This window comes from Kosmotoga olearia TBF 19.5.1 (assembly GCF_000023325.1).
Classification (GTDB): domain Bacteria; phylum Thermotogota; class Thermotogae; order Petrotogales; family Kosmotogaceae; genus Kosmotoga; species Kosmotoga olearia.
In genome coordinates, this window is the sequence record NC_012785.1 from 1903159 (window position 1) to 1960829 (window position 57671).

Annotated in this window: 60 protein-coding genes and 1 tRNA gene (2 of these 61 only partly in view); 45 read left to right on the forward strand and 16 right to left on the reverse strand. The window is 41.3% G+C overall.

Translation table 11 applies throughout. From position 1 onward, the window contains the following. The 9 genes in view from murA to KOLE_RS09000 are tightly spaced (at most 9 nt apart) and all read left to right on the forward strand, a layout consistent with a single transcriptional unit that may run on beyond the window. Positions 1 to 1264: the 3' portion of a UDP-N-acetylglucosamine 1-carboxyvinyltransferase gene (murA, locus tag KOLE_RS08960; RefSeq protein ID WP_015869100.1), read on the forward strand. The gene continues 2 nt to the left of window position 1, outside the view; only the last 1264 of its 1266 coding nucleotides appear in the window; the start codon is cut by the window's left edge — 1 of its three bases falls inside, at position 1; it ends in the stop codon at positions 1262 to 1264. 9 nt (positions 1265 to 1273) lie between these two features. Further along, positions 1274 to 2224, forward strand: a complete 951-nt coding sequence (locus tag KOLE_RS08965; protein ID WP_015869101.1) for a radical SAM protein — start codon at positions 1274 to 1276, stop codon at positions 2222 to 2224. Then, complete coding sequence (locus KOLE_RS08970) at positions 2221 to 2577, forward strand: hypothetical protein (RefSeq protein ID WP_015869102.1); 357 nt, start codon at positions 2221 to 2223, stop codon at positions 2575 to 2577. Before KOLE_RS08965 ends, KOLE_RS08970 begins: the two co-directional genes overlap by 4 nt. After that, entirely contained in the window at positions 2574 to 2828 is a 255-nt protein-coding gene (locus KOLE_RS08975; RefSeq protein WP_015869103.1) for a hypothetical protein, read from the forward strand. The genes KOLE_RS08970 and KOLE_RS08975 overlap by 4 nt, the downstream gene beginning before the upstream one ends. Next, entirely contained in the window at positions 2825 to 3097 is a 273-nt protein-coding gene (locus KOLE_RS08980) for a monovalent cation/H(+) antiporter subunit G (protein ID WP_015869104.1), read from the forward strand. The genes KOLE_RS08975 and KOLE_RS08980 overlap by 4 nt, the downstream gene beginning before the upstream one ends. 1 nt (position 3098) lies before the next feature. Beyond that, positions 3099 to 3794 (forward strand): hydrogenase subunit MbhD domain-containing protein, encoded by a 696-nt coding sequence (locus tag KOLE_RS08985; RefSeq protein WP_015869105.1) that lies wholly within the window; start codon positions 3099 to 3101, stop codon positions 3792 to 3794. Next, a complete protein-coding gene (locus KOLE_RS08990) occupies positions 3791 to 4486 on the forward strand; it encodes an MnhB domain-containing protein (protein ID WP_015869106.1) in 696 nt (231 codons plus the stop codon). Before KOLE_RS08985 ends, KOLE_RS08990 begins: the two co-directional genes overlap by 4 nt. Continuing rightward, a complete protein-coding gene (locus KOLE_RS08995) occupies positions 4483 to 4845 on the forward strand; it encodes a Na+/H+ antiporter subunit C (RefSeq protein WP_015869107.1) in 363 nt (120 codons plus the stop codon). Before KOLE_RS08990 ends, KOLE_RS08995 begins: the two co-directional genes overlap by 4 nt. Further along, positions 4842 to 6275: a proton-conducting transporter transmembrane domain-containing protein gene (locus tag KOLE_RS09000; RefSeq protein WP_015869108.1), complete on the forward strand. Its 1434-nt coding sequence runs from the start codon at positions 4842 to 4844 to the stop codon at positions 6273 to 6275. Before KOLE_RS08995 ends, KOLE_RS09000 begins: the two co-directional genes overlap by 4 nt. Positions 6276 to 6862: 587 nt before the next feature. Here KOLE_RS09000 and KOLE_RS09005 read toward each other — a convergent pair. Next, positions 6863 to 7714: a DegV family protein gene (locus tag KOLE_RS09005; protein WP_015869109.1), complete on the reverse strand. Its 852-nt coding sequence runs from the start codon at positions 7712 to 7714 to the stop codon at positions 6863 to 6865. Between the two features lie 164 nt (positions 7715 to 7878). Here KOLE_RS09005 and KOLE_RS09010 point away from each other — a divergent pair, with 164 nt between their 5' ends. From KOLE_RS09010 to KOLE_RS09075, 13 genes are all read left to right on the forward strand, one after another. Continuing rightward, entirely contained in the window at positions 7879 to 8859 is a 981-nt protein-coding gene (locus KOLE_RS09010) for a PhoH family protein (RefSeq protein WP_015869110.1), read from the forward strand. After that, entirely contained in the window at positions 8849 to 10267 is a 1419-nt protein-coding gene (locus KOLE_RS09015; RefSeq protein WP_015869111.1) for an HDIG domain-containing metalloprotein, read from the forward strand. Before KOLE_RS09010 ends, KOLE_RS09015 begins: the two co-directional genes overlap by 11 nt. Further along, on the forward strand, positions 10248 to 10685 hold the full coding sequence (ybeY, locus tag KOLE_RS09020) for an rRNA maturation RNase YbeY (protein WP_015869112.1): 438 nt from the start codon (positions 10248 to 10250) through the stop codon (positions 10683 to 10685). Before KOLE_RS09015 ends, ybeY begins: the two co-directional genes overlap by 20 nt. A gap of 31 nt (positions 10686 to 10716) precedes the next feature. Continuing rightward, positions 10717 to 11958: a DUF1015 domain-containing protein gene (locus KOLE_RS09025; protein ID WP_015869113.1), complete on the forward strand. Its 1242-nt coding sequence runs from the start codon at positions 10717 to 10719 to the stop codon at positions 11956 to 11958. After that, positions 11955 to 12662, forward strand: a complete 708-nt coding sequence (gene ispD / locus KOLE_RS09030) for a 2-C-methyl-D-erythritol 4-phosphate cytidylyltransferase (protein WP_015869114.1) — start codon at positions 11955 to 11957, stop codon at positions 12660 to 12662. Before KOLE_RS09025 ends, ispD begins: the two co-directional genes overlap by 4 nt. Positions 12663 to 12904: 242 nt before the next feature. Further along, positions 12905 to 14241, forward strand: a protein-coding gene (locus KOLE_RS09040) for an IS3-like element ISKol4 family transposase (protein WP_148208028.1) whose coding sequence is annotated in 2 segments (ribosomal slippage) — positions 12905 to 13304 and positions 13304 to 14241 — 1338 coding nt in all. Because the reading frame shifts where the segments join, the coding sequence is not laid out codon by codon here. A gap of 264 nt (positions 14242 to 14505) precedes the next feature. Further along, positions 14506 to 14832, forward strand: coding sequence for a nucleotidyltransferase family protein (locus tag KOLE_RS09045; RefSeq protein ID WP_015869117.1), 327 nt, complete (start codon positions 14506 to 14508; stop codon positions 14830 to 14832). Then, a complete protein-coding gene (locus tag KOLE_RS09050; protein WP_015869118.1) occupies positions 14804 to 15178 on the forward strand; it encodes a nucleotidyltransferase substrate binding protein in 375 nt (124 codons plus the stop codon). Before KOLE_RS09045 ends, KOLE_RS09050 begins: the two co-directional genes overlap by 29 nt. Positions 15179 to 15669: 491 nt before the next feature. After that, on the forward strand, positions 15670 to 15921 hold the full coding sequence (locus tag KOLE_RS09055; protein WP_015869119.1) for a (2Fe-2S) ferredoxin domain-containing protein: 252 nt from the start codon (positions 15670 to 15672) through the stop codon (positions 15919 to 15921). Between the two features lie 5 nt (positions 15922 to 15926). Beyond that, positions 15927 to 16418 carry a PAS domain-containing protein gene (locus KOLE_RS09060; RefSeq protein WP_015869120.1) on the forward strand — a complete coding sequence of 164 codons (492 nt, stop codon included), beginning with the start codon at positions 15927 to 15929 and terminating at the stop codon, positions 16416 to 16418. A 5-nt stretch (positions 16419 to 16423) separates the two neighbouring features. Beyond that, positions 16424 to 17587 carry a SpoIIE family protein phosphatase gene (locus KOLE_RS09065; protein WP_015869121.1) on the forward strand — a complete coding sequence of 388 codons (1164 nt, stop codon included), beginning with the start codon at positions 16424 to 16426 and terminating at the stop codon, positions 17585 to 17587. Positions 17588 to 17598: 11 nt separating this feature from the next. Then, positions 17599 to 17832: an NAD(P)H-dependent oxidoreductase subunit E gene (locus KOLE_RS09070; RefSeq protein ID WP_015869122.1), complete on the forward strand. Its 234-nt coding sequence runs from the start codon at positions 17599 to 17601 to the stop codon at positions 17830 to 17832. Beyond that, positions 17829 to 19265: a 4Fe-4S dicluster domain-containing protein gene (locus tag KOLE_RS09075; protein WP_015869123.1), complete on the forward strand. Its 1437-nt coding sequence runs from the start codon at positions 17829 to 17831 to the stop codon at positions 19263 to 19265. The genes KOLE_RS09070 and KOLE_RS09075 overlap by 4 nt, the downstream gene beginning before the upstream one ends. Positions 19266 to 19379: 114 nt before the next feature. Here KOLE_RS09075 and KOLE_RS11690 read toward each other — a convergent pair whose 3' ends face one another. The 4 genes from KOLE_RS11690 to istA form a co-directional block, all read right to left on the reverse strand. After that, positions 19380 to 19727 carry an HAD-IA family hydrolase gene (locus KOLE_RS11690; RefSeq protein ID WP_255358905.1) on the reverse strand — a complete coding sequence of 116 codons (348 nt, stop codon included), beginning with the start codon at positions 19725 to 19727 and terminating at the stop codon, positions 19380 to 19382. Positions 19728 to 19748: 21 nt separating this feature from the next. After that, on the reverse strand, positions 19749 to 19964 hold the full coding sequence (locus KOLE_RS11695) for an HAD family hydrolase (protein WP_201030057.1): 216 nt from the start codon (positions 19962 to 19964) through the stop codon (positions 19749 to 19751). Positions 19965 to 20163: 199 nt separating this feature from the next. Next, a complete protein-coding gene (gene istB / locus KOLE_RS09085) occupies positions 20164 to 20886 on the reverse strand; it encodes an IS21-like element ISKol3 family helper ATPase IstB (RefSeq protein WP_015869124.1) in 723 nt (240 codons plus the stop codon). Next, positions 20883 to 22358 (reverse strand): IS21-like element ISKol3 family transposase, encoded by a 1476-nt coding sequence (gene istA / locus KOLE_RS09090; RefSeq protein WP_015869125.1) that lies wholly within the window; start codon positions 22356 to 22358, stop codon positions 20883 to 20885. The genes istB and istA overlap by 4 nt, the downstream gene beginning before the upstream one ends. A 224-nt stretch (positions 22359 to 22582) precedes the next feature. On the opposite strand from istA, the gene KOLE_RS11775 reads away from it, so the two are divergent. The 4 genes from KOLE_RS11775 (at position 22583) to KOLE_RS09110 (ending at position 26494) form a co-directional block, all read left to right on the forward strand. Next, complete coding sequence (locus KOLE_RS11775) at positions 22583 to 23014, forward strand: transposase family protein (protein WP_015869126.1); 432 nt, start codon at positions 22583 to 22585, stop codon at positions 23012 to 23014. A 44-nt stretch (positions 23015 to 23058) separates the two neighbouring features. Next, entirely contained in the window at positions 23059 to 24168 is a 1110-nt protein-coding gene (locus KOLE_RS09100; RefSeq protein WP_235599796.1) for an ISL3 family transposase, read from the forward strand. Positions 24169 to 24534: 366 nt separating this feature from the next. Next, the gene (locus KOLE_RS09105) at positions 24535 to 25650 is read left to right on the forward strand and encodes a GNAT family N-acetyltransferase (protein ID WP_015869128.1); all 1116 of its coding nucleotides are present in this window, start codon (positions 24535 to 24537) and stop codon (positions 25648 to 25650) included. Between the two features lie 457 nt (positions 25651 to 26107). Beyond that, entirely contained in the window at positions 26108 to 26494 is a 387-nt protein-coding gene (locus tag KOLE_RS09110; protein ID WP_015869130.1) for a hypothetical protein, read from the forward strand. Between the two features lie 7 nt (positions 26495 to 26501). On the opposite strand, the gene KOLE_RS09115 is transcribed toward KOLE_RS09110, so the two are convergent. Both KOLE_RS09115 and KOLE_RS09120 read right to left on the reverse strand, forming a co-directional pair. Then, positions 26502 to 27407, reverse strand: coding sequence for an HD-GYP domain-containing protein (locus tag KOLE_RS09115; RefSeq protein ID WP_015869131.1), 906 nt, complete (start codon positions 27405 to 27407; stop codon positions 26502 to 26504). Positions 27408 to 27561: 154 nt separating this feature from the next. Further along, positions 27562 to 27975: a hypothetical protein gene (locus tag KOLE_RS09120; RefSeq protein WP_015869132.1), complete on the reverse strand. Its 414-nt coding sequence runs from the start codon at positions 27973 to 27975 to the stop codon at positions 27562 to 27564. 266 nt (positions 27976 to 28241) lie between these two features. On the opposite strand from KOLE_RS09120, the gene KOLE_RS11835 reads away from it, so the two are divergent. From KOLE_RS11835 to KOLE_RS09155, 9 genes are all read left to right on the forward strand, one after another. Then, entirely contained in the window at positions 28242 to 28373 is a 132-nt protein-coding gene (locus KOLE_RS11835; RefSeq protein ID WP_015869133.1) for a hypothetical protein, read from the forward strand. Next, the gene (locus tag KOLE_RS09125) at positions 28370 to 28621 is read left to right on the forward strand and encodes a hypothetical protein (protein ID WP_015869134.1); all 252 of its coding nucleotides are present in this window, start codon (positions 28370 to 28372) and stop codon (positions 28619 to 28621) included. The genes KOLE_RS11835 and KOLE_RS09125 overlap by 4 nt, the downstream gene beginning before the upstream one ends. After that, positions 28605 to 29207 carry a transposase gene (locus KOLE_RS09130; RefSeq protein WP_015869135.1) on the forward strand — a complete coding sequence of 201 codons (603 nt, stop codon included), beginning with the start codon at positions 28605 to 28607 and terminating at the stop codon, positions 29205 to 29207. The genes KOLE_RS09125 and KOLE_RS09130 overlap by 17 nt, the downstream gene beginning before the upstream one ends. Before the next feature lie 118 nt (positions 29208 to 29325). Further along, positions 29326 to 29961, forward strand: a complete 636-nt coding sequence (locus tag KOLE_RS11250; protein ID WP_015869136.1) for an NUDIX domain-containing protein — start codon at positions 29326 to 29328, stop codon at positions 29959 to 29961. Positions 29962 to 30110: 149 nt separating this feature from the next. After that, entirely contained in the window at positions 30111 to 30935 is an 825-nt protein-coding gene (locus tag KOLE_RS09140; protein WP_015869137.1) for a type II CAAX endopeptidase family protein, read from the forward strand. Between the two features lie 482 nt (positions 30936 to 31417). Further along, the gene (locus KOLE_RS09145; protein WP_015869138.1) at positions 31418 to 32485 is read left to right on the forward strand and encodes a hypothetical protein; all 1068 of its coding nucleotides are present in this window, start codon (positions 31418 to 31420) and stop codon (positions 32483 to 32485) included. A 114-nt stretch (positions 32486 to 32599) separates the two neighbouring features. Next, a complete protein-coding gene (locus KOLE_RS11530; RefSeq protein WP_201030060.1) occupies positions 32600 to 34051 on the forward strand; it encodes a DUF2461 family protein in 1452 nt (483 codons plus the stop codon). Between the two features lie 6 nt (positions 34052 to 34057). After that, a complete protein-coding gene (locus KOLE_RS11535) occupies positions 34058 to 34792 on the forward strand; it encodes an McrB family protein (RefSeq protein WP_255358906.1) in 735 nt (244 codons plus the stop codon). Positions 34793 to 34794: 2 nt separating this feature from the next. Continuing rightward, a complete protein-coding gene (locus tag KOLE_RS09155; RefSeq protein WP_235599798.1) occupies positions 34795 to 35982 on the forward strand; it encodes an McrC family protein in 1188 nt (395 codons plus the stop codon). A 67-nt stretch (positions 35983 to 36049) separates the two neighbouring features. Here the strand turns inward: KOLE_RS09155 and KOLE_RS09160 are convergent, their stop codons facing one another. Both KOLE_RS09160 and KOLE_RS09165 read right to left on the reverse strand, forming a co-directional pair. Beyond that, complete coding sequence (locus KOLE_RS09160) at positions 36050 to 36982, reverse strand: GNAT family N-acetyltransferase (protein ID WP_015869140.1); 933 nt, start codon at positions 36980 to 36982, stop codon at positions 36050 to 36052. 65 nt (positions 36983 to 37047) lie between these two features. Next, positions 37048 to 37842 carry a class I SAM-dependent methyltransferase gene (locus tag KOLE_RS09165; RefSeq protein ID WP_015869141.1) on the reverse strand — a complete coding sequence of 265 codons (795 nt, stop codon included), beginning with the start codon at positions 37840 to 37842 and terminating at the stop codon, positions 37048 to 37050. Positions 37843 to 38113: 271 nt separating this feature from the next. On the opposite strand from KOLE_RS09165, the gene KOLE_RS09170 reads away from it, so the two are divergent. The 4 genes from KOLE_RS09170 to KOLE_RS09185 all read left to right on the forward strand — a co-directional run bounded on the left by KOLE_RS09170 (position 38114) and on the right by KOLE_RS09185 (position 40974). Further along, positions 38114 to 38884, forward strand: a complete 771-nt coding sequence (locus KOLE_RS09170; RefSeq protein ID WP_015869142.1) for an SDR family NAD(P)-dependent oxidoreductase — start codon at positions 38114 to 38116, stop codon at positions 38882 to 38884. A gap of 2 nt (positions 38885 to 38886) precedes the next feature. Then, complete coding sequence (locus tag KOLE_RS09175) at positions 38887 to 39345, forward strand: DUF5680 domain-containing protein (RefSeq protein ID WP_015869143.1); 459 nt, start codon at positions 38887 to 38889, stop codon at positions 39343 to 39345. A gap of 82 nt (positions 39346 to 39427) precedes the next feature. Then, positions 39428 to 40219 carry a GNAT family N-acetyltransferase gene (locus KOLE_RS09180; protein WP_015869144.1) on the forward strand — a complete coding sequence of 264 codons (792 nt, stop codon included), beginning with the start codon at positions 39428 to 39430 and terminating at the stop codon, positions 40217 to 40219. A 74-nt stretch (positions 40220 to 40293) separates the two neighbouring features. Then, complete coding sequence (locus KOLE_RS09185; RefSeq protein WP_015869145.1) at positions 40294 to 40974, forward strand: lipid-binding SYLF domain-containing protein; 681 nt, start codon at positions 40294 to 40296, stop codon at positions 40972 to 40974. Between the two features lie 1071 nt (positions 40975 to 42045). On the opposite strand, the gene KOLE_RS09190 is transcribed toward KOLE_RS09185, so the two are convergent. Further along, positions 42046 to 43251, reverse strand: coding sequence for a M1 family aminopeptidase (locus KOLE_RS09190; RefSeq protein ID WP_015869146.1), 1206 nt, complete (start codon positions 43249 to 43251; stop codon positions 42046 to 42048). Between the two features lie 203 nt (positions 43252 to 43454). Between KOLE_RS09190 and KOLE_RS09195 the strand changes: the two genes are divergently transcribed. After that, on the forward strand, positions 43455 to 45410 hold the full coding sequence (locus KOLE_RS09195) for a S9 family peptidase (RefSeq protein WP_015869147.1): 1956 nt from the start codon (positions 43455 to 43457) through the stop codon (positions 45408 to 45410). Next, positions 45407 to 46432 (forward strand): GNAT family N-acetyltransferase, encoded by a 1026-nt coding sequence (locus tag KOLE_RS09200; RefSeq protein WP_015869148.1) that lies wholly within the window; start codon positions 45407 to 45409, stop codon positions 46430 to 46432. The genes KOLE_RS09195 and KOLE_RS09200 overlap by 4 nt, the downstream gene beginning before the upstream one ends. A gap of 36 nt (positions 46433 to 46468) precedes the next feature. Here the strand turns inward: KOLE_RS09200 and KOLE_RS09205 are convergent. The 4 genes from KOLE_RS09205 to KOLE_RS09220 all read right to left on the reverse strand — a co-directional run bounded on the left by KOLE_RS09205 (position 46469) and on the right by KOLE_RS09220 (position 50798). Then, positions 46469 to 46544: transfer RNA gene (locus tag KOLE_RS09205), tRNA-Trp, on the reverse strand. 91 nt (positions 46545 to 46635) lie between these two features. Beyond that, positions 46636 to 47922, reverse strand: coding sequence for a sigma 54-interacting transcriptional regulator (locus KOLE_RS09210; RefSeq protein WP_015869149.1), 1287 nt, complete (start codon positions 47920 to 47922; stop codon positions 46636 to 46638). A 321-nt stretch (positions 47923 to 48243) separates the two neighbouring features. Beyond that, positions 48244 to 49428, reverse strand: a complete 1185-nt coding sequence (locus KOLE_RS09215) for an ISNCY family transposase (RefSeq protein ID WP_015869150.1) — start codon at positions 49426 to 49428, stop codon at positions 48244 to 48246. A gap of 185 nt (positions 49429 to 49613) precedes the next feature. Continuing rightward, complete coding sequence (locus tag KOLE_RS09220; protein WP_015868496.1) at positions 49614 to 50798, reverse strand: ISNCY-like element ISKol11 family transposase; 1185 nt, start codon at positions 50796 to 50798, stop codon at positions 49614 to 49616. 363 nt (positions 50799 to 51161) lie between these two features. Between KOLE_RS09220 and KOLE_RS09225 the strand changes: the two genes are divergently transcribed. The 4 genes from KOLE_RS09225 to KOLE_RS09240 all read left to right on the forward strand — a co-directional run bounded on the left by KOLE_RS09225 (position 51162) and on the right by KOLE_RS09240 (position 56056). Continuing rightward, on the forward strand, positions 51162 to 52106 hold the full coding sequence (locus KOLE_RS09225; RefSeq protein WP_015869151.1) for an asparagine synthetase A: 945 nt from the start codon (positions 51162 to 51164) through the stop codon (positions 52104 to 52106). A 98-nt stretch (positions 52107 to 52204) separates the two neighbouring features. Continuing rightward, the gene (locus KOLE_RS09230; protein WP_015869152.1) at positions 52205 to 53047 is read left to right on the forward strand and encodes a sulfide/dihydroorotate dehydrogenase-like FAD/NAD-binding protein; all 843 of its coding nucleotides are present in this window, start codon (positions 52205 to 52207) and stop codon (positions 53045 to 53047) included. Further along, complete coding sequence (gltA, locus tag KOLE_RS09235) at positions 53038 to 54444, forward strand: NADPH-dependent glutamate synthase (protein ID WP_041288731.1); 1407 nt, start codon at positions 53038 to 53040, stop codon at positions 54442 to 54444. The genes KOLE_RS09230 and gltA overlap by 10 nt, the downstream gene beginning before the upstream one ends. Before the next feature lie 319 nt (positions 54445 to 54763). Beyond that, a complete protein-coding gene (locus KOLE_RS09240; protein WP_015869154.1) occupies positions 54764 to 56056 on the forward strand; it encodes an IS110-like element ISKol6 family transposase in 1293 nt (430 codons plus the stop codon). Positions 56057 to 56396: 340 nt separating this feature from the next. Here the strand turns inward: KOLE_RS09240 and KOLE_RS09250 are convergent, their stop codons facing one another. Together KOLE_RS09250 and KOLE_RS09255 are read right to left on the reverse strand one after the other, a co-directional pair. Beyond that, on the reverse strand, positions 56397 to 57272 hold the full coding sequence (locus tag KOLE_RS09250; RefSeq protein WP_015869157.1) for a DegV family protein: 876 nt from the start codon (positions 57270 to 57272) through the stop codon (positions 56397 to 56399). 229 nt (positions 57273 to 57501) lie between these two features. Beyond that, positions 57502 to 57671, reverse strand: partial view of a carboxypeptidase M32 gene (locus tag KOLE_RS09255; RefSeq protein WP_015869158.1) — the end only. Its footprint extends 1333 nt past the window's final position; only the last 170 of its 1503 coding nucleotides appear in the window; its start codon lies off the right edge, out of view; the stop codon is at positions 57502 to 57504.

Sequence of the window (57671 nt, forward strand, 5' to 3'; positions counted from 1 at the left end):
GAGTGAAATTGTCGTAGAAGGTGGCAGGAAATTAATCGGCGAAGTACCAATCAGCGGCTCAAAAAATGCGGCACTTCCCATTCTGGCAGCTGCCGTTATGATAGATGAACCGGTTGTATTGGACAATGTACCGGAACTCAAAGATGTTTTCACAATGCTAACCATTCTCCAAAGAATCGGGAAGAAGGTGTCTTTCAGGGATAATAGGGTTGTTGTGGAACCGGGGAATGTTCTTATGGGAGATGTCCCTTACGAATTGGTTAGGATGATGAGGGCTTCTTTCAACGTTCTTGGCCCGCTGACAATGGTATGTGGATGGGCGAAAGTTGGGAAGCCGGGTGGCTGCAATATAGGTCAAAGACCAGTGGACTTTCACATTGAAGGTTTGAAGGCTTTAGGATTTTTGATAAAAGAGGAACATGGTGATGTCATAGCGAAAAAACCCTCGAGTTTTAAGGAAGAACTTTATTATAAACTGCCTTTTCCGAGTGTTGGTGCTACGGAACAGTTAATGACCGTAGCGGCACTCATGTCAGAAAGTAAGACGATAATAGAAAACGTCGCCAGAGAACCTGAAATACAGGACCTTCAGAATTTTCTCAACAAAGCAGGTGCGAAGATTAAAGGTGCAGGAACCGATAGAATAGAAATTGAGGGTGTGGAGAAACTTCATGGAATCGAGTATCACATTATACCCGACAGAATAGAAGCGGGAACTTATTTACTTGCAGGTGTTTCAACCAGAGGCAGAGTGAAAGTCTCAAATGTGATACCGGAACATCTCGAAGCCTTGCTGAAAGTGCTGGATGAGCTTGGAGTAAGTATAACTTGCGATAAAAATAGTATAGAGGTTTCTGTTTCTGGCGAGCTAAAGCCAATTCGTGTTTCCACGGCACCTTATCCTGGTTTTCCAACGGATTTGCAGCCAATGCTCACAGCTGTACTCTGTACAGTTCCGGGAGAGTCGATAATCGAAGAGAAGGTTTTTGAAAACAGGTTTGGTTATGTAGATGAGATGAACAGAATGAGTGCAAATATAAAAGTCATGAACAGGGTCGCTCATATAGTAGGAGTAGAAAAACTGAGTGGAGCCCAGATATATGCACCCGATATAAGGGCGACTGCCGGCATGCTTATTGCAGCTCTTTCAGCAGAAGGTCAAACAGTGATAAAGAATGCAGCGCATATATTTAGAGGCTACGAAAAATTGAAAGAAAAATTTACCACGATAGGGGCACAGATAGAGGTATATCCTGAGGAGTGAAGCGATTAGATGAAGTACCCGGTGTATTTAGAAAAGGTTGAGAACGGATATCTTGATTCGCTCATAGAAACCGTTGAAAAAGAACTGGATGCCTGCACGCTCTGTCCGAAAAACTGTCGGGTTAATAGAAATGCTGAAGTTACAGGTTACTGTAAACAGCAAAAAAACCCGAGAGTTTCCAGTGTTGTGCTTCATTTTGGAGAGGAGCCACCGCTGGTAGGAGAAGGAGGAGCCGGAGCGGTATTTTTCAGCGGTTGTTCGTTGGGATGTGTCTATTGCCAGAATTTTGGATTCAGTCAAAACAACACTGGTAAGGATTTTACTTTTGAAGAACTTGGTGAGATGTTTTTAGAGATTCAAAAGGAAGGGGCGGAAACTCTTGATCTGGTTACTCCTACGCCAAATCTGCCTGGAATACTGAAAGCTTTAAAGTACGCCGTTGAAAAAGGGTTTAAGCTTCCGATTGTTTATAATACCAGTGGTTATGAGAAGGTTGAAACGCTCAGGTTACTTGAAGGAATAGTCGATATTTACTTGACGGATATACGTTATTGTGATGATGAGATAGGGAAAATTTATTCAAGAGTTCCGGATTATTGGAGCGTCACTAAAAGGGCTGTTAAAGAAATGTTCAGACAGGTTGGGGCTTTCAAGGAAGTTGACGGAATGAAGCGCGGAGTCATTATCAGGCATCTTGTGTTGCCAAATGGGATAGCGGGTACAGGAGAAATGGCAGAATTTGTTGCTTTCGAACTTTCGCTTTCCGTTCCAATATCCCTTATGTCCCAATACAGACCGGTATATAAAGCAAAGGAGTATCCAGAGATATCCCGTAGGATAAGTGTTGAGGAATATGAAAATGCCCTGGATATTCTTGAAGCCTATGGATTAACTGGCTGGATGCAACATTTTGAGAGCAAGGAACCTTTTAGGGCTAAACCGTTGAGGAGGAGAATATGATTTTTTCCCTTTCCTTTTTGATCTGGATGATGCTAGAGCCTTCGCTTAGTTCAGACAATCTATTTTTTGCCCTTCTTTCCGCAAGCATTTCCTGGCTTGTTGGTCGAAAAGTCATCCCGAAGGGAAACGGTTTCAAGGTGCTAACAAAGTTGGTTTTCAAATATCCGGTGGCGGTTTTTCAGGCTTTCAGATTGCTTTTAACCCGACAGCTTTTTTCAATTACAGAAACAGTCTCACCGGATAACAGGATAGATGAATTCGGAAAAATTGTCTCTATAACACTAACACCTGAAGAATTGGTTGTGCACAAAGACAGGAACAAACTTATCATCCATGGGGTGAAAGAAAAATGATAACCTATACGGCGCTTGGCGTTACAGTTTTTTCTGTTTTGATCCTTTTCCTATATTCCAGAGACAGAAATCCCTGGAAGCTTCTCGTTGCTTATTCGTCGATAACCGTGAAAGTACTTGTGCTGCTCCTTTTTTTGGGGCTTTTGTTTGAAATCAGATATCTGTCTGAGATAATCCTTATTTTTCTTTTCTTAAATGCTGGTGGAACGATAATAGCCGCGTACTTTTTGGGAGTGAGGAACAGCAAATGAGAATACTTGCATTTCTCTTTTTCTTCAGTGGATGTTTCCTTGTTTTAATTGGTACTTTAAGAGCCATATTTGCTCATGGCATAGTTCAGGCATTGCATTTTCTTGGGGCTTCTGACACGGTTGGACTTAGCTTATTAGCTCTTTCGGCTTTCTTTTTCGGGCTTATATCATTTCTTGAAATGCTGGTGTTGATAGGAATACTTGTTGTTTCCGGTCCGGTAGTTTCTCATGTTATCAGCAGGGCTTTTTTAAGTTCCCGGAGGAGATAGAATGCTCTTTGCCGTACTAATTTTCTCATCGCTTTACCTTCTGGCAGCGTTGGCTATTGTTGGCGCGAAAACAAACTTCAAAGCAGTTATATGGTACGGGATTCTCGGTTTCTTTTCTTCTGTGATGATGCTTTTACTCGGAGCTCCTGATGTTGCGTTAACCCAATTTACAGTCGGTGTTACTCTTGTTATCCTTGTTTATATCATGGCAATCCGAAAACAGCGAAGGGTCAGGGTGGGTTACATTTCCACTCCGTACATGATCTACAAGCGTAATGAAGACCTCGACGGACTGGAATGGGAAATTATCTCCAGAATACAGGGGCTTGAAGGGTATCATATAGAACCCTTTGAGTTTGAGAATGTTCAAAAGGCACTTGAAGCTCTAAAAGCGGGAACGGTTGATATAGTTTGTGGCGGTTTGACAGATGAAAGCGTGGAAGATGCGTGGTTTTTTGTGAAAATTCCCTATCTTAAAACCATATTCTTCAAACTTGGAGATAAGGAGGTAGATTACCTTCACCTCAAATCTCTAAGAACTACTGAGGAGAAGGTTGAGGCTGTTCCTACACGAAAAACGCATTATGTCTTTCTGCTGGCTGAGACGGCTGAAGATTTGAAGAACTTTGTGATATCTGATCTGAAGGAGCTTGAAGCAACAGGGGAGCTCAAAAGGATAGTGGAGAGGTATCTATGAATCTGAAAAAAATTGCTGCGGTCATTCTTGTGGTTTATATTTTTACTCTGTTTATTTTTCAGATTGATTTTTCAGCCACAAAGGCTGCTGAAGCGGTTGAAGGGAAAATAGAAACCCTCGTGGAGAAAGTAAGAATCCCAAATACGGTTACCTCTGTTTATCTTCAATCGAGGGTTTACGATACCCTTTTTGAAGTGCTTGTTTTTTCGGTTGCTGTTGTTGGTGTTACGAGTATGCTGAAATCTGAACCCAAGAGCGAAATATCCGAACAAACGGTTTTTGGAACGGCCGAGGTATATAGCTCAGGTATTGTTGCCATTTCCATCACAGTCTTCCTTTATGTGGTTCTTAATGGGCATCTGTCGCCTGGAGGAGGTTTCGCAGGTGGAGTAATACTCGCCAGCAGCATAGTGCTTTATGGAGTTTCCTCGAACTTTATAAGGGCGTTATCTCACTATGAGAATATGCGTGTGAAGATCATAGAAAACCTTGCGTTGATAATCACCCTTTCTATTATGACAATGTGCGTCACTTTCCCCGATTTTATCCTTGCTATAAATGAGAAACAGAGCTATGGTGGCATTCTCAGCGGAGGGGTAATTCCGCTGGTAAATCTTTTGGTTGGGATCAAAGTCTATGCGGGTTCCTGGAAAATGACGAGTGAATTTGTCGTGAGAAGGGGGACATTATGATAAGTGAGGTAGCCATATACACCTCGTTGATCGGAGCCTTTCTGGGAACATTGGGCATGCTTTTGACGCCCAATTTGATAAAAAAGATACTGGCTCTTGGTATCGTAGAAACCTCCGTCACGCTTTTCTATACAGCGATATCTTCGAAAAGCGGTACCAGTGCGCCGATAATCCCCTATTTGCCTATCGAGAGGTTGCGGTATGCTGATCCTGTACCTCAGGCAGTGGTAATAACCAGCATAGTTATAGGTTTTACAATTTTGAGTTTATTGCTCGTTTTCACCATAATGCTTCACAACAGGTATCATACCGTTGATGTAAATCTGATAGAAAAGATTCTCGAAGGAGAGGAGAAATGATACTTTACATAAGCCTTATTCCGCTTTTTCTCGGTGGCCTATCGCTTATACTTAATCGTTATAGAAAAATAACCATAACCTTGACGTTCGTATCCTTGATATCTTCAGCATTAATACTGATCCTCAATATCGGTAACAGTTACGAGACAGTGATAGGAAATTGGGGAACGTTAGGTATATCCATAGGATACGATGAAATAGCTTTGCCTTTCCTTCTTGCTGTAGTGGTAGTTCTTTTTGCTGTAACTTTGAATTCCCTTCACAAGGATTATGATGGAATTTTTTATGCTCTCATAACCTTGCTTTTGGGCTCATTGAACGCGGTTTTTATAACGCGGGATCTTTTCAATGTATATGTTACCTTTGAACTTGCGTCGATAATAAGTTTCATATTGATAGCTTATGGTAGGAAAGGAAAACAGATCTGGGCTTCGTTGAAATATATGTTAATATCAGCCCTTGGCTTTAATTTCTACCTCATCGGAATAGGGCTCGTTTACATGCGAAACGGGACCTTCTCTTTTTCCGCTATGGATAACATGGATAAACTACCCGCTATGCTTATATTTGTGGGCCTTTCCGTAAAATCGGGTTTGTTCTTGCTTTCAATGTGGCTTCCGGATGCGCATGCCAACGCCATAACTGAGATTTCTCCCATACTTTCCGGATTAATGGTCAAAATAGAGGATTACCTTGTAATACGTTTTCTCCAATACAGTTCCTTTGAATGGCTCAGGGGAGTTTACCTCATAGTGGGATCCGCCAGTGCCGTTGCTGGTGTGATCTTTGCGATGAATGCCAGGAAGGCGAAGAATATTCTGGCTTACCATACATTTTCGCAGATCGGTTTCATAATTGCAGCGAGCAACATCGCCGCGGCATGGCATGCTTTCAGTCACGCTGTTTTTAAGGGACTTCTTTTCATGACAGCAGGAAACATCTATGAGAGGCTTGGTACACAGAATATAAAAGAATGGAACGGGAAGGTACGCCTGAGGGAATATATCCCCCTTCTCGTGGGATCAGCGGCAATCGCTGGTGCACCCTTAACATCCGGTTTCGTCACCAAGAACGGCATAATGGATTCCATCGTGGGGCCGGCAAAATATCTCCTGGTGATAGCTTCTGTTGGAACGGTAATCAGCTTCGCTAAATTTGTCTTTATACGCACATCAAAAGAAAGAACTCAACTGCCATGGAATGTTATGCTCGCTTATGCCATCATGATTTTCACGATATTTGCTCATGGGATAATAGAATTTGACTCACATTATGTTTTAGATGCCTTAGTGATGATCGCAGCTGGAATTCCGTTGTATTTCATGGTAAGAAAATCCTTCAGACCTTTACCCAAAACCTTCGAAAGGCTTGACAATGCTTTACTGATTTATCTCATATTCTTCGCGATAATGCTGACGTTTATTATTTGAGAGGGTAAAATCCGAGAGTCGAGAAACCGAGAAGGCTGCTACGCAGCGCTCCGAATCCCTTCGGGATTGCTACGACCGGCTGCGCCGGTGACACGAACTCCTGCGGAGTTGTTCCGAACCACTTCGTGGTTGAAAAGCAGGACGCTTGCAAAGGCTGTCAGCTGATGGAGCGACGCTTGCGAGGCTGAGGCTTGCGACGCTGTCATTCTTTAGAAGACAACGGATAACTGTCATTCTGGAAATGTTTAATCCAGATCTTAACCCCCACTGTCATTCTGGAAATGTTTAATCCAGAATCTTCTCCGCTCACCGTCATTCTGGAAATGTTCTATCCAGAATCTTGTTTTCCCAAGTGCGAGATCCTGAATCAAGTTCAGGATGACGGGTTAGGGGTGTTCAGGATGACGGGTTCTGTTTATAAAGGGCGAAGCCGGACACAGCGTCTGCAAGCACCTATTATTTCCCCACTCCGAAGGAGTGCTCACCCCTGACGTAGTCAGGCTTACCCCCAGCGCAGCTGGGCTCACCCACGCGAAGCGTGCTCACCAGTCGCACAGCGGCCCTCTCGGATTCTCGGATCTCGATTCTTAATATCTTTCCTTCTCCCTCCATTCTGTAATAAGCGCGATTGCAGAGGGTCCAAGGTGTGTTACGACAACGGGCTCTGGTTCGGTTATGAAAATCTCGGCTCCTTTGAATCTTTCCGCTAATATTTCTTCCAAGTATTTTGCGTCATCTTCTCTATTTACATGTAGAATAGCGATTCGCTTGATTTCTTTTCCTGCCATAGGAGTGGTGGCTCTTTTAATCAATTCAGCAAGTAAGCGTTTGTTTCCACGGACGCTACCAACTGGAACGAGTTCCCCATTTTCTACTGCAATGACCGGTTTTACGTTCAATATGTTTCCCATCAGAGTCTTTGCTTTTCCTATTCGGCCACCTTTGTACTGGTAATTTAGAGAACCCACGGAGAGATACAATCTTATATTTTTATGGAATTCTTCGGCATACTTAACGAGCTCATCGAGACTTTTTCCCTGGTCTATCATTGACTTCAAATTCATTACGAGGAAACCCAGCGCGTAATTTGTCAGTTTTGAATCGACGATGCGTATATTTATATCCAGCATAGAAGCCGCGATGGAAGCTGAATCAAAGGTTCCGCTGAGCTTTGCTGAAATCACAGGTACGATAAGCGCATCGTATTCCGTTGATAACTCTCTGAAAACCTCATAAAAATCTTGTGGACTGGGTTGAGAGGTCATTGGCAGAATTTTAGCATTTTCCAGTTCTTCGTAGTATGTTTTCTTATCGATCTCAGTTGCTTTGTAATATTCTCCCCCTTTTTGTATGTAAAGGGATACAACTCTTACTTTGAGTTTTTTTAATATATCTTTTTCAAGCCCGCAAGTGCTATCAGTCACAATACCGATTTTCATTTTCTATCACCTCCACAAGGTATGTTGCAATGGGGTGCCAGAGGAATTTAGCACATAATCGTTCGATTTTCGTACGCCAATACAGTCAATGCTGTTCGGAAACTGTACATAACAGGAGAATGCTGTATAATTTCAATGTATCAAATCCATAAGGAGGCGATTAGTTGCCAGTAAGAAAAATAACGATTCCTCACGATGTTGAGATTAGAGAGCTTTTTGGGGAGTACGACAGAAAAGCCAAGTATCTTCAGGATAGGTTCAAGGTAAAGTTATCCATAATAGGTAATGAAGTTTGGATCAAAGGCGAGGATGCAGAAAACCTGGATATGGTGGAAGAAATAGTAAATGAATTGATAGAAATGAACCGTGACGGTCATTTGATAGATTGGAGAGAGTTTGAGTACATGGTTGAGCAACATCAGATTCACGGAAAAGGTTCATCAGAGTTTAAAGGATACTATCGTGAGGTTAAGAATTCCACGTTGGTGGCAAGTCGGGTAAAAGCAAAGACCGTTGGTCAAAAACATTATCTTGATTCCATGAGAAAAAATGAAGTTGTTTTTGCCATAGGGCCCGCGGGAACAGGAAAAACTTATCTTGCTGTGGCGATGGCTGTTGATTTTTTGAGATCGGGAAAGGTCCAGAGAATAATTTTGACCCGACCTGCGGTAGAGGCAGGGGAGAGGTTAGGGTTCCTGCCCGGAACGCTTATGGAAAAAGTGGATCCCTATCTCAGACCGCTCTACGATTCACTTATAGATATTTTACCCGTTGATAGGTTGAGCTATTACAAAGAGCAGGGAATTGTTGAAGTCGTGCCCCTCGCCTACATGCGTGGTAGAACTTTGAACAATTCTTTCATAATACTTGATGAGGCTCAGAATACAACGTATCAGCAGATGAAAATGTTCTTAACCAGAATAGGGTTCAATTCAAGGGTGGTCGTTACCGGTGATATAACGCAGATAGACTTAGAAAGCAGTGGAGATTCAGGTCTTGTTATCATTCAAAAGATTTTGAAGGGAATTCAGAGTGTTGACTTCGTTTACCTTACGGAGCATGATGTTGTTAGAAATCCAATTGTGAAAGAGATCATAAGAGCTTACGATGTCTATGAAAGAGAGGCAAAGGAAAATGATCGCTGAAAACTCCGTGGGTTTTTTACGTAGATTACGAAAAAGCCTTTCGCTGGATAGAGTAACGAATCTTCTGTTACTTCCGGTAATGATCGCTTTGCTCAGCAGGGTTTCTTTTTTCTCTTTACCGGATAACAAATTTACTTTTTTCATTGGTGCCATCGTTTTCTGGTACATACTTGTCGAGGGGTCATTTGAATCCAATCATTTTTTCAGACTTCATAGAAGTTATCGCTATACTGTTTTCATGATTGTGAGTATAGGTGTTTTCGTAAATTCCTTTATTTCAGTAGTCGTGCCCTCGGAATTCTCGCTGGTAATAACCCCTATCTTTCTTGGGACGGCCACCGTTACGATTTTAGTTGGCTATGAGGTGGGAATTGCGACGGGTTTGTTTATGGCTTACCTTTCTGCTTTTTCTATTGGAACCATTGAGAGTTTCGTAATCTTTTCCACGATTGCTCTCATCAGCACATTGACGACCAGAAATATACTGAGAAGGATAAATATTGCCCGGGCTGGATTCGAAACTGGTATTATCTTCGCTTTGATCCTCTTTGCACGTTCGTTTTTTGAGGTCAAATTGAGTTTGCTGCAGCTCGTGATCTCTTTCTTCAACCCTGTTTTTTCAGCAATAATAGTAATCGGGATACTACCGTATATAGAATACGCAAGCAGAATATACTCGAATATAGGTCTTCTGGAGCTGGGGAATCTATCCCACCCCCTTTTGAAGAGCCTGTCTTTAAGCGCGCCGGGAACGTATCAACACAGCGTTTCAATCGCGAACCTCGCTGAAATCGCGGCAGAAGAGATAGGTGCGAATCCTATACTTGCAAGGGTTGCGGCGTACTTTCACGATATAGGGAAATCTAAAAGACCTCAATATTTCACCGAAAACCAGCGTGGATTGAATCCCCATGAAAGCCTTAGCCCTTCTATGTCAAACCTTGTAATTAACGAGCATGTAAAATTAGGCGTCGAATTGGCGAAAAAGTACAGGCTTCCAATACTAGTCGAAGATGTCATTAGGGAACATCACGGTACGCGGATTAAGAAATATTTCTATCACAAGGCGAAAACCTCTGGTGAGGATAATCCCGATTCCTTTAGATATCCTGGTCCCAAACCGAGGTTCAAAGAGTCGGGAATAATAATGCTTGCAGACTCTGTGGAAGCCGCTTTTAAGAGTTTGAAAGATCCGACGCCCGGAAAGATTCAGGAACTGGTAGAAGAGGTTGTTAACGGGATATACAATGAACGACAGCTCGACAAGAGCGGTTTGAATCTCGAAGATCTTGAAAAGATCATAGAAGCTTTTACTCGAGTCCTCATAAGTATGAGTCAGGCAAGGATAGAATATCCAAAAGAGAAGGTTGAAAAGGTGGTAAGAATCAATGAAAATAATCATAAATAATGCTACAAGCAAGGAAGTTGATACAGACAGATTAAAAGAATTGATCGTGAAAATATTGGAAAGTGAATTGGACGAATTACCAGATTCAACTTTGAATGTATTGCTCACAACTGATGAAGAGATGACTTATTACAACGAAACTTACAGGCATAAAAAGGGTCCAACGGATGTTCTTTCCTTCGAATACGGACTGGATGATCCAGAAGCGGTAGGAGATATAGTGATTTCTCTGGAAACGATAGAGAAGCAGGCAAAAGAGTTCGGGAACACCTTTCAGGAAGAGCTTTCACTTATGCTTATACACGGGGTTTTGCATATACTTGGTTACGATCATGAAGGAGATGAAGAAGAGGCAAAAATAATGTTTGAAAAACAGGAAGACTACTTCAATAAATACGGTAAGAACATCTCTATATAAAACAGCTAAGTAGTTCGAAGGAGGGATAATCTTGTCAGTAGTACGTCCATTTAGAGCAGTAAGACCAAAAGCCGAGCTCGTTGAAAAAGTGAACTGTCCTCCCTACGACGTGGTTAGTTATGAAGAGGCAAAGGAATATGGAAAGACTCCGGAAAGTTTCATGCACATCATCCGTGCGGAGATCGATCTTCCAGAGGGAACACCTCATTACGGAAAACCTGTTTATGAAAAAGCGCGTGATAACCTGAGAGAATTCATTGAAAAAGGAATTCTCGTTCAAGATGACGAACCGCGGTACTACATTTATTGGCAAAAGATGGGAGACCACGTTCAGATAGGTGTTGTTGGATGTGCATCGGTTGACGAATACCAGAAAGGTCTCATCAAAAAGCATGAACTCACAAGACAGGACAAGGAAGATGATAGAGCCAACCATGTTTATACGGTTGGAGCGAATACCGGTCCTGTGTTCTTAACTTTCCGCTCTACCGGGAAATTTGACAACCTTCTTAAAGAGCTCGTCGAAAAGCTAACCCCAATTTATGACTTTACTGATGAAAATGGTGTAATTCACAGAGTGTATCCTGTAAAAGAAAAAGAAGACATAGAAAAAGTAGAGAAAGCTTTTGAAGAGATTCCCGCTCTCTATATAGCTGATGGTCATCACAGAGCGGCATCTGCTTCCCGCGTCAGGGAAATGATGAAATCAGAAAACCCAGCTCATACGGGTACGGAAGAATACAATTTCTTCCTTTCCGTTATATTTCCTCACAGTCACCTTCAAGTTCTTGATTACAACAGAGTTGTTAAAGATCTGAATGGGCTCAGCAAAGAGGAATTCCTTGAAAAGATTGGTGAAAAGTTCGAGGTTTCAGAGGCACCTGAGGCTCCGTACAAGCCCAAGAAAAAACATGAATTTGGAATGTACCTTGACGGCAAATGGTACGTTTTGCGAGCTAAGCCCGGTAGCTTCGATGAAAATGATCCTGTGAAAAGTCTGGATGCTTCCATACTTCAGGAAAATCTGTTGCACCCGATACTCGGCATTGAGAATCCCAGAAAAGATCCCAGAATTGATTTTATAGGTGGAATTAGAGGACTTGGCGCACTTGAAAAGAGGGTTAATGAAGGTTGGGCAGTAGCTTTTTCAATGTTCCCAACATCGATTGATGAGCTCATGACGGTGGCGGATAAGGGCATGATAATGCCACCAAAATCCACATGGTTTGAACCAAAACTCAGAAGTGGACTCTTCGTGCATTTGTTGAAATGAGAATAAAGGTAGCGGCCGTCATAGTTGCTGGTGGTAAGGGAACACGCTTTGGCGCGAATGTTCCTAAACAATTTATCAAGCTTGAAGGAAAGGAAATATTTGTGAGATCCGTGGAAATCTTCCACGGGTCTCCTTTTATTTCACATACAGTTCTTGTGATGAATCCAGACTGGATTGACAAAGCAAAAGAGATTCTTTCTTGTTATGAATTGGATGATGTCGTAGTAGTTTCTGGTGGTGAAACACGTCAGCTGTCAGTATTGAATGGTCTTAAAGCTCTTGAGCCTGTCAAACCTGACATTGTGATGATTCATGATGCGGCACGCCCGCTTTTCGAGAAAAATTGCATTCCTAAAATTATTGCTTCAGTTGAACCCGAAATTGGTGTTGTTGTAACTGAACCCGCAAAAGAAACTCTATATATCGTAAAAGATGGTTTTGTGGAGAAAGTTCCGGACAGATCTTTTTACTGGCACGCTAAAACCCCTCAGAGTTTCTTCTTCGCAGAAATTCTTGAAGCTCATCTTCACGCACTGGAACAGGGAATAACCAACGCTACCGATGACTCTCAGCTTTTCCTCAGAGTTGGCAAAAAAGTAAAAATTCTTGAATGTGGCGGGAAAAACCCTAAAATAACTACTGCTCAAGATTTGGCAGAAGCTTCGTGTGTATTAAAATTAAATAAACCGAGATCCGAGAATTGAGAAACCGAGAACCGGTAGCTGCTGCGCAGCGACAAGAATCCCTTCGGGATTGACACGACCAGCTACGCCGGTGTTACGAACTCCTTTGGAGTTGTTCCGAACCACTACGTGGTTGATAAAAAAACGTTGTGGGTTGTGCGTTGTAGGTTGTACGTGACAATCGACATATTTACCCCCTAAAAGGATTGGACAAAAGAAGCCCAACAGCATAGAATAAAGGAAAGAAAAAGGGGGTAAAAGGAATGAAAGGAAAAACACCGCGAAGATACAGTTCAGAATTCAAAATCAAGTTGGTTAAGGAGTATTTAGGAACAAACAAGAGTTACACAGAATTGGGAGTCGAATATGATGTGGATGCTTCACTTATCATGAGTTGGGTAAAGCGCTACGAAAGATACAAAGAAAATGCATTCCAGCCTCCGAAAAGGAAGCCTTCATTCATAGCAGATGAAAGCAAGATACCCGCTTTTCTTAAAGAAGAGCTCGGCCTGGATAAGATAAAGGAACACAGTGATGATCCTGAAGAAATAAACGCCGAATTGGAAAGATTGAAATTGGAACTTGCTGAGAGAGACCTGAGAATAAGAATACTCAAGGAAAAATTAAAAAAAACGAACATGGAAGAGAACCAGGGAAAAAAGTAACAGATATTACGATCCTCTGTATTGCTAATAAGTACATAAATTGGGGGTTTCGTGTAAGCTTCGTTCTTGAAGTTTTAGAGATACCAAGGAGTAGCTATTACAGGAGCAAGAATCCGGGCTTTTTCCTGAAAGGCAGGAGAGGAAGAAAGGAAAGAGGTTATGCCTTTAATGTTTTTGGAGGTATCACAAAAGACGAAGAGATAGAAAAACTGCTGCTGTGGTTTAATGCGATCGAATCTCCTTTACAAGAGGAATATTATTTGAAGTACATGGGTTCAAAAAAGATAGCCAGATATATCCGGAACGTATACGGAATCATAGTAAATCACAAGAAATTGCACCGACTCAGGAAAAAGCTCGGACTTGTTGGGAAGTACAAAAGGCGTGAAAGGCATCCATACACTCGAAGCCGTTCAATAACAGTGACAAAAGCGAACCAATTGTGGGAAGCGGATATAACATTCGTAAAAACACGTGAAGATGGGAATGCAGCGATACTGAACATAATAGACGTGTATGACAGAAGCATAGTGGGAACATATGTAGGTAAAAGCTGCAAAAAGGAACATTTCATTCAATTAATGAAAATAGCGATCACAAAAAGAGCAAAACCACAAATAATAAGAACGGATAACGGAAGCCAATTTAAAGCATTAGATACGGGAATATACATGAATGAAGAAAATATAATCCATGAATTTGGAATAGTAAGGAATCCGGATTCGCAAGCATTTATTGAATCGTCATTCTCTTCTTTGAAAAGGGAATTCGTAAGAAACAACGAATTCAAGAATCTTGAAGACTTGTGTGAAAAACTAAAGGTATATCTGTCTTTTTACAACAACCTGAGACCTCATGGGTCATTGAAATACCAAACACCAAGATACTATACTGAATTCTCCAGCCAAAACGAGCCTGTGTACGTAAATCCTTGATGTTGGTCTGTTTTTGTCCAATATTTGGGGGTCAAGCCGTCGAGAACCATTAATGTAGGGGTACAGCATGCTGTGCCCTTTAGTCAGCGGTGTAGCCACTCCAGGCATCAATCAGCGAAGCTGATTCCCAGCATCAATCGCTAAAAGCGATTCCAAGCGTCATTGCCAAGGGCAATCCCAGCATCTTCCTTTTGAATTTGACTTCTGAATGATAGAATAGCACCAGAAGGTTATAAAGCGTGAATTTCGCACAAGGTGATAAAAATGGAGAAATTTTATAAAAAATTTGGTTTAAGTGGGGAACTAATTTGCCAGATCATTCGGCTAGTTGTGGATTTTTGCGACCCGGAAAAAATTTACCTTTTTGGATCCAGGGCCAGGGAGGATTTTAAGCGTGCGTCTGATATTGATATCGCTGTTGAAGGAGCCAAAAGGGAGATTGTAGGTCTAAAAGAATTGCTGGAAGAAGAAGTTAGGACGTTGCTTAAATTCGATGTTGTTGATCTTTCAAAAGTAAATGCGTATCTGAAGGAAGAAATCTACAGAGAAGGGATAGTTATATATGAAAAGATTCAAGCAAATAGCCAGTGATTACAAAAGAGCATATGAAAGGCTGAAAGAAGCGGCTGATACTGCAAAAACCACTCTGGAAATCGATGGGACTATTCAAAGGTTTGAGTTCACCTTTGAGCTTTCATGGAAACTTATCAAAGCATATTTGGAAAAGGAAGGTATTATATGCAATAGCCCACGAAAATGTTTCAAAGAAGCATACAAGTTAGGAATTATTGAAAACGAGGATACATGGCTTGAAATGATTGACGATAGAAATCTAACAGTTCATACATATGATGACAAAACTTCTCGAGCGATTTTTGATCGAATCAAAGACCATTATGTGATAGAACTGAAAAAACTTCTTGAGTTGGATGGATAGTTATGGTGAGACAGCTGAAGTGTTGAGCTGTGCGCTGCTTTGCAGCGGAAACGAATCCCTCCGGGATTGCTACGAACTCATGCGGAGTTGACTCGAACCACTACGTGGTTGTTCCGAACCGCTTCGCGGTTGGGAAAAGCAGTCATTCTGGAGATGTCCTATCCAGAATCTGGGTTTCTTAAGTGCGAGATCCTGAATCAAGTTTAGGATGACAGGTGGGGGTATTTAGAATGACGAGTTCTGTTTATAAAGAGCGAAGCCAACACAGCGTCTGCAAGCCTCGGTTGTGCGGCGGTTACCGGATCTCGGATTTCCTTTCTTGGTTTTCACGTACAACCCACAACGTACAACCTACAACGTTTTTTTGGTTCTCGACTCTCGGATTCTTGAAATCTCGGATCTTATACAGCTCTACTAATTTTCTTAATAATAAAGACATGTTTAGAGGATAGAATTAAATTGTGAAAAAAATCACATGGAGGGTGCGTATTATGGAAATCAAAGTTTGTATGGGTAGCGCCTGTCATATAAAAGGTTCTCCAAACATCGCAAAGAAGCTTCAAGTCTTACTCAAAGAAAAAGGACTTGATGGAAAAGTCAGCCTTAAGGGATCCTTTTGTATGGGACCTTGCAATAAAGGGGTTGTAGTGTCCGTGGATGGTAAGGTTTTCTACCACATATCCGAGGACAATGTGGAAGAATTTTTCTTCAAAGAAATTTTGAAAAGAGGTGAAGAGGTTTGACCTCAATGAGAACGATCTGGGAGATTCTCTGGGATTACGATCCCAATGCTCTTGTGGTTGTAGATGAAAAGTTCAAGATTCGGATAGTAAATCCAGCCTTCAGAAAACTTTTCAAGTTTCATGAAGATGAGCAGATTGTGGGAAAGCATCTGAGCGAGATTTTCGAGGATGTCAAGGTTTTTGAAAAGGTTAGAGATGAAAATACTGTCATTAAGAATCAAAGGATGTACTTTCCCAAATATGACTTGAATGTGAACGTTGTGATATTCCCTATTCCTGAAGCCAAAATGATTGCAGCTATACTCATTGATATGACCTCAGAGATAGAACGGGAGAAAAAATCTCTGGAATTGAAAATGAAAGCCGCGGAACAGGTGCAGGCTGTTGTTGATAAACAGATGCAGATTGCTCAGGAAATAGCTTCCATACTTGGTGAAACGGTTGCAGAGACTAAGGCTCAGCTTATTAAGCTCAGGGACCTGATTACCCGGGAGTGATTGCGTTGCCGATTAGGGCAGGGGTGACAGTTAAACAACTGAATAAATATGGAGAAGAACTTTGTGGTGATACGGTAAAGATTAAGAAGATTTCTGGTGCGACTATCGTAGTCCTTTCAGATGGTTTGGGAAGCGGAGTTAAAGCGAGGATACTTTCTTCCCTGACATGTGAGATAATCGTCACGCTTTTCGAACAGGGAATAGATTTAAAAGAAACGGTACATACTCTTGCTAAAACGCTTCCTGTGTGTAAAGTACGAGGAATAGCCTATTCAACCTTTACGATATGTATTGTTAATGAAGATGGCGAGGTTCGTATAATAAATTACGATGGCCCACCGCCTGTGATTATAAAGCGTGGTCAATTGATAGATCCGCGAACTTTAGGAGCCTATAAAAACATTGAAGGCAGGAAGATTCTTGATGTTCGTTTTAAAGGAGACCCCGGAGACGCGATTTTCATGATGTCTGACGGTGTTTTACATGCAGGCCTTGGAAACCTTATGAACTTTGGGTGGGGTTGGGAAAACGTCGCAGAATACCTGCGAAAAGCCTTTGTCAAATATGATTCCTCCAGGAAAGCTGTGGAAAATGTGATGGAACTTACCAACAATTACTACGGCGGACAGCCTGGAGATGACTCAACACTTGTTGGAATAAGAATAAAGGAAAAGAAGAATTTGGTGATATTTACCGGTCCGCCCCTTGATCCAGCGATGGATAGCTACGTTGTCAACCGCTTCCTTTCCCATAAAGACGCAACAAAGGTTGTGTGTGGCGGAACAACAGGAAATATTGTTGCCAGAGAGTTAGGACAGGAAATAGAGGTTGACCTTTCGACAATGCTTGATGACGTTCCTCCAGTGGGAAAGTTGGAAGGAGTTGATCTTGTCGCTGAAGGTGTTCTCACATTGAAAAAAGTGATAGCCATTCTTAAGAAATATGGTGTGGATGCTGAGAGCATCCCTCATGGCAAGGATGGAGCCACCCTGATGGCGAGGATGCTAGCAGAAAGTGAAGAAATAACTCTAATGGTTGGCCAAAGAATAAATCCATTTTATCAGAATCCTTCTCTTCCCTTTGACATGTCAGTAAGGCATAATCTTATTACTGAGCTCGTTTCAATTCTAGAAAAAGCCGGGAAGAAAGTTACGGTCGAATATTTTTAGGGGGTGCCATAATGAAAGTCAAAGTATGTGTCGGAACGATGTGTCATTTGATGGGAGCCAGTGAAATATTGACTGTGATACAGGAAATCGCCGATAATGATCCCAACATAGAATTAGTTGCTGTAACGTGCCCAGGATACTGCCATGTCGGGAAAAAGCCTCCAATAATAGAAATAAATGGTCAGGTATATGAGAATGTCACTGTTGAGAGCGTCTACCATATATTGAAAGAGGTGGACAAATGAGAAACGTAATAACAACAGAACTTACAAAACTTAGAAGGCAAATTTATATCAAACTGCTTCAGAAAATAATTTCGGGTAAGTACAACGAGATTCCCAAGATATCGAAAGAAATAATCAAAGAGGGAAGCATCCCGCAAGGTCAAGATGTTTACAAAACAAAGATAACGATTGATGAAACAATCAAGATTATTCTCGGGACGGATTATTCTAAAACCAAAGATCTGGAGCTATATGAGCTAATACCGGAAATGGAAGCGATACTCAAAGGTGAAAGTCCCTTAATGAACAAAAGCGGGAAAGTTATAAATATAATCAGGGAAATATGTGATGGATGTCCACTACCGAGTTATCATATCACAGACATGTGCCGTAATTGTTCGGCGAAATACTGTATAAATAGCTGTCCGAGAAATGCCATTCCAATTGTTGACGGAAAACCAAAAATAGATTCGGAAAAATGTGTCGGTTGTGGACTCTGTGCGAAGAACTGTCCTTATGGTGCCATAATAAAAATTCAACGCCCGTGTGTTTCAGCATGTGCCGTTGGCGCTACATACTCAGATGAAAATGGCTTTGTTTTAATTGACGATGAAAAATGCGTTCAGTGTGGAGAATGTGCGGTAGCATGTCCCTTCGGGGCAATAGTTGAAAGCTCTTCGATCGGTCAGGTCGCTGTCAGGCTTGGAAAAGAACCGATGGTGGCCATATTTGCCCCGGCTTCAGTGGCACAGTTTGGACCAAGGGTCTCGCTTGGTCAATTCAAAAAAGCCCTCAAAGAAGTGGGCTTCGTTGATGCTTTTGAGGTTGCCATTGGAGCGGATATGGTAGCCAAAGAAGAAGCGGAATATGTGGAAGAGAATCTTGAAAGGCTTGGGTTCATAACCACTTCCTGTTGTCCGGCTTTCAAAAGAATGATAGAAACGAGATTTCCAGAACTTGTCGAACATATTTCGCCTTCCCTTTCTCCAATGCACATGCTTGCTAAAAAGATTAAGGAAGACTATCCAAACGCCAAGGTTGTTTTTATAGGACCATGTATAGCAAAGAAATATGAAGTTACCCTTCAACCATATACCGATTATGCACTGACATATGAAGAAATTGCCTCCATATTTGCGGTTAAAGGGATAGAACCAGCAAATGTAGAAGAGGAAGAACTCAATAACGCAACTCCTTATGGAAGACTGTTTGCTACCTCTGGCGGAGTGGCTGAAGCAGTTAAAAGCTTCGCAAACAAAGAGTTCGAAACAGTTGTCTGTTCAGGGTTAAAAGAGTGCATACAAACATTAGAAAAAGCAAAAAAGGGCGAAGTAAAAGGATTAATTGAAGGAATGAGCTGTGAAGGTGGCTGTATTTCTGGAACAAGAGTGATGGTAAATCCTCGAATCGCAATGTCAAACCTGAAAAGGCTCTTCAAAGTTGAGGAAACTTGATTATTTTACTTTCAGGATAATTTACAAAAAGGCTGGCATACTTGGCGGATGTCAGCCTTTCTATTTTTAAGACGAAGGGTCATTTTAAAGAAATTAACGATATTATTTATGCCCCTAGTTTAGAAGTTTATATTTGTTGGAAAGAATTCTTCTCAAGGATTGTGCGTCGGAGAAGACAATCCCGTTTATACCAATAGAATTTGCAGCTTCAACGTTTTTAGGTGAATCATCGATTAAAATACATTCGGAAGGCTCAATTTTTTCTGAATCGAGAATATACTTGTAGAAGTTTATATCTGGTTTTGCGTAACCAATGACGTTAGAAGCATAAACTTTCTGAAAAATGGAATAATCGCCTCTATTAATATGCACTTTATAATGAGAATCAATAGTATTCGTCCCGAGCACCACACGGATTTTCTGTTTAAGTTCGTGAATAATATCCACAGTTTCCGGGTTTATGTTGGGTTTGAAAAAGGTTACCTATAAATCTTCTTTGATTTCTTTGCCATAGTTTTTTGAGAAGCTTTTCCAAAAGTCTTCCGTGGAGAGTTTGCCTTTTTGGAGAAGCGCAAAATTTTCTTGACCGGCAAACTTAGTGAATTCTTTTTCTTTAATACGAAGATATTTGGAGATAAAAGGAACTACGGCTGTATTGTATGCTACAACTCCACCCATGTCAAAAATGCAAAGCTTCATAAAATTCCTCCTTAAAAAAATACGATCAAAAACTACCTTTGGTTATATAAAAATGTATAGGCAAGAAAACTCAAATATATAGCTGAAGACAGCAATATTTAACCAATAAAAATGCCTATTTGTAATGTCAAGAATGTTTTTGGCAATATAAAAATCCAGCGTTTGGAAAAATAAAAAACCAGCACCCGGGGTAAAAAAATTAAGTCTTAATACTCGAATGTTCCAATCGGTAACTCTTGCCTGCAAATACGAATAAATGGCAATGGTGAATCAATCTGTCTATTATGGCACTGGTGAGTTTCTCATCGTAGAATATCCCATTCCATTTGCTGAACTCAAGGTTCGTTGTGATTATTACGCTGTTCCTCTCATATCTTTCCGCAATCACTTGAAACAAGAGTTGCGCTCCTTCCCGGTCTAAAGGTATGTAACCCCATTCGTCGCATATGAGCAAATCTGTCTTTCTGAGTGTCTTCAAGAACCTCTTCAATGTTCCGTTGCTTTTTGCTTCCACAAGTTCATTTACCAGTGTGGCCGTTCTGTAAAATCTGACTTTCTTTTCCCGGTTACAAGCTGCGATACCTATGGCTGTTGCCATGTGTGTTTTTCCTGTTCCTACAGGGCCATACAGTATTAGGTTCTCTTTCTTTCCCAGAAACCTCCCTTCTTGTAATTCTTCCAATGTTATACTCTTGGGTATCTGTACGTTTTCAAAACTGTAGTCTTCGAAGGTTTTCATTACCTCGAAATTCGCCTGTTTTAGATAACGATTTTTACGTGATACCCGTCTGTTTTCAATCTCCAGCTTCAGTAGTTTCACCAGGAATTCCTCGTTGGTTTCTGCCTGTATCTTTTGGTAGTTTTCCACTATACTTTTTCCCAATCTCAGTTCTTTGCAGTATTGAGCGATGAGTTCTTTCATTTCCTTTCACCCACCAGGGCATCGTATTCTTTAAAATCGGTTGTATATGCTTGTAATCTCGGTACTTCGTTCCCTGTTTCAAAAGGTGATGGTTCTTCCTGGATCAACCGTCGGTACGATAGGAATATCGTCTCAGCAGTGCAACGTTCACTATTCTGGCTTATCTCCAGTGCATATCTCGCGGTTTCCATATCTGTTTCACGTAGCATTTTGACCAGCAATTTCAGGCTGTTTTTCTTTTCCTGGTAATCACAGGATTCAAAGTATTCTTGCCAAATAGGAGATAATTCCCTGTAAAATCCTGTGTATTTCAACGCACGCGGTCTTCTGCTTAATGTCTCAAGGTATGGATACCAATTCAGAGATTGGAGGTTGTGTCCGTATAACCTGGGATGTTTTACGAGCACTTTGTAGTCTTCATCCAGTATCTCTATTTCCGATGCCCCTATCTTCAACCACACTTCTGTTTCAGTATGTTTTGGTGACACGGAGTATCTGTTGTTTTCAAAACGAAGCATCCCATACTTGTCTGTCTTTGCTTTCTGTACCCTGGAAATATCCAGAGGTTTTTCGTTGAGTAGGAGCATCTTTTTCTTTTCTTCTAAAAACAGTTCTTTAATGCTCTTTTCCTTTCGGTAATGGGGTCTTTCCATATCTTTCTCCGAGAGGATTAAGAGCTCTTTGTTGTAATCTTCAAGATTCTCTATCCTGGGTATGGGAACAAAGAAGTTCCGCCTGTTATATCCAACCTTGTTTTCCACATTGCCTTTTTCATTGCCACAACCAGGATTACAAAACACAGGTTCAAAACCATAATGTTGACAGAATCTGTAAAACTTCTCCGTTACCTCCCTTTCCCCTCCATCCAGAATTTTTTTCACCACGGGAGATAGGTTGTCGAACCATATACGCCGAGGAACCTTTCCAATATGTTCGAATATGTTCTTCAGCCCCTCGAGCAAACATTCAAGGTTTTCCCCTCTAAACAGTTGAAAGTATCCCCCGTTGCTGTATGGAAAAGAAAGATTCAGATAATGCAGCGTCGTTCCCTTACCCTTTTCAATGAACTCAGCCTGTCCAAAATCTGCTTGAGCTTCACCACCAGGATGGTCAAGAGGTAAATAACCTTCGTTGGAATACAATTCCTTCTTTTTCTTTCTCACATATGCTCTTACCGTACGTTCGCTGAGCGGAAAATTCGGATATTCCTCACATAGTCTCTTGTAAATCCTTCTAGCAGTATGACGTTGTTTTGCCTTTACCTTTTTATCTTCTTCCAGCCATTCATCTATTTTGGGCTTGTACGGATCGAGCTTGGAAGTCCTCTTTCTACGTTGAACATACTCGTTGAAATCATCCATTTCGTCATATTTCTTCACCGTTCTGAAATCGTGGCCAGTTTCGTTGGCTATATTTCTTAGCGACTTCCCTTTAAATTCACGTAGATATTTGATATGATGTACCTGGATCATTGTCAGCACTCCTTTCTAACCCCCTTTAACTGTTTTGGTGTGCAATTAAAGGGTAATGGATTTTCCGGATGCTGGCAATGATCTTTTTCTTTCCCTTACCGCTGGATTTTTATCCTGCCACTTGCTGTATTTTTATGGTTCTTCCGTAAATTTACTGATTTAACCAATGAAAAAGAGTAGAATCGAAGCATGGACAAAAAACTATGATAAGGCAGATGATGTAAATGCAAGAACTATTGAAAACACTGGATCCAGATTTGGTATTGGTAGAAGCTTTTATTGACGATAAAAAAATAGAACTCCATGCGAGAAAAGAGACTTCTGAAGAGGCTTGCCCATATTGTGGCGAAAAATCGAGGGGTGTCCACTCCGTATATCATAACAATATCTCTGATTTACCCGTTCAAGAAAAGCTATTGACAATCATACTGGAGCGGAGAGTCTTTTTTTGTAAGAATCCCGAATGTGACCATGCGCGATTCCCGGAAACACTTCCTTTTGCCACCAGGTATGGAAGAAGAACAATCAGGTTGGATGAAAAAATCAGAGAAATCGCATTGAACATGAGTGCTCGTAGTGCAAAGAAAGTTATTAACAAAGGGATAGCCAGGATTTCGGATGACACAATTTTACGGATATTAAAAAAAACAAGTTAGTTGTAAACACCCGAGTCAAGAGAATCTGCATCGACGATTTTGCCATAAAGAAAGGCCACACATATGGGACAGTGATGGTCGATCGAGATACGTCACAGGTTGTAGATATCGTTGCCTTTCGTGATACGAAAGACGTCACCGAATGGTTGAAAGGATATCCGGATATAGAAGTGGTATCACGTGATGGTTCGATCAGCTATGCAAAAGCCATAGAAGAAGCATTTCCTCAGGCCATACAGGTTAGTAACCGATTTCATTTAGTCAAGAATCTCACCGAAGAAGCCAAAGAATACATAAAACGGACCCTACCCAGGAAAATCAAAATGAGCGGCATGACTGAATTTCCTGAAGAGAACTGCCTTGAACCGAAGAACAAATGCACTCGCCTGGAAATGTTACAAATGCAACGAGAGAAAGAGAAGAACAAAAAGGTTCAAAAGGTTAAGAAACTCTTCTTCAAACGAGGTTATTCATCTAGAAAGATAGCCATAGAATTAGGATTATCACCGAGAACAGTTTTAAAGTACATAAAGTACGAAGGCAAAATGATTCACGGGTCAAAAGGTGCGAGCAAAAGAAGCAACCTCGATCCTTACAAGGATACCATCATTGCGATGAACCTGGACAGGGGAACAACAATGGAAATCTTCCGAACCATTTGCAAAGAAGGATACAGGGGTTCTTATTCCAACTTGAAGACATTCTTAGCAAAACACAACAAGGAATCGGGGAGAAGAAACAGAAATCCACCGACGACACCGATTCTGGAGAGGAGACATTTGATCACTCTGTTGTACAAAGATATTTCGAAACTCAAAGAAAGCGAACAGAAAAAAGTACGAATCTATATTGAGGGTAACGGAGATCTGCAGAAGGTCTATTCAGCGATAAAGGAATTTAGACGAATCCTGGCTCAAAAAGATACCAACAATCTTGAAAAATGGATAGAAACAACGAAGACATATTCAATTCCGGAACTCAATCACTTTGTCCACGGGATTGAAAGAGACCTGCCGGCTGTGAAGAATGCGGCTAGACTGGACGATAACAATGGACTCATAGAAGGAATCATAAACAAGATTAAAGTGATCAAGAGAGTTATGTACGGAAGATGTTCGTTTGAACTGCTGAGGTTGAAGGTTCTTATGCTTTAGTTCATAACTTTTGCGGAAGAACCATTTTTATTTTGCCATACACAGTCAAGAATCTTTCCAAACCAAGAATACATACGCTTTTATGTATAATAATACTACTACATCAGGAGAACGAAATGAGTCAATTTCTTTTGGCCCTGACGAGTCAATTTCATACCACATATACATCATCTTTTGAGAAGTTGTGCAATAAATCTGCCTTTGGTGTATTATAATTTTTTTATAAAGAGCAGCGGAAAAATAGCTATGATCATTTGGTGTTAAGCGTTTCAACGATTATCATCAGTTTTTATTCCGCTGTTTTTTGCTTTACCAAATTGACGGAACCTTTCAGAGGAAAATGCTTGAAGACGAAGGGGTGGCTAAGTGAGGTTAGTAAAAGTTAGGTCAAGAAGGGATATAAGAAACTTTGTTAGACTTCCCTTTGAGCTTTATAAGAATACACCGCAGTGGATACCGCCGCTGAATACTATTATAAGAAATGTTATTACAAAAGGTTCCCCGGTTATGAGTGTTGACAGAGAGTTTTTTCTTGTTATGGATGGAAGGCAGCCTGTTGCACGTCTTGGGGTGTATATCAATAGAAATGTTATTGAACATGGCAACCGTGCAGGATCCTTCACTCTTTTTGAGAGCTACAACGATGTTTATGTAGCGGACCTGTTGTTTCATGCGGCCGACAATTGGTTCAAAGAAAGAGAAATTGTGAGGTATATCGGTACGGATTCTCCGACAAATGGAGACGATTACAAAGCCATATTGATAAGAAATTTTGACGATCCACCTTTTGTAAACGCGAACTATAACCTTCCGTATTACCAGGAACTTCTGGAAGAGATTGGCTTTAAAATGTATAAACGTTTCGCCTGTTTCAAATACGATCTAACAAAGCCCATTGACGAAAAACATGTCAGGCTGATCGAAGAAGCAAAAAAACGTTATGATTTTAGAATAGTTGCGCCTGATATGAAAAACCTTGATAAAGTTGCCTGGGATTTGAGGTTGATAATGGAAAACTCGATTCCGGATGAATGGATCGAAGCAAGACCCCCTTCTTATGAGGAGATGCTAAGAATTGTAGATGACATGAAGAAGTTTTCTGACCCGGAGCTCATAGCTATCGCTTATCATGGCGATGAGCCTATCGGTTTTGTCGGTAGCTCCCCTAATTATAACGAGATCCTTAAGGAACTCAGGGGCAGGCTTTATCCTTTCGGGTGGTTGAAACTATCAAGGAAAAGAAAAAGCATAAAGACTTTCAGATTGTTTGTTGTTTTTGTTGTGAAAAACTTTCAGGGTAAGGGCGTTTCTTTTGCTATGTACTATCATGTTTTACAGAATGCCATCAGGAAAGGTTATGTCAGGGCTGAAGGTGGAAACGTTGATTTTGAAAACAAGAAAAGTTTTCAAGATGCTCTTGCTGCCGGTGGTGAACTTTACAAGGAATATGCAACTTTTGAAAAGATCATAAAACCCGGGTGATAATTCCCGGGTTATCAATTCAGTTTATCCTGTTTGATTGAATTTATGATGATTTTAAATTTTCCAAAATATCGACGACTTTTGAAACTCCACCGAGACTCAACGGTTTTTCACTGATTTTTTTATCATTATCGCTGTACGCTGGATTTGTCTTAAATTCTGAACGATTTATTTGATCTTTTTCCTACTTTACTACGGAATCTACTGTTTAAGTGTACAGTGAATCATTGTACAAAACAGTTTTATTGCCCGTGATAAGGAAAATAAGATGGTTTTTGTGAATTCTCTAATGTCATCCTGGAGGAAAAGTGATTAATATCACCGATTTGCTTCAATTTGTACGCCCTTATTATGAAAGCAAAGATATCATGCACGATTTATCGCATGTTGAAAGGGTGCTCAAAACAGCGAACAGATTAGGAAAACCCATGAAGGCGAAATAGATCGCGAGGTATTGATGATAGCCGCTTATTTTCATGGGTTTATATATAAAGACGAAAAGCGGATAAGAGAATGGTTGAAAGCTGAGGGCTTATCCAACGATAAAATCGATAAAATCGTTCAAGTTGCGTGGGAATCTCAGAAGAAGGAAATACCAGGAACCTTAGAGGGAAAAATTCTTCACGATGCCCATATGATAGAGGGTGGGAAGACGTTCCTGATAGTTAAGTCATTGATAACCGGTTCGGTGCGGGGACAAACGTTAGAGGAAACGATTGAATACATAGAGAAAAACATATTGGGAAAAGGACAATGTTATCTTACTGAGGCGAAAGAAATATATGCCGAGCAACAGAAATTTGCCAGAGAATTCATCCGGGACTTAAAAGAGGGATTAGAGTGATTGGTTATTAAATCAATCCTTCTTCTATACAGTTTTCGAAGATTTTCACCAATTCTGCGTCGTATTTTATACCCGCTAAAGATTTAAGCTCTTCCAATGCTTTTTCCCAGCCCAAAGCATCTCTGTACGGTCGTTTGGAGGTCATAGCATCGAAACTGTCAACAATGGCGATTATTTTGGCTTCTATAAGTATTTCGTCTCCTTTTAGGCCGTCAGGATATCCGGAACCGTCGATTCGCTCATGGTGCTGTCTTATTACCTCAGAAATACCTTCAAGAAACGTTCCCTTGACCATTTCTGCGCCATCTATCGGGTGCCTCTTAATATATTCGAATTCTTCCGGTGTCAATTTACCGGGTTTTTTCAATATCTCATCAGGGATGTTTATTTTGCCTATATCATGAAACAAAGCTCCCATTAAGAGCCTTTCCATTTTTCCTTTGGAAAGACCCAATTTATTTCCGAGCACATACGCAAGGTCCCTCACCCTTTTGCCATGTCCGTGGGTATAAGCATCTTTTTCTTCAACACGATGCATTATTTTTTTTAATTCAGAAATGTCCTTGCTGAGATATTTAAAAATTGGTTTTGAGGTGACATATAGAAGGGTTGTAGGTTCGAGGGTTTTTATCTCAACAGGAGAGGTTATATTATGAGCATAAAAATAATCTCCGGACTTGAGGATTATATCATTTTTTCCTTCCTGACTACATATGAGTTTACCTTTGAGGATAAAGAAAAATTCCAATAATTCACCGTTATTAAAAGGTTCTATAAAACTTATGGTATTTTCCTTAATCTCTTGAATGAGGATTTCAATGCCGTCTCCATGCGCGATTAACGAAAGAGATGCGCTTTTTTGTGCTACTTTTTCGATGTATTTATCTGAACTTTTTGCAAAAAAGCCAAACATAATTTTCCTCTCTTTTTATGTATTTGAAATATCGCAAGGTATATTAGGAGCGACTTTTATAGTAGTTTATCATATAAACATTATGTGATTGATGAACTTTTAGTACACCAAAAAGGCTCCGCGTAATGCGGAGCCTTTTTAATAAGGGAGTAAGTTAATCATCTATAACCCTAAGAGGGTCAACTATAAAAACCTGGTTCCCAAGAACTACTTCAACAGGGTAGCATTCAACCTTTACCCCGAATATAGCAGCTGTTCTTATAACTGATTCTGATATCGCACTTGTACTGGAAACAAGAGATTGTCCAAGTTTTTGAATTGCTTTGTTGTAAGCATCAGTCAGTTTAGCTATCAGTTCTTCATTGTCTCCAGCTGCTTCTACAGCGTTGTCGTATGCTTCGGTAATTTTGTTTGCTGCGATAATGGCCTTTTCAATCATGGTTTCAATGGTTGCGTTTGCCTGATCAACCATACGAATCACAAGATCATAGCTGTCAGCGAAGGTTACAGAACTAAAACTGACTAACAGAGTAGCGATTGCTATAATTACGAGCAATCTCCTTTTCATTTGTACACCCCCTATGATATAGTGATTAATGCAATCGTCTAAAGCAAATATACCATACATATGCTCAATTCTTAAATGAAATAATAGTTACTGCGTATGTTTATTTTTTGTATCTAAACACTCTAATCATTAATGTAAATTTAATCATTATTTATGACTGTTTTTTGTCTTCAAAGTATTAGGGTGTCACGAAAAAAAGCGGGCCTCCCAAGTTCCAATGGTGGTACCATTGAAATAGCCCAAAACAAGAAAGGAGGCCCAAATAAATGGTACCACAAGAACTCACAAAAAGCGATATTGTAAAGATTATTGAGCAGTTAGACAAGCTTTTGCCTTCTAACTCGTTAACAAACAAGGCAGAGGTAGAAGAAAGGCTTATTCTGACAAGAGCATCTTGAAACTTTCCATTTTATTGAAGCTATGCGATGTCTCATATCGTGGGGCAAAGAACTTTTTAGAAAAGAATCCCAAATACATGGAACTCTTGGACTTGAAAAACATACCACCATTCCAGACTATATCCAGGAGAGTAAGAGAATTGCCTCTTCACAGGATAAACAAAGATGTTGTAAACCTCTTTTTGGATATAGAAGGACTTGAAAGGATTGAGTTGGTGGTGGATTCCTTTCGTGACCAAGACTTGTAAAGCCCATACAGCACAAAGACGAAGAAGGACAGGGAAATACAAAGACCCCCAATCCAGTTGGACAAAGACGACAAAAGGCTGGGAATATGGAAGAAAAGTACATATGAGTTTGGATGCACAGAACCTATTGATTCAAGATTGGATGACAACGCCAGCAGCTGTACACGATTCGACGGTGGCAAAGGCACAAATAGATTCTGGCCAGGGATATAAGTATTTCCTCGCAGACAGCGCATATGATTCGCAACAGATATACCGTTATATATTCGATTGTAGTAGCATGATACCAGTAATAGACACAAACAAAAGGAAAGGTGTATCACTGGAAAAACAGTGTCAGGCTCGTTGGCTGGGCATTCAATTGAGGCAAATATATGCGGAGAAGTATAAAAACCGTTGGGAGATAGAGAGAACGATTAACATTCTACAAGAATATTTCAATCTGGAATACATTTGGTATGTGAGAAACAGGAATTATGATGCGGTATTGGGTTTGGCCATATTGGCATACAATCTTTGTGTTATGTTCAATATCTTGAACAGCCGTCCTCACAGAAAGGTGGCTGATATTATTGGCTGTTACTGATTTTTGAGACACCCTATTCAAAGTATAATATTTGGCACCAGATTGAAAAGTATTAAAGTTAGCCGTAAAGCAAAAAATGTTGGATTTGTTCTGATGATTCAAAAGCAGGAGGGAAAGAATGGATAATGTGTTAGGGAAAGTAGCTGCATTTGTTACCAGAAAAAATGGTAACGAAGTAGAATTATTGCTTTTTAAACACCCAACAGCAGGTATTCAGATACCTGGCGGAACGGTGGAAGCTGGTGAAGATTTCCTGGACGCAGTCATTAGAGAGACTGCTGAAGAAACAGGGCTGATCAATGTAGAGGTTAAGAACTTGATTGGTTACAAGGACGTTGTACTCCCTGAAAATGAATTTGTTGTCCTCAATAAAACGAAGGTGTATTCACGACCAGATCTTAGTAGTTTTGACTGGGCTGAATTTAGAAGGGGATTGCCTGTAACTCGCATCCGAGAAGAAAGTGGATTTACGCAGGTGCAGATAGTCCTGGAATACGGTGAGTCTCCGGAAGAAAAGTACGTAACGTACAATATTACTGGCTGGGTTCCCACCAGTGTTTTGACAAACAAAATCAGGCGTCATTATTATCACCTGATATGTAATGAAGATACTCCCGAAACCTGGGAACATTTCTCAGATAACTATATTTTCAAATTTTTCTGGGCACCTATATCAAAATTACCTGATATTGTGTCGCCGCAGAAAGAATGGTTGAAATACGTGTTTGAGGATTTCAAATATAGCTTTGAGTGATAAAAAAGCCACTCTCGCAACGGGCGGCTTCTTTATCACTGGTTTTTCCCGATGTGCTATTTACAAATTATCTATAAATGGGTGTGCAAACCATCGCAAAATGATAAACTGATTACCGCAAAGCGGTTATAAAGAAAGGACTGGATGAAATGAAACAAGCAAGAGACGAACACTGGAGCTTCTTTCTGTACACGTTTTTATGGTCATGGAGTTTGTGGTTGGTTCCTGTGATCTTTGGACTTGAAACCACTGTTTCTAAATTGTTTTATGCGCTAGGTGGAATTGCTCCATCGACTGTCGGAATTTTCATGGCTTATTCGAAAAAGGATAGAAAATACTGGAAAGATTTCTGGCACAGGATCTTTGATTTTCGCCTGATAGGTTTTGGCTGGTATTTGGTCATATTTCTGTTTGTCCCTGTGAGCAGCTTAATTGCCGTAATGATCAATTACTTTCTGACAGGAACAATACCGGAATTGAGTACCCTAAAGAGTTTTTTGGCTAATCCCATAAAGCTGATACCCTTTGCCGTTTTCATGCTTTTCTTTGGACCAATAGTGGAAGAATTAGGATGGAGAGGTTTTGCGCTTGATCATTTGGAAAAACGATATAGCTGGATTAAGTCGAGTATCATATTGGGGTCCTTTTGGGCTTTGTGGCATCTTCCCTTGTTTTTTGTCAGAGGGACTTATCAATATAACCTGATGAACGATTCATTCATTTACTTCATAGACTTTATGGTGGCCTTTTTCCCGGCGAGTGTTGTGATGGACTGGATTTATAATAACAACGGGAGAAGTATCTTATCCGGTGTGCTGTTTCATTTTTGCATGAACTTCTTTGGTGAGGTGATCGATTTACCGAACCACATAAAACCATATTCAACCATTGTGATGATGACAGTAGCAATAGCTATTTTGATATCGTGGAAGTCGAAGAACGAGAATAGAGATTCGAGACCTGAGATCTGGTAGCCACTGCGCGGCGCCGAAAAATGAAGATCCCTCCAGTCTCAAGGAAATAATATAACCGTAAAAGCAGTTAAGGGGTTAAAAAGGATGAACAGGCACTTAGGTACGATACCATTTTTATCCGGAAATAGATGAGGTAGAAGAATGACTGAATATTACAGGATTTATCATGGAAAGCGAAGACATATCAGAAGGGTATCATCATTTTATCGTTCGAAAATAACTGATTTACATGAAGACTGCTTCAACATAAAAACATGAGTGCCTCATCAAGAGATGCTTATTTAAACATAAATATACTATTCTGATCTTCTTGCTTTTTATTTCACCAGTTGTTAGCAAAATGGTAAAATTAGGAGTGATCGAGGATTTGCGGGGTCGAACATTATTTGATTTTAGTGAGTGGTAAAGAGTTATCTCAAGAATGTTTGAAAGATATTGCGTTTTGAAATTGTACCGTGATGTACATACTTGGGGGGATGAATGTGTTGGTAGAGAAGAGCAAAGTTGATCAGCTAATTGATCTTGTTAATTCCCGCTATTTTGGATGGAAGGGTTTTGAGGATGATAGGTTCCTGGAAGAGGAACGAGATTACAAGGTTGAAACAGTAAAGAGGGCTAAAGAGTTATTAAATGAAACAGTTTTAGCTGGACTGATTGAAAGCAAGGCTTATTCGGAGTTGTTTGAGAGGATAGAAAAGATTGGCAAAGACAACAACCTGCTGTTTAATTCTATACCAACAAGCGGGGATTTAAGGTTGCTCTTCTCCACTAAAATAAACAAAGAAGCCTTTTCAAAGGAGTTTTTTAATCTTCTGTATGGTTCCGGTTCTTCGGAAGAACGTCTGGAAAAATTCTGTAATTTTGTTGAAAAAAGCGGAGAAAAATCTTACTGGACATTTCCCACGTATTTTCTTTTCATTGTTTACCCTGAAAGTGAGTATTTTGTAAAGCCATCGGTAGTATCCTGGTTTGCGAACTTCTTTGGATTTGCGTTTAGCAGAAAACCAGATGCAAGGAGCTACAAGCTTTTGAAAGATTACTCTTTTGAATTGATGAAGGCTCTTTCTGATTTCAATCCCAAAGATATGATAGATATACAGAGTTTTATTTGGGTTGCGTATCGAGAAAGCATTGGCAAAATTATTCTTCCGCAGAAAAAAAAGGAATTCGGGAAGTTTTTCAACGAGTTTTTAGAAGAATATTTCAATACTGAAAAAGGGCAAGCCCACTTCCAGGAATATGAAAGTTGCAGGAAACAGGGAAGGAAGAATTTTGAGTATGTTCTTAAAGAATGGGAGAAAGGTAATGACATAACTGATCTCGTTTTGAAAAAACTCTTACCTTATGATCAGAATTCTGCTGAGAAGGATCCAGATGTCTGGAATCACGTAGCACCTGCGGTAAATATCTCATTAAAAAAGAAATATGAAAGTATTGGTTGGGTTAAACCTGATGGATGGTCCAAAGTTACGGAGGTTATATTTACGTTTATCAAAGATTGTTATGAGAATCCTGATGAACTTGAAAAGATATGCGAAAGGTACGACTAGTCTGGCTATTCAAAGGGATTTCAGTCCGGAATTTTGTCCCCGATCCTGAATGCACTTAATCCGGATAAATTCCATATTATAAATAATAAACCTAGATGGGTTCTTGAATTCTTTATGGGAAAAAATCAACCCCAACCAATGAAGTATTATCCAGAGATTAACAAGGTTATTGAACAGGTAATTGTCGAACTGTCGGGTATTTTGAGTGGGATTACTGAAGACAGAATCAGACAGGCCGACCTTTTCGATGAGTTTTGCCATTGGTTTATTTCGATAAAAAAGCACCCTCTTAAAAAACCGCAATACTGGAAAATCGCGCCAGGAGAGCAGGCCTGGGAATGGGAGAGTTGCCGTGAGAATGGTTATATTGCTATCGGTTGGGAAAAGCTTGGTGACATATCCAGAATGACAAGAAAAGAATTCAATGAAAAGGCTGAAAGATTGAGCAAAGAGATCGATGGATACAAAAAGGTCGGGATGGAACAGGTATGGAATTTTGCGAAAGACATCAAAGAAGGGGATTATGTTATTGCAAATCTCGGGACAAAAGAAGTTCTAGGAATAGGAGTAGTGACTGGACCTTATTATTTTGTAGAAAACACACGACACGGGCATCGATTGCCCATTGACTGGATTGATACGCAGAAAAGAGAGGTAAAAAAACCTGCGTGGGTTAGAACACTGATAAAACTGGATGAAGAAGAATTCAGGGAGATTGTTGAAACCCCTCCGGGAACTTTTTCAGATGGGTTATTTACGGAGAAAACTTTCGAACTACTCGACCAGCTGCATGAAAATCCGACTAGGGCCTTTTATCATGAAAGAAGCGGTGAATTTGATAAGTATGTAGTAGAACCTGTCAAGGAATTAATGACTACAGTTGCTTCAAAGCTTCCCAAAGAAATGAAAGAGAAGCTCGAAACGGAGAAGAGTATATTTGGAAAGATCCCAAAAAATGATTTTGGTCGGGGTGGGGCATGGGATCATTTCTGGGGTGCTTTTTATCCCCGGGGAAGAAAAAGAATTGAATCTGCGCAGTTGTTTGTCTGGATCAATCGTGATGTGATGAGATATGGCTTTTCGATAGGCATGTATGGAGGTTCAGATGCTAAGGTTTTTACGAAAAACCTTCGAGAGAATGCTAGACAAATAATCCATATATTCAATGAAATGAATATTTCGGATAGTCTTCTGTTTGGCGATAGGGCAGAAATAAAGGTGCTTTCTGGAGTTCATAATGCCAAGGCCGTGGATATCGAAACGTGGGTGAATGATATCAAAAATCAGCCTCTTACTGTTTGTGTGGAGATACCGAGCAATGAGGTCTTATCTTTTGCTAAAGAGAGATTGGTAGATAAAGTTACGGAATGCTTTGTAAAGCTTTATCCTCTGGTTATACTGACAATTGAAGAGAACGATCCTATGAAGGAAATTATTGAGTTTATTTCTGGTCCGGACGAATACGAGCGGAATCCTGCGTATCCTCTTGACGAGTTAAGCGCTGAGATAGGTTTTGAAGAAAGTCTACTTGAAAGATGGATAAGAGCTATTAACCGAAAGGGGTAAGCGATAATTTATGGTCCCCCCGGAACTGGAAAAACGTTTGTTGCCAGGAAGATTGCCCGACATCTTATCGGTGGTGGGAATGGTTTTATTAAAACGGTTCAGTTTCATCCTTCTTATTCTTATGAGGATTTTATTCAAGGTATAAGGCCAACTTCAGACGAAAACGACACACTAAAATACCCGGTTGTTCCAGGAGCGTTTATGAAGTTCTGCAAAGAAGCGAGCGAACGTGATGGAATCTGTGTCATGATAATTGATGAGATCAACCGTGCAAACCTTTCTAGAGTTTTTGGTGAATTAATGTATCTCCTTGAGTATCGAAATGAAGACATCACTTTGCCCAGTGGAGAGAGATTTAAGATACCCGAAAACGTGCGAATCATTGGTACTATGAACACAGCTGATAGGTCTATAGCGCTCGTTGATCATGCGTTAAGAAGAAGGTTTGCTTTCTTAAGATTGTGGCCAAATTATGAGATTTTGAGGAATTTCCATGCTGGTGGAGATTTTAATCCGGAAGGTCTAATACAGGTTCTGGAGAGGTTAAACAGGAATATTGAACCACATTATCAGGTCGGGATCACATTCTTTCTTGAGGAAGGTATCAAAGACAAGATTGAAGATATCTGGTGCATGGAAATACTTCCTTATCTTGAGGAATATTTCTTTGACCAACCTGAAAAAGTGGATGAGTTCAAATGGGAAAAGGTAAAGACTGAAATTTTGGGGGAAGATAGTTGACAGTGAAAAACATCATCGAATTGAAGGAATACAAAAAGAAGATAGTGCCAAAAGAGGATCTACCCAACGAACTTGGAGCGTTTCTCTGGCGTGAAAATGGTAACAAAATAAACGTTGAGTTTCCGACCCTTAAGACCGCTAATAACTGGGAGCTGACTTCAAACGGGTGGGTTGGATACATTCCTTTATCACAAGAATATGGTCTCAGGTTGCTTCCGAGAGTTGAGCTTAAAAACCTTCTCCACATGCTCGAGTACGCGTATAATTTGAAATCATTTCAATTTATTGAAGGCATCCAGGATTGTGAGACTATTGAAGAGTTATATGAAAGACTGGTCAAGGTTTTTGTGAAACGTGTTATAGATCGTACAAAGAGAGGCTTGTACAGAGAATACATTCAACAAAACGATAGATTACCATATGTGAGGGGAAAATTAAATGTTCGGTCGATGATAAAGCAGCCCTGGAAAGTAAAGCTCGATTGTGTTTATCAGGATCATACGAACGATATTGAGGAAAACCAGATAATACTCTGGACTCTTTCGAAGCTAGTCATGAGTGACAGCATAAGTGAAGGAACGAGGAATCTTGTCAGAAAAGCGTACAGATCTCTGGCAGGAACTATCAAAGTCAGGCCTTTCAAACCTTCAGAATGTATAAAAAGATTCTATAACAGATTGAACAGCGACTATCTTCCCATACATGTTCTTGCAAAGTTCTTCCTTGAAAATAGCGGTCCTGCAGTAAAGTCTGGAACCAGTAAGATGATTCCTTTTCTCGTGAATATGCCCCGGTTGTTTGAGAAGTTCATTGCCGAATGGTTGAAGAAGAATTTGAAAGGGTATATAGTACGTGCTCAGGAGAAGGTCAATTTAGATAAAGAAAATAGCCTGAGTTTTAATATCGATCTTGTCATCTATAGTGGATTAACAGGAGAAGCCGTTGCTGTTTTGGATACGAAGTATAAAATCAATGAACGTCCTTCGGATAACGATATATCTCAGATAGCCAGTTACGCTATGACAAAGAACTGCACAAAGGCTTTTTTGATTTATCCGATAGACATGAATCCACCGGTGAATGTTACCGTTGGAAGTGTCGCTATCAGATGTCTTACTTTCCAGCTTTCGGGAGATCTTGAAGCAAATGGCATGAGAATGGTGGATGAACTGATGAGATTTATTGAATAGAATAGTAAACCAGGGACAATGTCCCTGGTTTTAGTTTGTTGATTGAAGATAAAACTCAGTAGATTAATCAAAACTCTTTTTTCCATGGCACAAGGAAGTTGTGATCATCTGACATGACAGAGAAATACAGGGCGTTTGCTGCCGTAGAAAAGCCGCTTACAAAGGCAACTACTGCACCCATTCTCTTGAGTCTTCTTAATCCTTCAAGCATTACAGTTTTTCCCAGTCCACGGCGCTGGTGTTCTGGTACTGTTCCTACTGGTTCGATGTATCCAGTGCGTGTGAAATCGTCGTACCAGATGGTGCAGAATGCCGCGATTTCTCCTTCGGGAGCGACTGCTACGATATCAAGGTCGCGGCGGTAAAGAGGCTGTTTCTGGATATTATGGTACCATTCCCAGCCATCATATTTTTCATCCGGTTCATTTGGGTGAAATGCCCTCCACGACGCCCAGCTTCTCGCTGGAATCTCCTGTTCGTCTCCCAATGCGCGTATCACATAGCCCTTTGCGACCGATGCATCAGGGATGGGAATTGCCAACGATCGACGGTGCTGGCAGTCCCGAATTTCTGTTTTGGTGTAACCTCGACCCTCAAGTATTCCCTTTCGAAGATCATCGTTTTCATGAGCCCAGACGTATAGCACCTTACGACCAATTGAGCACGAGTTAGCAAGGTGCTTTTCGGCGACAGCAATCATTTCCTCTTCCATTTTTTTTGTGCGAAAAGCGGGGTGCACGTGAAGAAACGCGTCACCTCTGCCTTCTGGGTTCAGTACGGCTGCAATCTTTCCGTCTGGTGTTTCCCAGATGTATGTAACCTTTTCAACCGGATCATAGGCATCACCGTTTTCTATTACATGCCAGCGCCAGTAATCGAGTCGTGCGACATGCCAGTTTAGCTGGCGCAGTTCGTTGAGAATGAGAGTCTGACGTAAAAAATTGCGAATACGCCAGTAATCGTTTTCTTCCTGAAACATGCGCATGATTAGTCTTCTCATTGTTTTTGTCCCTTCCGCTAGTTATAACTTACATTTGTGCCTAAGTATAAAATAGGGCAGCTAAATCATTTTACCTGTTTCCAGTATTTCCTTTTTATACCGTCTCTCGGTTCTTCGAATCTGGACCATTCGAATCCTTTATCCACAAGAAATCTGTGGATTTCGTTGTCTTTATCGCCGTTGCCGGGGCAGAGAATAATCATCCCACCGGGTTTGGTTACTCGCAGCAATTCTTTGTATTCTTCTTCGGGAGTATCACCGAACACGTGGCCGCCCATCGTTACATCTGCAAACTGATCAGGGAAAGGTATTTCTTCGATTAAACCATCGACTACGTATATATTCGTAAGTCCTTTTTCTTTGGCCTTTTTTCTTAAATATGAACGTAGATTTGCAACAGGTTCGACGGCAAATACCGTTTTTGCCTTTTCAGCTGCAACGATTGTTAGCCTTCCGGTTCCGGCTCCAACGTCTATAACGGTTTTTCCGGAAAAATCGACCAATGATAACAATTCATTTGAATCCCAGTTCAAAAATGGTTGCTGGTCATATACCACCGGGTCAACAACGAATACAACCCAATCGTTTATGGCAGTTAGTACGGCTATCTCGGCCTCGCGGACCTTTGCGGGATCATTTATTGGTTCATTTTTTATGTTCTCCAATATTTTATCAACCCAATCATTGATTTGAGGGCATTTGTTTCTGAAATACCATTCCACAACAGGATTTGCTTTCAGAGCAATGGCTAATTCCCTTTTTGGTACATTCCCCCTCGGCAGCCATCTTAATTGTACTTCCTCCAGTAACAATAACGTATTAAACGATAGATCAGAAACGTCCATCCATCCAAGAGCCATTATTGTAACCTCCTTCAGCTTGTCATTTGGTTGTAGGATTATTAGCGAAGCCAAGGATCCCGAAGGTCGCTGCGAGGTTGCATCAGGTTGCACAGGCCAAAGGTTGCGGAACAGAGAAGAATGTACCATGAATTATCTCATATGTCAATAGAAACTCATCTGTTTGTCAAGAAAATCCAGATCTTGTTTCGCTGGGGAATTCGTTGTTAATTTTTATGGTTTTTTTCTATATACTCTTTATAAGGGCACTTTCAAATGAAGGGGTGAGATTTTGAGAGCTTTAGTTACCGGAGCGTCTTCAGGGATCGGGAAGGTATTTGCGGAAGAACTTGCGAAGAGGGGATACGATCTTGTCCTTGTCGCAAGGAGAAAGGAAAGGTTAGAGAAATTGGCGCATGACCTGTCATCTATTTACGGGGTAGCTGTTGAACCCTTTGTGGCTGATTTAACCGATTTTGATAAGCTGAGGGAACTTGTGGAGAGATTTTCAGATATAGACCTTCTCATTAACAACGCCGGGTTTGGTTTAATTTCACCGTTTGTGGAAATAGATACTGAAAAGGGATTGAAAATGGTTGATCTGAATATAAGAGCGCTTTATTACTTAACGAAGGAATTTTCAAAGAAGATGGTAAAAAGGAATGGGAATGAAGCGGGGATAATCAACATTGCTTCTACCGCGGCATTTCAGCCAGTGCCGGGATTTGCCACTTATGCTGCCACAAAGGCTTTTGTGCTCAGTTTAACTGAAGCCTTTTCCAAAGAATTAGAAGGCAGAGTAAAGATTATGGTCGTTTGCCCCGGCCCAACAAAGACGGAATTTTTCAATGTTGCCGGCTTACCCAATATGCGTGCAAAGTTCATAATGACCCCCGAGAAAGTAGTAAAGGGATCTCTTAGAGCTTTTGAAAAGGGGAAGAGAACCTATATACCCGGTTTTTTCAATAAGCTGTTGGTTTTTCTGCAACGGTTTGTAAGCAGGGAATTAGCCTTGAATGTTGTTGCAAGGTTTTTCTATGAAAAGCCTGAGGGAGAGGTGTAAAGATGAGTGAGATTACGAAAGAATTTATACAGTTTCTCATTAGAGCCAAGCAGAATACATATGCGGGCGATGGGGAAGAATCAGAACCCTCAAGACCATGTTCTAAGGATTTGCATTATCAGGAGGGTGAGTTCTTATATATCGATACTTACTTAGGCAGTTTCGATTTTATAGGGGAAGAAGCAGTCTGGAAGAACGGTAGACCAATTTGGGGAATGAATTACTACGGGAGAATGTTGGTAGATGATATTCCGGAGGGGTTCATCAAATGCTTGAAGGAAGCCTTAAAGAATGTCCCTGCCTCAGCACCTTATCGTGGTCCTGAGACATTCAAATATGGAAGTTTTGAGTATTATTGTGAATGGAAAGGGAATGTCGAATGCTTTGAAGGTAATGAAAAGATATTGTTCGAAGGCAAAATCATATACAAATTGAGCTTTCATGGTGGTACTTTGAAGTAAGTGTAATCTCAGGTGTCGATTCTGGAATGTCGCCAAAACTTAATCAACGGAAATCGGGTTAGATAAATCTGGAGGGAATATTTTGGGAAACAACACTGTTTCTTTTAGTGAAGCACTAAAGTATGTATATCGCAAAGAACCCTGCAGAGTGTTACCGAACGCACTGTGGAAAACGCTGATTAGAATAGGAGATCTGGATTGTTCCTTTGAATTGGACGGAAATGAAGTTACAAAACTTGTAGCGAGAGAAGAAAAAAGATTGTTTGTCTTCTGGAAAAAGAACCCGGGTTTAGACGAGCTGAGCAAAAAAGAGTTGGAACGAATGGATTTCATGGTTATACATGATGAGTACTACCGGCAACTTGATGGCAGGCTTTTTTCTTATACAAAATCTTATTTTAGGATTATCCATGATAATAAAGAAACGTACAATGTGGAATTACCGGCTGGTTTTGCCTTTGAGAATGTGAATATAGCCAGTGAAATTGAAGAGGTTTCGGAATTGATAGGAAGGTGTTATGAAGATATACATCCTGATGTTGAGACAGTCAGGAGCTGGATGAAACATCCTGTGTTCGAAAAGGATTTGTGGGTTTGGGTCATAGATAGGAAAAAGGATACACCGGTAGCTTTAGGTATTGCCGAAATAGATAAAATGATACAGGAAGGATCGCTTGAATGGATTCAGGTTTTGCCCGATTACCAGGGGAAGGGTTTAGGCAGTGCCGTCGTGTTTGAGCTGTTGAACAGACTAAAAAGCCGTGTTGCATTCACTACGGTTTCAGGAGAAGTTGGCAACAAAACCAATCCAGAAAGGCTATACAGGAAGTGCGGGTTTTACGGAAATGATATTTGGTGGGTATTAAGAAAATGAGGTACCAGTTTCTATTGGCGTGAAAGAAGGTGTAGTTTTTTATAGAGAAACAATGAGAGGAAAGAGGTGAGACGATGAGGAAAGCTGTAAATGTGCTGTTAATACTGATCATGGGGGTGATGGTTATGGCATTTTATCCACCGGATGAAAGATTAGAAGATGCTTGTGAGGTCATTAAGGAACTTTCTTCGATGCCTGATAGCGAGGCTTTTGTTGAGCTTCTTAAACGCGCAAAAGGGATAGCGGTATTTCCTAATGTTATAAAAGCAGGATTTGTAGTTGGCGGACAATATGGTGAAGGGTTCCTGTTGAGAAAAGATTCGGAGACCGGCCAATGGTACGGGCCTTTATTCCTTAGGCTCTATAAGATGAGCTATGGGATGCAAGTGGGGGCTCAGTCGATTGGACTTGTACTGCTCATTATGAATGATACGGGGTTTGAAGGGTTTACGAAAGACAACATCACGCTTGGCGGGAGTCTCAGTATTGCTGCCGGGCCCATTGGAAGGAATTTATCCGCGGATGTTGATTATTCTTTGCAGACTATTCTTTCGTATTCGATATCGAAAGGATTCTTTATCGGGTTTACCGTTGAAGGTTCTGTGGTGAAGATCGATAGAAAAGCCATCGAAGAGTATTATGGTGAATACATCTCACCGAAAGCGATATTGAATGAGAAAATTGCTGATTCTTACGAAGTAAACAAGCTGTTGAAACTGATCGAGGATATTACAGGAGAAGGGCAGGCTTTATAAAATAAGGCCGTGGATACGACCGGCTATGTCGGTGATACGAACTCGTTCAGGTAGCGAAGCGACACGAACCGCAAGCGGTTGATATGCGCCTGAGGCGGAAGTGCTGAGCAGCGCTCAGGAGGCTCACGACGTTGACGCTCGCGAGGCTGAGGCTTGCGACGCTGTTGACGGGTAAGCACGCTTCGCATGGGTAAGCCCGGCTGCACCGGGGGTAAGCACTCCTTTCGGAGTGGGTGAAAACTGCTTCGCAGTTGAAAAAGCAGGTCGCTTGCAGAGGCTGACATTCTTTAAAAATCAACGGATAACCGTTATTCTGGAGATGTCCTATCCAGAATCTTAACGCCCCACTGTCATTCTGGAAATGTTTAATCCAGAATCTGGTTTTCAGTACGAGATCCTGAATCGAGTTTAGGATGACGGTTAGGGAACAAGTATCGGGTTAGCAAGGCGATAGGCCCCTATTTGTCATTCTGGAGATGTTCTATCCAGAATCTACTCCACAGACTGTCATTCTGGAGATGTCCTATCCAGAATCTTAACCCCCACCGTCATTCTGGAAATGTTTTATCCAGAATCTTACTCTTCGCCGTCATTCTGGAAATCTCTTATCCAGAATCTGGTTTTCAGTACGAGATCCTGAATCAAGTTCAGGATGACGGGTAGGGGTGTTCGGGATGACATACATACGGCCGACTTGCCTGCTCTATCAACTGCGCAGCAGTTCGCAACAACCACGAAGTGGTTCGAGACAACTCCACAGGAGTTCGTGCCACCGGCGTAGCCGGTCGTAACTGCCTTGTGAGCGTCGCTCCATCAACTGTCAGCGTCTGCAAGCCTCCTGGATGTAGTCCAGCACTTCGCAGCTTAGCTGTTTTCCGCCGCAGGCGTGTGTCAACCGCGAAGCAGTTCGCAACGGGCTTACCCCCAGCGCAGCTGGGCTCACCCACGCGAAGCGTGCTAACCAGCCGCACAGCGGCCCTCTCGGTTCTCGGACTCTCGGACTCTCGATTCTTATCAGGAGTTCGTGTCAATCCCGAAGGGATTCGGAGCGCCGCGCAGCGGCTTTCTCTATTAGCTTTTCAACTCTTTTTCCATAAATTTTGCGGTATCTTCGCCGAACATGTTTTTTACGGTCTTAAAGAATCCATCGGTTGTTTTTATGTTTTTTGCAAGAAGCTCCTTTAGCAGTTTTTTGAAATTATCTGATCCTATCTTTTTCTCAAGTTTATTCAGGATTACCGGGCCTTTTGCGTATAACGTCAGAAATGCTTTCTCGTCGCTTCTGCTCAAACCGTAAATTGGCGGGCAATCGGTTACGGCTTGCCTGTATTTTTCTATTTTCCTTTCAAATTCGGCATTGCCGTATTTTTCTTTATAAAGCAGTAGGGCAGAATACTCGGCGAAGGATTCGTTGAGCCAGTCTTCCCACGTGCTGCTGTCAGCTCCCATCCACCATAGATGAGAAATCTCGTGTGACAGGAATTTGAAATAGTTTTTATCGTCTACATCTTCAAGCGCTACAACCAGCAAGCCGGGTCTGCAGTACCCACCGCCTTCTGACCTTGGTGCGATAACGATGGTGAACTCTTCTACATTGGTTTTTCCAAAGTAATCAAAGCAGGTTTTTATAATAAACCCAAGATGCTTTTCTATCTTCTCCGCGATTTTTTCGCCTTCTATGGAAGCATTATAAATTTTTATGGTCATCCTCCGTTCTCGTACGATTCTCTTTTTGAAGTTTTTGGAAGCCAATATTGTACAATCATTAACCATGTTATCTGATTCCACAATCCAGTATCCGTTTTGTTTCCTGGCTTTTTGCCCCACTACTTCGTAACCATCTTCTATATCCACCCTGATTTGAAAAGCAGCTTTTCTATTTTCTTCAGCAAGTGGGAACCATGGAGAATATAAGCTGATCTCCACCCATTCTTCGTTTATCCTGTTTACTTCATATTTTTTGAGTGTGTTGATTTTTCCGTGGTACTTAAATTGTAATTTGATCACATCACCTTTGTTTTTCTTTTTATTCAAATGGATTTTTATTTGCTTTGATTCCAGTATGAAGGGGCTCCAATTGCTTATTTCGTTGCTTACCGCGTAATCTTTTACGTCTTCTGAAGTTATCTGATCAATGTTTATGTCTTTGTATATATAAAGATTTATTTCTTCGGTTGAATCCTGCAAAACGTAATAGTCCAGGTTCAACAGCGCGTATATTTCCTTATTTTTGGGCACTATTCTTATTTTTCCTTCGTAAAAATTGGTGTTTTCCATTTATATCCCTCGCTTGATCTTTTCAGTCTGATGTTCTGAATGTTTCAAATAGTTGATTTGTTAGTCGTATTATAACGTACCTTATTTTACGCAGTCAAATGCGCTTTGTATTGCCAGATATAGATTCGAAATGATATGAAAGTTCTTATAAAGGAAGGTCATTTGGTAGAATTGAATAAAGCGAATGAGGAGGGATAATAATCGTGGACAGGATTTCTTTGACTGATTTGTATCGTTATGTGAGTTTGGGAAATATAGAGTTTTTGCCGGAGGGAAAGAAATTCATCTTTGTCAGGAAAAGGATGGATAAGAAGCAAAATAAGTATTACAGTGATATCTGGATCATGGATGTTTCAGGGAGAAATCGCCGACAGCTCACATTTGGAAAATTTGATTCTTCTCCAAAAATAAGCCCGGACGGAAAACTTCTAGCATTTACTTCTAAACGTGAGAAGGATTCACAGGGTACAGAACTGTACATCCTTCCCCTTGACGGCGGTGAATCAAAGTTAGTGAAAACCATCGAAGGTGGTGTCCAATCCCTGGAGTGGATTGATAATACAAAACTCGCTTTCGTTTCAGCTGTTAGACCTGACGGAAAAGCCCCCGAAAAAGAACCACCGGAAAAAAAGGTTTATGAAATCGAGAGGATCCCTTTCCTTGGAAACGGTGCAGGGTTTACGGATGGAAGATATGGGCACGCTTTTTTGCTTGATATAAATTCCGGGAAATTAGAACGGCTCACCGAAGGCGAAACGCATGTAAGGGGAGTGTCACCTTCGCCAGATGGGAGAAAACTTGCGGTTGTGATGCTCGATAATCCTGAACAGAGACCTATATGGGCTTCACTGTACGTAATCGACCTAAAAACCCGTGACAGGATACGGTTGTTCAACGATAAGGTTTCGGTAATGTATGCCGAATGGAAGGATAACGATAATCTGTACGCTCTCATAACAGACTTCAAAAAGGGATTTGCTACAAACCCCAAAGTAGCGATTGCGCGAGTACCGACTAAAAGGACAAGAACCATCTTTGATGGTGATCTTTCTTTCTTCAATAGTTTAAACAGCGATGTGAGAGGCGTTGGAGGTAGGCAGATTAGAGTTCACAATGGTTCTTTATATTTCATCACCACAGACGGGCCAAAGGCTGTCATCAAGTCCGTTGACAATAAAGGCAAGCTTAGTACTGTTCTCGATGTTAACGCCAGCATAGATTGTTTTGACATTGCGCCTGACGGGACTATTGTTTTCACGATGATGAATCCCACCTATCCTCTGGAGATTTACAAGAGCAAAAAGGGAAAAATCAGGAAGCTTACGTCATTCAATGGCTGGATTAGAAAGTATCGGTTGTCCGAACCGGAAGGGTTTAAGGTAGAAGCATCGGATGGGAAAGTTATCGATGCATGGATAATGAAACCCGTGGAATTCGAAGAAGGAAAGAAATATCCTACTATTCTTGAGATTCACGGCGGGCCAAAGACAGCCTACGGATACGGCTTCATCCATGAATTCCAGCTGCTTGCTGCTTCCGGTTATGCCGTTCTTTTCTGTAATCCGCGGGGAAGTGACGGTTATGGTTCGGAGTTCGCCGATATACGCGGACATTACGGTGAAAGGGACTTTCAGGATATCATGGAGGTTGTGGAGTACGCTGTAAATAACTTCGATTTTGTGGACGCCGATCGGCTTGGGGTAACAGGCGGTTCTTATGGGGGCTTCATGACCAATTGGATTGTAGGGCATACCGATATTTTCAAAGCTGCGGTAAGCCAGAGGTCAATTTCTAACTTTATATCTTTCTATGGAACCACGGATATCGGCTATTTCTTTGCTGAAGATCAAATAGGCGGCAATTTCTGGGAAAATCTCGAAGGGTACATCAGACAATCTCCCCTTTACTATGCTCCGAATGTGGAAACACCGTTGTTGCTCATCCATTCTCTGGAAGATTACCGCTGTTGGGTACCTGAAGCCATGCAATTTTTTACTGTTCTAAGAAGGCTGGGCAAAGAAGCAAAAATGGTTCTCTTCCCGAAGGAGAACCACGAGCTTTCGAGAAGTGGGTTACCCGTTCACAGGGAAAAAAGATTGAGAGCTATATTGGATTGGTTTGAATCGCACTTGAAGGTTCGCAAGGGGGATACTGAGTGATAATCAGGGAAGCCAGACCGGAAGATAACGCTAAACTTCTCGAAATTGAACGCACTTCAGCTCAAGAGGGGAATGTTTGGTTTACCTCGAATCGAGAAGACTTTTTTGAAAAGATGCGCTACTTTGAAGACGGGTTCATGCTCGTAGCCGAGGATGAGAAAACAGGAGATATCATAGGTTGTGCCGGCGCTGGGTTTGCTGATTACTGGCTCGAAGGACGTAAGCAGAGAGGGGTTTATCTTTTCGGGCTAAGAACAAATCCGAAATACAGGATGAAGGTTGCGCGATGGCTGAAAGCGCTCATTGAGAAGATGGGGGATATTCTGGAAAATTCTGAGGCAGAGTTTGGCTTTGGTTCCGTCAAAGCTGATAATATCCGCTCGATAAAAATATTGCGTCATATGAATCTTTTCGCTGCAAGGACACTGAACTTCTACGTACAGCCTGTTTTGAGAAGAGGTAAGGTAAAAGGACTGGAAATTGATAACGATCCCGAAATTTCTGAACTTCAGGAGTATTACATCAACAGTATGGAAGACCATGATCTGGTTCCTATGGATCTGGATAGAAATTTCTTTCCCAGACTGAAAGAGCAAAAGCGTCTGAAAGTGTACCGTTATAAGAGTGCCTGGGCAGCCGTCTGGGACATTACCGGTGAATACGATGTAGCTATTACCAGATTGTCTAAGAGTTTAAGAGCATTGCAGGTTTCCGTTAGATTTCTTGCTACGCTCGTTCCTTTTGTCAGGATTCCAAAATTGAATGAATTCATACGTTCATGGCATGTTATCATCTTTGAATATCAGGATCTCAAAGATGCTAAAAAACTAGTAAAAGCCATCCACCACGATGCTTGGAATAATCGGATTCATCTTTTGAACTTTGCGGAAGATGCGGAAGTGGATCATATCAAAAAAGCCTTAGGACCTTTTACGATAAAACTTCCCTTTGTGCTTCACACCATTGATAGAAAGCAATCGCGGAAGAATTTTAAGCCCGTTATCTGGCCACCAAGAATATGAGGAATAAAAAAGAGGAGCTTTAGCTCCTCTTTTTTATGGCACGCCCGGAGGGAGTCGAACCCCCAGCCTACGATTTTGGAGACCGCCGCTCTGCCAGTTGAGCTACGGGCGTACACTAATAGATATTATAGACGATTCATTAGAGCTTTTCAAGTAGAGAACATTACGTCCAGTTATACCATTTGTGCTTTAAATAACGAACATCATTTTCTCAATCCGAATTCTGAAAGTAAGTCCCTGATTCTTCTTGGAGTCAGGCCGAACTCTTTTGATAGAAGATTCAAATCGTTTCCAAGAGACTTAAGCCGCTTTTCGAGAATTTTTTTCATGATATTCTTGTGTAAATTTTGCAGAAAATCTTTGTAGGTAATTCCGTTATTTGTGTTTTCAACTATCGCTTCTTCAGCCAGAATGCTTGTATAGGACTCAACATTGTTTTTCACACCCGAATAGAGGATGTTGTTAACCGCGAGATATTCTTCGATCATGTTTAGCAATTCTCTAATATTCCCGGGATAATCGTAGTTGAGAAATCGCTGTTTTAACTCCCGGGGTAAACTTTCAAAACGCAGTAGATAACCCTTCGACTCGAGTATCCTGTCGAATATATAAGGAATGTCCGTCTTTCTTTCCCTTAATGGAGGAAGTTCGACCTTTATTGCGGAAAGCCTGAAACGCAGGTCATTCCTTAGAACGTTGTCTTCAGTTCTATTTGTGGCGGTGATGAAGCGGACATCGACCTTTTTTGGCTTTGTCGAACCGATTTTGAAAAACTCGCGATTTTCGGTGACGCTCAATATTTTGGCCTGAAGATTCAAAGGCATATCTCCGATTTCATCGAGGAACAACGTTCCGGTGTTGGCCAGTTCAATCAACCCCGTCTTTTCGCTTGTAGCTCCTGTAAAAGCACCTTTTTTGTAGCCGAAGAGCTCGCTTTCGAGTAATGTATCCGGAATTGCGGCACAGTTGAGTGAGTAGAAAGGTTTATCCCATCTGGGAGATAAATTGGCTATGGTTTCGGCTAAGAGGTTTTTTCCTGTTCCTGTTTCACCGAGTATCATGAAGCTTCCATCATAAAACATGGAGAGTATGAGCATTTTCTTTAGTTCCACAATTTTTTCGCTTTTGCCGACTATTCTTGAGAGTTGTTTTTCAATTTTTTTCATTACATCTTCGGCTATTTGTCTTGGACTCTTATAACTTCCGATAACGCGGTAATATCCTTTGAATTCATGAAATTCCTGCGAATAACCCTTGATCAGAAAAACTCGTATGGGGTTATTGTTGACGAGAATGATATTGGTAAAGGCATAGAGCCAATCCTTTACTATATCCTGTAATTGTTTCGTGCCGTCTATAAACAGGATGGTAGGAATTTCTTTGCCGAGTCCAATCAGATAGTCAAAATCCACGTCATAGAGACTATTAAAATGCTCAAAAGCACTAATTCCATCCAGTGATTCTCCAATTGTTATTGCTCTGTAATACATATTCTTTTCCTCCATAAGGAAATTGATTTCACACAATTTATTATACAACGACTGCATGGGATTTCTTACGTTAAGTGCTAATATATCTTTTAAGTTGGTGTAGATATACAGCGGCGCCTTGCGGAAGATTTTTGAAATTCGCTTCTTAGCTGGCATAACTTTGTATGTAATTAATCGAAATGTTAACACTCCCTTCCATATCCCCCGTTACCCCCTGGTGGCTGCCACCTCCGCAGCCACTATTTTTTATGAGGCAACTCGCCCCCGTAATGCCTCAAAAATAAATCTACTTGAAATAGGATGGATGCCTCAAAATAGAATCTACTTGAAATTGAGAGGGACATAGTTGAGGATCCCTCCTTTCGATTTATCAATCTGGATGTTCACTAATTGTTCTTGGAAATGAGTTATTATACTCTTGAGTTTGTAAATGTCTAGGGCTTCGTGTTGTTTGCGAAGCCTGTCTTTTGTATTTTGGTCAACCCAGGGTGATTGCATGATCCTTTCGTATGGTGTAGTAGGGCGGTCGTATTTTTTGCTTACCTTGTTTCCTTTTCTAATTTTCTCAATGATTTTCTGATTTGGCTGAAAATGATTATTGTACAGATTCAGAGACGCATACAACTCCTTTAGTATTTGGAATTCTTCCTCTGTGTCGTATCTGTAATATCCAACGGCTCTTCTTACAACAGACCAGTTCTTTTGTTCGACATGACAATTATCATTCTTGTTGTAACTCCGGGTTCTGGTGAATAGAAGCCCTTCATCTTCACAATAACGGTATATGTGTCTATTAATAAATTCTGATCCGTTATCTGAGTGAATACCTAATAAAGTGAAGGGAAGCGTTTTCCTCAACTGAATTATAGCTTTTAATGTCCAAATTTGCGCTTTGTTTCTTATTGGTGCCACTACACTCCAACCACTTGCTACATCTACCATGTTGAGGCTGTAGCAAAAATCACCACTTACACTCCCTCCATCATGCCCAATGAGGTCAACCTCAACAAAGCCTGGTCTTGTATCGTCCCACTCGTAATGTGTTTTTATTCGTATGTGCTTTTTCAGAAGAGTTCCGGGCTTTGTATGAGACCGTCCTTTGAGTTCCATCTTTTTCCTCTCGCTGGATAACAATCTGTCGATAGTGGAAGCACTTATATTAAGAAGCTTCCTTTTTGTTTCTTCAGTCAATGTTAGATGCCCATTGCGAACAAGATTATCTATTACTTCACCCATCACTGCTTCGAGCCTTTTACCACACGGGAAATCCATTATCTCCCATATCCTCACGAGTTTCACGAAGACTTTGTGATCATATTTTTTCTTTCGACCCTTTTTCTGGCTGGGTGAGGTTGTCTTTCGCTTTTTTGAAGCTCCTCGTAGTAAAAACGATGCATAACTACGATTATATTTGGTAACTCGGGTGAACTCTTCTAGAATTTCGGATTTTTCCTTTTTGCGAGCTTTCCTGTACCTTTTTGAATAATCTTCCACCACATTTTTCATATCTAACCTCTTCATCTTCTCGCCTACCTTCCCGGGTATTCGAGAAGATTATCCCTCTTTTTTGAGTAGATTTATTTTTGACGCAACGTTCCCTTTTCGAGTAGATTTTTTTTGAAGCAATTCGCCCTCCGTAATGCCTCAAAAATAAATCTACTTGAAATAGATTGGATGCCTCAAAATAGAATCTACTTGAAATTGAGAGGGACATAGTTGAGGATCCCTCCTTTCGATTTGTCAATCTGGATGCTCAGTAATTGCTCTTGCAAATGTGTTATTATACTCTTGAGTTTGTAAATGTCTAGGGCTTCGTGTTGTCTGCGAAGCCTGTCTTTTTTATCTTGGTCAACCCAGGGAGATCGCATGATCCTTTCGTATGGTGTAGTAGGACGGTCGTATTTCTTGCTTACCTTGTTTCCTTTTCTAATTTTCTCAACGATTTTCTGATTTGGCTGAAAATGATTATTGTACAGATTCAGCGACGCGTACAACTCCTTCAGTATTTGGAATTCTTCCTCTGTATCGTATCTGTAATATCCAACGGCTCTTCTTACAACAGACCAGTTCTTTTGTTCGACATGACAATTATCATTCTTGTTGTAACTCCGGGTTCTGGTGAATAGAAGCCCTTCATCTTCACAATAACGGTATAGGTGTCTGTTAATGAATTCTGATCCGTTATCTGAGTGAATACCTAATAAAGTGAAAGGAAGCGTTTTCCTCAACTGAATTATAGCTTTTAATGTCCAGATTTGCGCTTTGTTTCTTATTGGTGCCACTACACTCCAACCACTTGCTACATCTACCATGTTGAGGCTGTAGCAAAAATCACCACTTACACTCCCGCCATCATGCCCAACGAGATCAATCTCAACAAAGCCTGGTCTTGTATCGTCCCACTCGTAATGTGTTTTTATTCGTATGTGCTTTTTCAGAAGAGTTCCGGGTTTTGTATGAGATCGTCCTTTGAGTTCCATCTTTTTCCTCTCGCTGGTTAACAATCTATCGATAGTGGAAGCACTTATATTAAGAAGCTTCCTCTTTGTTTCTTCAGTCAATGTTAGATGCCCATTACGAACAAGATTATCTATTACTTCGTCCATCACTGCTTCGAGCCTTTTACCACACGGAAAATCCATTATCTCCCATATCTTCACGAGTTTCACGAAGACTTTACGATCATATTTTTTCTTTCGGCCTTTTTTCTTGCTGGGTGAGGTTGTCTTTCGCTTTTTCAAGGCTCCTCGTAGTAAAAACGATGCGTAACTACGATTATACTTGGTAACTCGGGTGAATTCATCTAGAATCTCGGATTTTTCTTTTTTGCGAGCTTTTCTGTACCTTTTTGAATAATCTTCCACCACATTTTTCATATCTAACCTCTTCATCTTCTCGCCTACCTTCTTTGGTATTCGAGAAGATTATCCCTCTTTTTCGAGTAGATTTATTTTTGACGCAACGTTCCCTTTTCGAGTAGATTTTTTTTGAAGCAATTCGCCCTCTTGACATTTTACCTTTGATTCTGGTAATATCGGTTCAAAGAAATTCGTGAAGGAGAATTGTGATGAGAGAGATTCTTATTGTAAGTATAAGTGCACAAATATTCGAAAATTCCAATAACAATAATAATTTCAAGCGCCGGCTCCGGTGCTAAGTGCTGTTTTTGCACATAAAGAGCCGGCACCTATTGTTGGGTGCCGGCTTTTTTTATATACACTTAAAGGAGGCGAGGTTTAATGATGAAAGGTTGTTCAGACCGTCTTGAAATGGTGAGAAGTTATTTAGTGGACGAAACTTACAGAGACGCGTTATTAGTCCAGAGCGAACTTTTGAAAGGCTTGAGGGAAACTCTTGACGCCAAAGGTTTTGTCGAAATTCTTCCTGTTATTCTCTCTCCCATTACCGATCCGCTGAACCACGAGGTGTTTGACGCCAGTGTGGAATACTACGGCCAGAATTATGCTGTAACGAAATCTATGATACTTCACAAACAGATAAGTGTTCTTGTACACGAAAAGATATACAGCGTATCGCCGAATGTTCGTCTCGAAACAGCCGATAAGGCAGATTCAGGCCGACACCTTTTTGAATTTGTGCAGCTGGATATGGAAGTCGCCGGAGCTTCCAGGGACGAGATAATGGATGTAATGGAAGATGCAATAATCTATGCGATAAGAAATGTTTTGTCTAAATATCCATGGGTTAAAGAGAAATACCATCCGACATTGAAAGTTCCCGCAAAACCTTTCAAAAGGATAACGGTGAAAGAAGCGGTGGAAAAGTATGGAGAAGCTTTTGAAAGTGGTCTTTCAAAGGATATTGATGAACCTGTCTGGCTCATAGACATTCCGTTGCTCAACAGAGAATTCTACGATAAACAGGACCCGGAAAGACCGGATGTGTTGCTTGATTTTGATCTTATATATCCTGAAGGTTTCGGTGAAGGAATATCGGGTGGAGAAAGGGAACACGAATATGAACAGATAATCAGGAGAATGAAATTAAAGGGAACGAGCCCGGAAGAATATACGGACTATCTTGAACTGGCAAAACAGGGGGTTTTAAAACCGTCTGCCGGTTGCGGGATAGGTATAGAAAGATTTACAAGGTACGTTATGGGACTTGAACACGTGCGGCAGACGAGACTTTTCGCCAAAGTTCCGGGAGAAAGCGCACTTTAATCCTGCGATGAAAAAATTTTAGGAGATTCTACGATGTTTTTTCAAAACCCTCCGGGGCTGCTATTATAGGAATGAGCCCATAGAAAGGTGGGAAAAGTATGGCGCACAGAATTCTCCGGAAAAGAAAGCTAGCCCCGGGGGTTTATGAATTCTGGATAGAACATGAACAGATTTCAAAATATGCTAAGCCGGGTCAATTTCTAATTATTCGATCGAATGAAAAAGGCGAGCGAATTCCTTTAACCATTGTGGAGGCTTCAAAAAACGCTGTACGAGTCATAGTTAAATGCATAGGAAAATCCACCTACATGATGGCAATGATGAACGAAGGAGATGAATTTCTGGATGTTGTCGGCCCTCTCGGCAATCCAAGCGAAATAGATTACTATGGGCATGTAACTGTCATAGGTGGAGGTGTCGGGATAGCTCCCCTTCTTCCTATAACGAGAGCTCTTAAGAAGGCAAAAAATCGGATAACAGCGATACTTGGGGCAGCAACGGCTGAGCAATTGATCCTGAAAGATGAGTTTGAAGAAACGGTGGATAATCTTATCCTTACGACGGATGATGGAACTTTTGGTAAGAAAGGGCTCGTAACGGAGAGACTCGAAGAATTAATAGCTTCGGGTGACAAACCCGACATTATCTGGGCGATAGGTCCTACGGTGATGATGAAGTTTGTTTCCCTTATCGCAGCGAGAGAAAATATTCTTTGCTGGGCTTCGCTTAATCCCATTATGGTCGATGGAACCGGAATGTGCGGAGCCTGCAGGGTGGAAGTTGACGGCCATATGAAGTTCGCGTGTGTAGATGGTCCGGAATTTGATGGAAGGAAGGTCAACTGGAACGAATTGATAAAACGCCAGCATCAATACATGGAAGAAGAAAGAAAAGCGCTTGAGGCTTTTAAGAAAAAGGCTGGTGATCTCTCATGGCTGTGAGCAGACCCAAGAAAGTTCCGATGCCTGAATTACCACCACACGAAAGAATAGTGTCTTTTAAAGAAGTTGCTTTAGGGTACACAGAAGAGCAGGCTGTTGTAGAAGCCCAGCGTTGCCTTCAGTGTAAAGTACCACTGTGTATTCAAGGATGCCCCGTTGGTATTGATATTCCCGGATTCATCCGAGCCATAAGCGAAAGGGATTTTGACAGTGGAATAAAGATATTAAAGGATAGCAACAGCTTACCCGCGATCACAGGGAGAGTATGTCCACAGGAAAAGCAATGTGAGGCAAAATGCGTGCTTGGAAAGATCAAAGGGACTGAACCGGTAGCCATAGGCAGGATGGAGAGGTTTCTGGCGGATATGGATCTCAAAGCCTGCCCTAAATCGGTGCAACGGGTGAGGAAAAACAAAGGTAATGTGGCGGTTATCGGAGCGGGGCCCGCGGGACTTACCGTTGCCGGCGACCTGGCGAAACTCGGATATGAGGTAACGGTTTTTGAGGCTTTTCACAAGGCCGGTGGAGTGCTTGTTTATGGAATCCCGGAATTCAGGCTTCCAAAAGATATAGTACAGAAGGAAGTCGAGTATGTTCAATCGCTGGGAGTCAAATTTGTTTACAATCAAATCATCGGAAGAACTATTCCTTTTGAAGAATTGAGGAATGAGTATGACGCTATATTTATAGGCATCGGTGCCGGGGCACCAAGATTCATGGGGATACCCGGTTCGAATCTCAATAACATATACTCGGCCAGTGAATTTCTGACACGTGTTAACTTAATGAGGGCAAACCGGTTTCCTGAGTACGATACACCCGTTAAGATTTCCGATAGGGTTGCGGTTATCGGTGCAGGGAACGTCTCCATGGATGCCGCAAGGACAGCCAAAAGGCTCGGTGCAAAAGAGGTTACCATAATCTACCGCAGGAGTGAAGCCGAAATGCCTGCAAGGCTTGAAGAATATCACCATGCCCTTGAAGAAGAGATAAAATTCTTCTGGCTAACACAACCGGTGGAATACATTGGCGACATAAACAACAATGTCAGGAAAATGAGATGTGTCAGGATGGAATTGGGATCTCCGGATGAATCAGGTCGAAGAAGACCGATTCCCATTGAGGGATCGGAGTTCGAGATAGAGATCGATCTTGTCATAGAAGCCATAGGCCAAAAAGCCAATGCTGTTTTGAAAACAGGCTTTCCGGGATTGAAACTCAATCGTTGGGGTTATATCGATGCTGATCCCGAGACAGGTCAGACCAATCTTGAAGGCGTTTTTGCAGGAGGCGACATAGTAACAGGAGCCGCAACGGTTATAGAAGCCATGGGTGCGGGGAAAAAGGCTGCTAAGGCGATTGGGGAGTATCTGCTGAAAGCCAGCAAAGCTGGCTGAAGTGCTGGACTACGTCCAGGAGGCTCACGACGTTGTCAGTTGATGGAGCGATGCGAACCGCAAGCGGTTGTCACGAACTCCTGGTAAGAATCGAGAGTCCGAGAGTCCGAGAACCGATGTAGGAGTAAAATAAAGGAGGCAGTCAGGAGGAAGAGAGGAACAGAGAACCGATCCGCCATAAGAGCGACTGCTTCTCACACTCCCTCTTCCATCCTGGGAGTACTAGAGGATCAATAGTAGGATATCGGGGGAAACCCAGGAACGCTACATCGATTAACCTGTACTCATTGACTGCACAATGTTTTTTGGAGGAATCAGTATGGATATTGTGGGAATTGACTGGTCGTGGAATTTTCACACCTGCTATTCTATCGAACAGGATAAGGTTTTTAAGATCAAGGATGGTATAGCGGGGTATGAGAAGTTGTTGAAGATGGTATCAGAAGACGCTGTTTTCGTCATTGAGGAAAGTTTTAATCGTTTGGGAGATTTCTTGCTATCCAGAGGGAAAGAGGTTTATCTCCTGCCACCAAAAAGGTCAAAGGAAGCCAGAGGCTATCATTCGAACGGCGTGAAGACAGATTCAACAGATGCCAGGTGTATCGCCCTTACCTACAAAGAACACCCGGAATATTGTATCAAGGCAACACATGACGAACTCGGCATGCTTTTCAGGGAATTATTGAGGCATTACAGGTACTATACCGACATGTCCTCAAGACTTAAGAACAAACTTCAAAACGAACTTCATAATTATTTCCCTGAATATGCTAGGGTGATGGGTAATTCTTGGACAGATTGTGACGGGAGGATATTCCTGCTCACCATATGCCCGGATGTAACCGAACTCAGGAAGATTTCTGACAAGGAGATAAATAGACATTTCAAAGCGAATCATCTACGCTACACATCCTCATTGAAAAGAAAGGTCAAAGAACTCAGGGAAAAAGCCATTGACTGGGGCATGTCGAAATACACCAGGGACATGATCGCGAATGTTGCCACACAACTTCTGGAAGCAAAAAGAGAGAAAAAGAAAATAACAAAAGAGATGGAGAAAGAACTACGTAAATCGAAATACAACATAATACTGACGCTCCCGGGTGTTGGAGTAGCTACAGGAATGGCATTAGTAACAGCATTTCTTACACACGAATTCAAAAATTACAGGGATTTCCAGAAGTATTGTGGAACTATGCCAATAGTATCCCAGAGTGGTAATTTTCGCATGTGCAGGATGAGGAAAAACTGTGACAAGAAACTCAGAGGCATTCTCCATATGATGGCGATAAACGCGAAGAAATGCGGAGCATGGATGAAAGGCTACTATGACAAGAAGACAAATAAAGAGGGCAAGAAACCATCTCTTGCCCTCAGAGCATTGGCGAACATCCTCGTCAAGATAGCCTTCGCCATGCTAAGAAACCTAAAAGCCTACGATGAGGAACTCTTCCTTTCCTCACGTGGGAACAAGAGTCCTCGGTTAAATTATACAACAAGAAATAGCATACCGGGGACTAAAAAAATGAAGAAAGAAAAGTTATCCCTGCCTGTCTCTGTTGCTCAAACCAACTGCCATTTGGGAACAGTTTCAGGTAGTCTGTCTCCTTGACTTGACATAGTAGGTGAGAGGGCCGCTGTGCGGCTGGTGAGCACGCTGCGCGTGGGTGAGCCCAGCTGCGCTGGGGGTGGGCCTGACTACGTCAGGGGTGAGCACTCCTTCGGAGTGGGTGAAAACTGCTTCGCGGTTGAAAAAGCAGGTCGCTTGCAGACGCTGTATCTGGCTTCGCCGGGGCTATGCTGGGCTTACGCCCAGGCTATGCGTGACTTCGTCACGGCTATGCGCAACTACGTTGCGGCTCTAAAAACGAGAACCGGTAACTGAGATCCGGTAGCCGCGTAGCGTCCATCTCGGTCTCTCGGTTTCTCGGACTCTCGTGTTTTGGATTCCGTCAATCCTTCCTCCAGTAAAGCCCGAAACCAGCGGTTCCCGGGCCTACGTGGGTGGAGATGACTTTTCCCATGTAGGATACGTCTATCGGGGATCTGACGTTATAAATTTTCTTAAGAGCTTCTTCAAGAGGTCCGATGCCTTCTTCGTTGTCAGCGTGTACCAGTATCACGTCAACCGATGAACCCTCCGGTACTTCCTCGATGATCTTTTCTATAAGCGTCTTCTGTGCCTTTTTGCTGCCTCTGACTTTTTTGAAGGGGATCATTTCACCTGTTTTGTGATCGATGTATATTCCAACATTTATGCTTAAGAGATTTCCGACAAAGCCTTGAAATTTTGAAACCCTTCCACCTTTAACAAGATAATCGAAGTTGGAAACGTAAAATACCGCGTGAAACCTTCCTGAAGCTATTTCGTTTTCAAGGAGTTTTCCAACTTCTTCAACGTTTTTCCCTTCGTTCAGGAGTTCACGAGCACGCATAGCGACAAGGGCGTTTACTCCACTTGCTTTTTTGGTGTCAACAACGCGTATCGGTATGTCTATCTCTCTTGAAGCGAGGGTCGCTGAATTAAAGGTTCCTGACATGGCCGTTGAAATACAGAGTACCAGTATTTCATCGTATCCACGATTTTTGGCTTCTTGATATATCTCAAGAAATTCTGCCGGCGAAGGTTGGGAGGATACGGGAAGTTTATCTGTCTCTCTGAGTTTTTTCCAGTATTCCTTCAAGTCTTTAAGTTCTCTGGTATCATCGTCTTCTTTATCTCCATTTGGCCATGTGATGTGAAGTGGAACTATGGAAACATCATATTTTTCAAGCCATTCTTTTGGAATATCACCTGTACTATCTAAAAGGATTTTTACTTTTTTCATTTTTATACTCCTCCATTCCATTTTTCATTCTTCAAAGTTGGTTTCAAAATCTATTTTAACGCTTATTTGTGATTTTTGCTAACGCACCTTGTAAAACACGGTTAATGTGAATTCATAGATACGATTCCTCATAAGAAAATAGCCGGTAGGGCACAACAAATACTAACATTTTTTATGCCCTACCGGACAATATTTAATAATTATAACGGGCTTTGTTTCTTAAATAGACTTATATCTCGTATATCTTTGTGTATTTTTCTTTTATATAGCGAATAAAATATTCGGGATTTAATTCTTCACCTGTACTGATTTTGATGAGCTCTTCAGGAAGATATTTTTTTCCATGACGATGAATGTTTTCCCGCAACCATTCTATGAGAACAGCGACGTTTCCTTTCT

What these genes read in the sequence shown, in the direction of transcription:
- KOLE_RS08965 (WP_015869101.1), top strand. Translation starts at nt 1,274, where the DNA reads ATGAAGTACCCGGTGTATTTAGAAAAGGTTGAGAACGGATATCTTGAT.
- KOLE_RS08970 (WP_015869102.1), top strand. Translation starts at nt 2,221, where the DNA reads ATGATTTTTTCCCTTTCCTTTTTGATCTGGATGATGCTAGAGCCTTCG.
- KOLE_RS08975 (WP_015869103.1), top strand. Translation starts at nt 2,574, where the DNA reads ATGATAACCTATACGGCGCTTGGCGTTACAGTTTTTTCTGTTTTGATC.
- KOLE_RS08980 (WP_015869104.1), top strand. Translation starts at nt 2,825, where the DNA reads ATGAGAATACTTGCATTTCTCTTTTTCTTCAGTGGATGTTTCCTTGTT.
- KOLE_RS08985 (WP_015869105.1), top strand. Translation starts at nt 3,099, where the DNA reads ATGCTCTTTGCCGTACTAATTTTCTCATCGCTTTACCTTCTGGCAGCG.
- KOLE_RS08990 (WP_015869106.1), top strand. Translation starts at nt 3,791, where the DNA reads ATGAATCTGAAAAAAATTGCTGCGGTCATTCTTGTGGTTTATATTTTT.
- KOLE_RS08995 (WP_015869107.1), top strand. Translation starts at nt 4,483, where the DNA reads ATGATAAGTGAGGTAGCCATATACACCTCGTTGATCGGAGCCTTTCTG.
- KOLE_RS09000 (WP_015869108.1), top strand. Translation starts at nt 4,842, where the DNA reads ATGATACTTTACATAAGCCTTATTCCGCTTTTTCTCGGTGGCCTATCG.
- KOLE_RS09005 (WP_015869109.1), bottom strand. Translation starts at nt 7,714, where the DNA reads ATGAAAATCGGTATTGTGACTGATAGCACTTGCGGGCTTGAAAAAGAT.
- KOLE_RS09015 (WP_015869111.1), top strand. Translation starts at nt 8,849, where the DNA reads ATGATCGCTGAAAACTCCGTGGGTTTTTTACGTAGATTACGAAAAAGC.
- ybeY (WP_015869112.1), top strand. Translation starts at nt 10,248, where the DNA reads ATGAAAATAATCATAAATAATGCTACAAGCAAGGAAGTTGATACAGAC.
- ispD (WP_015869114.1), top strand. Translation starts at nt 11,955, where the DNA reads ATGAGAATAAAGGTAGCGGCCGTCATAGTTGCTGGTGGTAAGGGAACA.
- KOLE_RS09045 (WP_015869117.1), top strand. Translation starts at nt 14,506, where the DNA reads ATGGAGAAATTTTATAAAAAATTTGGTTTAAGTGGGGAACTAATTTGC.
- KOLE_RS09050 (WP_015869118.1), top strand. Translation starts at nt 14,804, where the DNA reads ATGAAAAGATTCAAGCAAATAGCCAGTGATTACAAAAGAGCATATGAA.
- KOLE_RS09055 (WP_015869119.1), top strand. Translation starts at nt 15,670, where the DNA reads ATGGAAATCAAAGTTTGTATGGGTAGCGCCTGTCATATAAAAGGTTCT.
- KOLE_RS09060 (WP_015869120.1), top strand. Translation starts at nt 15,927, where the DNA reads ATGAGAACGATCTGGGAGATTCTCTGGGATTACGATCCCAATGCTCTT.
- KOLE_RS09070 (WP_015869122.1), top strand. Translation starts at nt 17,599, where the DNA reads ATGAAAGTCAAAGTATGTGTCGGAACGATGTGTCATTTGATGGGAGCC.
- KOLE_RS09075 (WP_015869123.1), top strand. Translation starts at nt 17,829, where the DNA reads ATGAGAAACGTAATAACAACAGAACTTACAAAACTTAGAAGGCAAATT.
- KOLE_RS11695 (WP_201030057.1), bottom strand. Translation starts at nt 19,964, where the DNA reads ATGAAGCTTTGCATTTTTGACATGGGTGGAGTTGTAGCATACAATACA.
- istB (WP_015869124.1), bottom strand. Translation starts at nt 20,886, where the DNA reads ATGAAAGAACTCATCGCTCAATACTGCAAAGAACTGAGATTGGGAAAA.
- istA (WP_015869125.1), bottom strand. Translation starts at nt 22,358, where the DNA reads ATGATCCAGGTACATCATATCAAATATCTACGTGAATTTAAAGGGAAG.
- KOLE_RS11775 (WP_015869126.1), top strand. Translation starts at nt 22,583, where the DNA reads ATGCAAGAACTATTGAAAACACTGGATCCAGATTTGGTATTGGTAGAA.
- KOLE_RS09110 (WP_015869130.1), top strand. Translation starts at nt 26,108, where the DNA reads ATGATAGCCGCTTATTTTCATGGGTTTATATATAAAGACGAAAAGCGG.
- KOLE_RS09115 (WP_015869131.1), bottom strand. Translation starts at nt 27,407, where the DNA reads ATGTTTGGCTTTTTTGCAAAAAGTTCAGATAAATACATCGAAAAAGTA.
- KOLE_RS09120 (WP_015869132.1), bottom strand. Translation starts at nt 27,975, where the DNA reads ATGAAAAGGAGATTGCTCGTAATTATAGCAATCGCTACTCTGTTAGTC.
- KOLE_RS11835 (WP_015869133.1), top strand. Translation starts at nt 28,242, where the DNA reads ATGGTACCACAAGAACTCACAAAAAGCGATATTGTAAAGATTATTGAG.
- KOLE_RS11250 (WP_015869136.1), top strand. Translation starts at nt 29,326, where the DNA reads ATGGATAATGTGTTAGGGAAAGTAGCTGCATTTGTTACCAGAAAAAAT.
- KOLE_RS09140 (WP_015869137.1), top strand. Translation starts at nt 30,111, where the DNA reads ATGAAACAAGCAAGAGACGAACACTGGAGCTTCTTTCTGTACACGTTT.
- KOLE_RS11530 (WP_201030060.1), top strand. Translation starts at nt 32,600, where the DNA reads ATGGGAAAAAATCAACCCCAACCAATGAAGTATTATCCAGAGATTAAC.
- KOLE_RS09160 (WP_015869140.1), bottom strand. Translation starts at nt 36,982, where the DNA reads ATGAGAAGACTAATCATGCGCATGTTTCAGGAAGAAAACGATTACTGG.
- KOLE_RS09165 (WP_015869141.1), bottom strand. Translation starts at nt 37,842, where the DNA reads ATGGCTCTTGGATGGATGGACGTTTCTGATCTATCGTTTAATACGTTA.
- KOLE_RS09175 (WP_015869143.1), top strand. Translation starts at nt 38,887, where the DNA reads ATGAGTGAGATTACGAAAGAATTTATACAGTTTCTCATTAGAGCCAAG.
- KOLE_RS09185 (WP_015869145.1), top strand. Translation starts at nt 40,294, where the DNA reads ATGAGGAAAGCTGTAAATGTGCTGTTAATACTGATCATGGGGGTGATG.
- KOLE_RS09190 (WP_015869146.1), bottom strand. Translation starts at nt 43,251, where the DNA reads ATGGAAAACACCAATTTTTACGAAGGAAAAATAAGAATAGTGCCCAAA.
- KOLE_RS09210 (WP_015869149.1), bottom strand. Translation starts at nt 47,922, where the DNA reads ATGTATTACAGAGCAATAACAATTGGAGAATCACTGGATGGAATTAGT.
- KOLE_RS09215 (WP_015869150.1), bottom strand. Translation starts at nt 49,428, where the DNA reads ATGAAAAATGTGGTGGAAGATTATTCAAAAAGGTACAGGAAAGCTCGC.
- KOLE_RS09220 (WP_015868496.1), bottom strand. Translation starts at nt 50,798, where the DNA reads ATGAAAAATGTGGTGGAAGATTATTCAAAAAGGTACAGAAAAGCTCGC.
- KOLE_RS09225 (WP_015869151.1), top strand. Translation starts at nt 51,162, where the DNA reads ATGATGAAAGGTTGTTCAGACCGTCTTGAAATGGTGAGAAGTTATTTA.
- KOLE_RS09230 (WP_015869152.1), top strand. Translation starts at nt 52,205, where the DNA reads ATGGCGCACAGAATTCTCCGGAAAAGAAAGCTAGCCCCGGGGGTTTAT.
- gltA (WP_041288731.1), top strand. Translation starts at nt 53,038, where the DNA reads ATGGCTGTGAGCAGACCCAAGAAAGTTCCGATGCCTGAATTACCACCA.
- KOLE_RS09240 (WP_015869154.1), top strand. Translation starts at nt 54,764, where the DNA reads ATGGATATTGTGGGAATTGACTGGTCGTGGAATTTTCACACCTGCTAT.
- KOLE_RS09250 (WP_015869157.1), bottom strand. Translation starts at nt 57,272, where the DNA reads ATGAAAAAAGTAAAAATCCTTTTAGATAGTACAGGTGATATTCCAAAA.